Below are 57,671 nucleotides of genomic sequence, written 5' to 3'. Positions count from 1 at the left end.
CCGCGTTCCTCCGTGGGCGGTGGTGGCGGCACGCGCTCGGTCCCGCCGCGCTCGCCGCGCTGGCCGGGGCGATGCTGCTCGGCGGTGTCGAGCAACGCTGGCTCTACCGCGGGGGCTTCTGGGTGGTCGCTGCTCTCTCGGTGGCCCTGATCGTCGCCGCACTCGACGACGGCCCACTGGCCAGGCTGCTGGCGTGGCGCCCACTCGCCGCCCTGGGCCTCATCAGCTACGGCGTCTACCTGTTCCACTGGCCGCTGTTCGCCTGGCTCACCCCCGAGCGCGTGGGCGTCGACGGGTGGGCGCTGGCCGGGATCCGAGTCGGCGCCACGCTGACGATCGCCGTCGGTTCCTACCTGCTGGTCGAACAGCCGATCCGGCAGGGACGCCTCCCTGCCGTCCGCCACCGCCCCCTGATCGCGGGGGCGCTGGTCGCCACGGTCGCGGTCCTCCTCGCGGGCACCACCCTGCTCGACGGTGCGGCCGGCCGCCGGGCCGTCGCCACCTCCAACCCCGGCTTGCAGCTCAACACGTCTCTGGCAGCAGGCGAGCAGGCCGACGGTACGCCAGCGGCCGCGCTCGACGGTCCCGCCGACCCGCCGCCGCCGCTGGAGCGAGTCCTCATCCTCGGCGATTCACTGCTCCACCAGAGCTACCCGAGCATCCGCGACCGGCTCGCCGGCCTGGGGATCGACAGCATGGCCATCGGTGGCCCGGGGCAGCACCTCATGAAGAACGACGGCGCCTGGCAGGCAGAGCTCGACCGGGCGATCGACGCCTACGAGCCCGACCTCGTGGTGCTCGAATCGTGCTGCGGTTGGGGATCACCGTGGCAGCGTGAGCTGTACCTCGCGCCGGACGGCCGGGTCATCGAGCCCGACACCCCCGAGTCCTGGGCCGAGTGGGACCGCCTGGCGCGCGTGCTCACCGCCCGCGCTCGCCACGGCGGTCGTCCGGTGGCCTGGGTGCTCGCCCCTCCCGCGCAGACGAACGGCTACTACGGGCCGATCGAGGCCCGCATCGACGTGGCGAACGATCTCTACCGCCGCATCGCCCGTTGCGATCCCGGTGTCGGGCTGATCGACTGGCGGGTCATGTCCGGCCCCGATGGCCGCTTCGTGTGGGACCTTCCGGCGGCGGACGGCTCCCTCGTACGCATCCGCACCGAGGACGGCCTGCACCTCACCCCGGCGGGGCAGGCCGCCGTAGCCGACCTCACCCGCGACGGAGTGTCCGGCCTCTGGCAGCGCACCCGCGGCCGGATCCCCCCAGCTGCGCCGCCGGCGTGCTCCTGAGGTCTGCGACCGAGCTCCTCCAGCGACGGCACCGGCTCCGAGCCCCGCTAGTCTCCGGCCCGTGAACCGCTCCGCCCCGGTCGTCCTGGTCCACGGGTTCGCCACCTCCGCGGCGCGGACCTGGCGCGACAACGGGTGGATCGACCTGCTGCAGGACGCCGGGCGGGAGGTCGTCGCGCCCGACCTGCTCGGCCATGGTTCGGCTCCTCGGCCCCAGGATCCCGCGGCCTACGACGCGCTCGAATCGACCCTTGCCGCTGCACTGCCGCCCGGGCCCCTCGATGCCGTCGGATTCTCACTCGGTGCCCGGGTCCTGCTCTCCATCGCGTCCGAGGAGCCCGAGCGCTTCCAACGGCTGGTGTTGGCCGGGGTGGGCGCCAACCTGTTCCGCGACGACGATACCGAGGTGATCGCAGCCGCGATCGAGGGACGCGAGCACCCGGCCAACCCGATCGCGCAGTACTTCCGCGGGCTCGCCGAAGCGCCCGACACCGACCCCGCCGCGCTGGTGGCCTACCTCCGCCGTCCGGGTCACCGTCCCCTCACCGATGACGGGCTGGCGCGCATCGCCTGCCCGGTGCTGGTGGTGCTCGGCGACCGGGACTTCGCTGGACCGGCGGAGCCGTTGCTCGACCGCCTCCCGAACGCGACGTTCGTGTCCCTGCCCGGGGTCGACCACTTCGCCACCCCGAAGAGCTTCTCGTTCATCGATGCCACCCTGGACTTCCTCGACGCCCACCCGGGCTGACCGCCGCCGCCATCCCACCGCGCCATGAGATCGGGCGACTTCGTTCTCGGGGTGGACCTCGACGGGGTGTGTGGCGACCACAGCGAGGCGTTCCGCCGGGTGGTGGCCGCCGAGCGCGGTGTCGATCCCGACTCACTGGTCGAGCAACGATCCTGGGACTTCGCGGAGTGGGGCTTGAGCGGCGAGGAGTTCGAGCGGCTGCACCGGATCGGCGTCCTCGAGCACCGCATGTTCCGCACCATGCCGGTGATCCCGGGCTGCGCTGAAGCGTTGTGGCGTCTCTCCGATGCGGGGGTGTGGATCCGCCTCATCACCCACCGCCTCTACACGAACTGGGGGCATGCTGTGGCGGTGGGCGACACGGTCGCCTGGCTGGACGAGAACGGCATCCCGTACCGGGACCTGTGCTTCCTCGGCCACAAGCCCCAGGTAGAAGCCGACGTGTACATCGACGACGCCCCTCACAACGTCCTCGCCCTGCGGGAGACCGGCGGTACGGTCATCGTGTTCGATCAGCCCTACAACCGCGACCTCGACGGGCCGAGGGCCCGCAGCTGGCCGGAAGCGGCCTCACTGGTGGCGGAGTTGATGGCTGGATCCGGCCTGCCGGTCCAGGAGCAGCTGCCCCTCGCCGGCGACGCCCGTGGCCGGCTGCGTGGCAAACTGGTGCCGCCTCGCACGAGCCCGCCATGGCCGCTCCCCCAGGATCCGAGCTAGGCCGCCTAACCTGCCTCCTGGCCTGTTCAAGCACAGGCCGGGCAGCGCCGATGCTGATGGTGGTGGAGTCGCTTCACGTGAGCGGCCTCACGTGAGGGCCTCCTGGCCGCGTAGGGAGGGGCGACGTAGCAGCCATGGTCGACAGAGAACAGGAGCAAGCCCGCCAGTTGGCCGATGCCTTCGGTCCGCACGGGCGCGCGGGGCGTGACCTGGCGTGGATCGTCTCGGTCGGGGTGCTGCTCGCGTGCGCTGCGGTGCTCACCGATGCGGCCGACCCCGTGCTGGAGTGGGCAGGGGGTCTGTCAGGCCGGGGCCTCTCGGGCATCACGGCCATTCTGATCCTCACGCCGCTCGGGGCGACGCTCTACGCGGCCCGCCGCTACCGCGACGCGGCGAGGGCGGCCGCCCAGCTCGACCACCTGGCCACTCACGATCCCCTGACCGACCTCCCCAACCGCCGCTTCCTAGGCCAGCCCTTCGACGAGATGCTCGCCCTGGCTCGCCGCCAGCATCGGCGGGTGGGGGTGCTGTTCGTCGATCTCGAAGGGGTGAAGAAGATCAACGAGATGTACGGCCACGAGGTCGGTGACGAGCTGCTCACCTCCATCGCCGACCGCTTCCGCCGGATCGCCGGTCCCGAGGATGTGGTCGTGCGCTACGCGGGCGACGAATTCGTGTTCCTCTGCCCCGACCTCACCAACGCCAGTTCCGCGGAACGCCTGGCCACCAAGATCATCCAAGCGGTGGAGGCGCCCTTCGCGCTCGACGGCGACCAGATCCGTATCGCCGCCTGCGTCGGGGTCGCCATCACCGAGGATCGCCCCTCCCGGGCCGACGAGGTGCTCAGCGATGCCGACGCCGCGATGCACCAAGCTCGCCGGCAGGGTCCGGGGTCCTATGCGCTGTTCGACCGTTCCATGCGGGAGCAGCTCACCCCGGCGACTGCCGAGCGCCGCCTGCGCACCGCCATCGACAATGGCGAGTTCCGCCTGTACTACCAGCCGATCGTGTCCCTGTGGACCAAGCGCCTGGTGGGGGTCGAGGCTCTCCTGCGCTGGCACGACCCGGTCCGCGGCGTCACGGGTGCCGAGGAGTTCATGCCTGCACTCGAGGAGACCGGCCTTATCGTGCCGGTCGGCAACTGGATCCTCGAGGAGGTGTGCCGGCAGTCCCGCGCCTGGCAGGACGCCCACCCAGACCGACCAGCGCTGAACATCAAGGTCAACATCTCGGCCCGGCAGCTCGCCCAGGCGACGTTCGTGGCCCACCTACGCGAGTCGCTGGAGGCCAGCCGCGCCGATCCGGATCGCATCTGCCTCGAGGTGAACGAGAACGGCCTGCTCCACGACGTCGACGCCGCATGGGCCACGCTCCGGGACGCCAAGGTGCTCGGGGTCAGCCTGGCGCTCGACGACTTCGGCACCGGGTACTCATCACTGAGCTTCCTCCGCCGCTTCAGCCTCGACCTGCTCAGCATCGACCGCTCCTTCGTCCACGGGATCGGCAAGTCTCGGGAAGACACCACCATCGTCGAGCACGTGATCGGCATGGCCAAGGCGCTCGGCATCGTGACCGTGGCAAAAGGCGTCGAGACCGAAGAGCAGATGCTGCACCTCCGCTCGCTCAACTGTGATCTCGCCCAGGGCTGGTACTTCAGCGAGCCGCAGCCACCGGCCATGATCTCCCAGCTCCTCGCCGACACCGGTAGCCGCCAGGAGTGGCGGCCCCCGCCGCGCACGGAGGACTCCGACGCGGCCGTGGTGCGCGTCGACCGCTTCGAGCCGATCCAGGCTTCCTGAGCCGGGCGGCATCACTCGCGCCGCGCGAAGCTCCCCCGGATGCCACTCCCGCTGGAGCTGATCGGCGCGTCGACGGAGCCCATCACCCAGAGCGTCGACACCCGCTGGACCATGGCCTACGCGGCTGCGCTCGAGGACCTGGACGAGCGCTACTTCGACACGAGACGAGGGCCGGTGCTGGCCCACCCCCTGTTCCCGGTGTGCATCGAGTGGGCCGCGGTCACCGCCGCCCTGCGGCTCGCCGACCCGGCGATCCTGACCCGGGAGGAAGCGGCGCGAGGCGTCCATGCCACCCACGACCTGGTGCTCCACCGCCCGGTGCATGCCGGGGACCTGCTCACCACCACCGCCACCGTCGAGCTCATCGAGGCCCGCCGCCCGGGCGCCTACCAGGTCGTCCGCCTCGACACGGTCGACCCCTCCGGCTCGCCGGTCTGCACGACGAGGATGGGCTCGCTGTTCCTCGGTGTCTCGGTCAGCGGTTCCCCGCCAGCTCGCACCTCCGCCGGGACCCGAACGGAGCTTCCCGGGCTGGAGCGCCCGGAGGGAGCGACGCAGGTGCTCACCCGGGTCATCAGCGCCACCGCAGCTCACGTCTACACCGAATGCAGCCGGATCTGGAACCCGATCCACACCGACGTGGTGGTCGCCGAGCGGGCAGGGCTGCCCGGGCCGATCCTGCATGGCACGGCCACACTCGGGCTGGCGCTCAGCAGCGTCATCCGGTCCGGCGCGGGAGGCGATCCGGCCTCGGTCCACCGGGTCGCCGGGCGCTTCGGCGCGATGGTCACGATGCCCTCCGAGGTGACGGTTCACCTCTGGCGACGCGAGGAGCACTGGATCGGTTTCGAGGTGCGGAACCAGCACGGGGAGGCCGTCATCCGGGACGGGCTGGTCGGCTTGCGCACCTAGGATCGGAGCTCGTGCTCATCCCCTTCGACGACTACCCGGTCCACCAGACCCCCCAGCCCCTCGCGCATCCCCTCTCCGGGGACCGCAACACCTACGACCGCTTCTTCTTCAACGGGTACGACCGCGACGGTCAGGTGATGTTCGGCGCGGCGCTCGGCTTGTACCCGAACCGACAGGTGATCGACGGCGCCTTCAGCGTGGTCCGCGAGGGGGTGCAGCGTTCGCTGTACGCCTCCGGCCGGCTCCCGGCGGATCGCACGAAGACCGAGATCGGTCCCCTGAGGGTCGAGGTGGTCGAGCCGATGCGGCGGCTCCGAGTCCTCGTCGAAGGCGGCGAGCTCGGAATCACCGCCCAGCTGGAGTTCCGGGCCCGGTCCGTCGCCGTGCAGGAGCCGCACTTCCTGATGCATTCCGGTTCGTCCGTGGTGTTCGACTACACCCGCCTCACCCAGTTCGGCGTCTGGCAGGGCTCCTTCACCGTGGATGGCGAAACCATCGAGGTCGACCCGGTCCGTTTTCTCGGCTGCCGCGACCGTTCGTGGGGGGTTCGCCCGGTGGGCGAGCCGCCTGGTGGCGCGCCGGCGCACACGCTCCCCCAGTTCTTCTGGCTGTGGGCGCCGCTCAACTTCGACGACCACCTGGTGCACGTCGACGTCAACGAGGAGGCCGACGGGCGCCGGTGGCACCAGACCGCCGTCGCTCTCCCGACCCTCACCGACCCGGCCACTGCCGACCCCTGCGACCAGGGGGTGGTGGAGCCGATGCGATCGCTCGACTGGTCGATCGACTGGCAGCCCGGCACCCGCCGGGCGCGCGCCGCGGCGCTCACGCTCGAGAGCTGGAGCGGCGCGGTCCGCCGCATCGAGCTCACCCCCGTGCTGACCTTCCAGATGCGGGGGCTGGGCTATCTCAACCCCGAGTGGGGCCACGGCACCTGGAAGGGTGAACTGGTCACCGGGGCCGAGTCCTGGGTGGTCGCGGACCTCGATCCGCTCGACGTCACGAACCTCCACGTGCAACAGCTCGTGCGGGCCACCGACGGCCAGCAGGTGGGCGTCGGGGTGCTCGAGCAGCTGGCCATCAACGAGCACCGTCCCTCGGGCCTCCCCGGCTTTCTGGACGGCGCTCCGGGGTGACCCTCTGATGCGAGCATGGCGCGCCCACCAGCACGGCGATCCCGCGGAGGTCTTGACGCTGGAGACCGGTGTCGACCCCCCTGCGCCGACCGGCGACCAGGTCGAGATCGCCGTCGACGCGTGCGCGCTCAACTTCGCCGACGACCTGCTCTGCCGGGGCACCTACCAGGAGCGCCCCGGTCTCCCGCTCACGCCCGGCCTGGAGGTCGCGGGCACGGTAGTCGCCGCCGGCCCTGAGGCCTCGTACGCGCCCGGTGACCGGGTGGCGGGATCGCCGCTGCTGCCCCATGGCGGGCTGGCGGAGCGATGCCTGGCCCGTTCGGCCGACGTGTTCCTGATCCCGGACGATCTGCCGGCGCTCACCGCTGCGGCGATGCACGTGACCTACCAGACGGGCTGGTTCGCACTCCACCGGCGAGCTCGCCTGGAGGCGGGCGAGACGCTGCTCGTGCACGCGGGTGCCGGTGGCGTCGGCTCTGCCGCCATCCAGCTCGGCAAAGCCGCTGGAGCGACGGTGATCGCCGTCGCGGGCGGCACCGCGAAGGCCGCCGTGTGCCGCGAGCTCGGAGCTGACCTGGTGGTGGACACCACCGGTGAGGATTTCGTCGAGGCCACCCTCGAGCTCACCGGCGGCCGGGGAGCCGATGTGGTCTTCGACCCGGTCGGCGGCGAGACCTTCCTCCGGTCCACCAAGTGCATCGCCTGGGAAGGGCGGATCGTGGTGATCGGCGCGGCGGGCGGCCGCTACGCCGACGCCCGCACGAACCATGTCATGGTGAAGAACTACGCCGTGCTGGGGCTGAACTGGGGCGGCTATCGCCCTCGGCTACCTGAGCTGGTCCGGACTGTGCACGATGAGCTGGTCGCCCTCTGCCGGAAGGGCCTGATCGACCCCTTGATCTCCGAGGTGGTCCCCCTGGAGGGGGCGCGGGCCGCGCTCGAGGCGCTGACCTCCCGCCGGACCACCGGCAAGGTGGTGGTGACGCCGACATGCTGACCGGGACGCTCCCGGCACGGCGGCGTCCCGTCGCTCTTCCATCGTCGCGCGTCAGGCCATGTCAGATCTGCTGCCAGGGTTGGTTGCCGAACCGGTCGAGTAGACCACCTCGCCGACGGGCTTGCGGGTCGTCGGCCCGTAGCGGCCGCGAGGCGAACCGAGTGGCACCAGGCAGCACTGGCCTCCCGCAGTGACATCTCGAGTCCGGCCTCCACGTCGGCGAGCGTGCGCCTGGTGGGCTCCTCGCCGGCCGGCTCAGGTGGTTCGGTCGAGCGCTCCATGGTCCCAGCCTAGGGAGAGCAGCCCGCCCCCATCCCCTAACCCCACCGTTCCGGCAGGCCGAACGCGTGCCACGACACGCGCTTGACCGGCCAGTCCGCGAAACCCACCGTTCCGGCAGGCCGAACGCGTGCCACAGCACGCGTTCGGCCTGCCGGTTCGAGTGGTCGGGCGTGGCCGCCGGCGGTGGTCAGATCCAGTCCACGCCCGGGACGCCGGGGGGCACCTCCACCGCCTTGCCGTGCTCCGCGCACGAGCGATAGATCGCCTCGGTGAGCAGATGGGGGCGCAACGCCTGCGCGAAGGCGGGGCTGGCAGGGGTGCCGTCACGAACTGCCTCGACGAACGCCACGTCGGGATTGCGGGGCCGGATGCCCCAAGCGTGGAGCCGAGCTACCAGCTCCTCGTCTCGGACCCGGCCCGAGTCCCCGTCGGGTCCCGTCCATCGAACCGGGCCGAACACGTCACCCTCCAGGGCGCAGTAGGCCCGCTCGGCGAACACCTCGAGCCGGCGGAGACTCGGGCGCTCGAGCACGTCATGCCAGATGGACGCCAGGGTTCCGAGCAGCCCGCTGTCGAACTCGAGGGTCGCAACCACCATGTCTTCGATGCCGGCGATCGCGTGGAACTCGCCAGATCGCCCGCTCACGCTCACGACCGGCCCGAAGAGCCACTCGAGGATGTCGAGGTCGTGGATCGAGTGCTCCAACAAGGTCCCTGCTCCGGACCTGCGCACGTCTGCCCGCCAGGAGGACTGGTAGATGCCCTGGATGGGGATGTACTGGTCATCCCGGAAGACGAAGCCCATGGGGCGGCCGATGCCGTCCCTGGACAGCAGCCGCTTCAGCAGCAGGAACCCCGGATAGTCCCGCATGACCAGGCCCACCTGGTTGACGACCCCCGCCCGCCGAACGCACTCGACCATGTCCACGGCATCGGCCAGGCTGGTGGCCAGAGGCTTCTCGCAGAACACGGGCAGACCACGGCGCGCCGCCTCGGCGACCAGCCGGGGGTGCTCGGAGGTCCACGTGCACACGTACACTGCGTCGGCCGCGTCGAACACCGCCTCCTCGACGTCCACCAGCGGCACGCCGTGCTCTGCGGCGAATGCCCTCCCCTTCTCCCGGTCGGGATCGAACACCGCAGCGATCCGCACGTCCGCTCGGCCGAGGCGCAGCATGGACACGTGATGGCGAGCGATGAAGCCTGCACCGAAGAACCCGAGACGCACCGTCATGGCAGCACACAGTACGCACGGGCGCGGAGTGCAGCCCCGCTCGCCTCGCCGCGGGTCCTGCTATAACGACCTCGCCCACCTGAGGAAGGGACGCGGTGAATGCCGAAGGTCACAGCCGAGCACAAGGAGGGCGTCCGGCGGCGGATCATGGACGCCGCCCTCATCTGCCTGGAACGCAACGGGTACCGCAACCTCACCACTCGGGAGTTGCTCGCCGAGGCCGGGCTCTCGGTCGGCACCTTCTACAACTACTTCCCGACCAAGGAGCACCTCTACGAGGCGCTCGCCGAGGAGGCGCTCGCCTCGGACATCGACCGCATCCGTCACGTCGCGGCAGATGGCGTTCCCATCGGGCAGGTGCTCCTCGGGTTCCTCCGTGACCTCACCACGAGCGCCCCGACCGGCACGATCGCCATGGCGACCTTCCGCAGCCGGGTGAACGCGGAGCCAGAAGCCCGCGAGGCCATCGCCCGCCTCAACCGTTGGGTGGTGGACGAGTTCTCTCCGCTCGTCGAGCAGGCACAGGCGGAGGGCACGCTCGCCGCGGACCTCGATCCGCGGGCCGTCGTCGAGCTGCTCGACATCATCTGGGACGGCCTCGGCCGCCGGGCCGCCACCGACACCTTCGAGACCAGCTACGGGCACGTCGGCGAAGCAGTGATGCGGCTCCTCCTGCGTGGCCTGCTCGCCGAGGACCGGTCGCGACCCGCCGGTCTCCCGGGTTGATCACCAGCGCGCCGACCAACCCGGAGCTCACGCAGGCAGCAAGACGGTAGCTACTTCCCTCGCCCGCTTGGAGAGGAACCGCATACGGTCGCCGTAGGGCAGAGGCAGGTTCTCGATGAAGAAGCCGTAGATGGTGCCCCGCAGCACCCGCGCCAGCACCTCCGCCTCGACGAGGACCTCGCCGGTGAACAGGTCCCGCATCCACCGATGCAGCGCGGACTCGAAGAGCGCGCTCAACTCCGCCGCGGAGCTCAGCGCCGCCGGGTCGGCATGCAGGCTCTCCCCCAGCAGCACACGCCACATGTCGTCCTGCGTGGCCATCTCCCGCCAGATCCACTCCAGCAGCGCGGCCAAGCGCTCCCGCGGTGGCAGCGACGGGTCCACGGGCGGCGTCTGCGCGAGCAGGTCCTCGTAGCTCTGGTGAGCGATGACCTCCCGTAGGAGATCCGCCTTCGAAGGGAAGTAGTGGTAGAGGGTGGCGACGTTGAGCCCGCACTCCGCGGCCAGGCGGCGCATGCTCATGGCGTGAGCGCCCCCACTGCCCATCAGCCGCAGGGCCGCGTCGAGGATGCGGCCCCGCTGATCCGGCTCGGGAGCGAGCGCCATGGCTCGACGCTAGACCGCGGCCGGTGTTTCGGGGGTGAAGATCGCGGGAAGGTGCTCGATGGCCAGGACGAGCGCGTTGTCGGCCCGCTCGACGCTGGCGCCGTCCTTCACCCGGATGTCCCGCAGCCGCCGGAACAGCTCCTCGAAGACCACCTTGATCTCCAACTTGGCCAGGTTTGCTCCCAAGCAGTAGTGGGGGCCGATACCGAAGCCGAGATGCGGGTTGGGATCCCGATCGATGCGGAACTCGTCGGGGGCGTCGAAAACCCGCTCGTCCCGGTTGGCCGACTGGTAGAGGATGAGCACCTTGTCGCCTTCCTTCAGCTCCTTGCCCTGGAAGGTGTGGTCCGCGGTCACGGTCCGGCAGAAGCTGATGACCGGTGACACGTAGCGAACGATCTCGTCCACCGCCAGATCGATCAGCTCCGGGTGGTCGAGCAGCTTCTGCTTCTGATCCGGGAAGTCGCTGAACGCCTTGAGCCCTCCGGTGATCGCGTTCCGGGTCGTCTCGTTGCCAGCGACGACCAGGATGCACAAGAACATGAGCAGCTCGTCGCTCGTGAGCTCGTCGGTGCCCTCCACGGCGATGGCGTCACCGCCGTCGAGGGCACCCTCGTCGAAGGCGCCGGTGAGGATGGAGATGAGGTCCTCCCGAGGACGCTGGCGGCGGTCCTCGATGATCGGGATCAGGTACTCGACGTACTCCCCGAAGGCTTCCGCCGCGGCCAGCAGCGCCGGGTCATCGGGATCGGTGTGGCCATCGCCGCCCATCATGGCGTCGCTCCACCGGTACAACTTCTGCCTGCCATCGGGGTCGAGGCCCATCAGCTCGGCGATGACGATGAGCGGAACGTGGATGGCGAAGTCCTCCACGAAGTCGATCTCGCCCCGGGTGCGGATCTCGTCGATGATCTGGTTGGACAGGTCGCGGATGTGTGGTTCGAGACGCTTCACCTGGCGCGGCGTGAAGCCCTTGTTGATCAGACGGCGCTGGCGGGTGTGCTCCGGCTCGTCCATCGAGATGAGCGACATCGGAGCGGCCACCTTCGGCCGCACCCCGTACTTCGAGCAGTACAACTCGGGTGTGCGGGAGATGTAGGCAACGTCCTCGTGGCGGGAGACCACCCAGAGCTGGTTCTTGTCGTCCCAGTAGCACGGGTCGTTGTCGCGTAACCAGCGGTAGGTGTCCCACGGGTCGTCGTAGAGACGGCCGTCGTTGACGTCGATGGCCGGCCGGTCACCGGCGGGCCCTGCGGAGCGGTCGAGCGTGTCGGTCACGCCGGCGAGTATTCCATCAAACGTTCGTTTGGTCAACGGCCATGCGAAGTAGATCCGAGAACGCCGTGTGACTCCCGATGCCGACGTTGGTGGTCGCGCCCCTCCCGAAGGAGACGGATGACTGCGCTTCTCTCCGCAGGGCAGCGGACTGGATGGGGCCACTCGGTGTTCGAGCCGGAGTTTTGCCATGGCTTTACCAAGCGTTGCCGCTTGCTTTCCGATCGACACGACACCATCAGACCGTCGACCACTGAACGCGACGGGAGGAGCATCATGCGTGCCCTGCAGATCGAACCTGCTCACCACCGGCGAGCACTTCTAGGGCTCATCATGCTCGTGATGGCGGGTTTGGCGCCTCTGGTGATCGCGTCCCCCGTGACTGCGACGCCCGTGCCCGGCTCCTCGGTCACGATCGTCGGGAGCCCCCCCACCCTCGTGACTGGCACCTCCCAGGTCACGTTCGCCTTCATCGGGGTGAACCATCACCCGACCGCACCGGGATACTGGTGCAGCCTGAGCCCGTCCCTGGCTCCAACGGGGCCTTGGACGTTCTGCAGCTCCCCATGGACGGTCAACGTGCCGTCCGATGGCCAGTGGCGGTTCACGGTCGCCATGCCCGCCCCTGACCTGGATGGCCCTGGTGTCGTCGATTACGTCTACGCATGGCACGACTTCGTGGTTGCGAACGACCCGCCGGTGGTGACCTTCACCGACGTACCCCGCGCGGTGTCGAGCCTCCCGGCCCCCACCCTCCGTTTCACCGTGGCGGCGGCCGCGGTCACCACGACCTGCCGACTCGACGACCAGGACCCTGTCCCCTGCGGGTCGACGTTCACTCCCACCGCGTTGAGCGCAGGGGACCACACGGTGACCGTCACCGCCACCAATCCCGCGGGGCAAGGATCGGCCAGCTACACGTGGAGAGTCGAACCCACCCAGACCCCACCGGCGATCACGACCTTCGCCGTGCCCAGCAGCCTGAGCGGCCCCAACGTGACCGTCAGCTGGAGCACCTCGGGAGTCATCGACCGTACCGAGTGCATGAAGGACGAGAACGGCTCCTGGTTCCTGTGCACGTCTCCCTACCAGCTCACCGGTCTGGCAGCTGGAGAGCACATGTTCAGTGTCCGCGTGATCAACGGTGCCGGCACTGATCAGGCGGACGACTCCTGGTGGGTCGACCCCACGTTCACGACCCCGCCTCCTACCGTGACCGTGACCAGCAAGCCTGCTGCCCGAACCACCGCCACCGCCGCGACCTTCCTCTACACGCTGTCGAATGCGACGTCGGCGAACTGCCTCCTCGACGGCATGACCGTCGGGTGCTCGCTGACCCGTTTGCGGGTGACCGGCCTCACGGTCGGCCCGCACCAGGTGAGCATCGTGCCGGTGGGCTCCGTTGCGGGCGCCGCGTGGACCTACAGTTGGGTCGTCGCCCCCGTGCTGGCCATCACCGGCCGACCGGCCAAGGGCAACGTCGGCGACGCGATGGTGACGTTCCGGTCAAGTCCCGGGGCCACCGTCACCTGCTCGCTCGACGGGAGCACGCCCACACCCTGCACCAGCCCATGGGTCGCCCCCGGCGCCGCTCTCACCCCAGGCACCCACCGCTTGGTGCTGTCGGCGGCACTCAATGGCGAGGTCGTCACCAAGACCGTGAGATGGACTCAGGCCTAGAACCCCGGATGCCGGCCGCTGATCAACCGCCGAACCGCCGACGCAGCCAGTCCACCAGGATCGCGTTGACCTCTGCTGGCTTCTCCTGTTGCACCCAGTGGCCAGCGCCGGCTATCTCGTGCATCTCCAGGTCGCCGATCACGCTCGGCATGCCCTGGGCCATCGCTGGGGTGAGGACCGGGTCCCACTCCGCGGTGACCATGAGACACGGGATCCCGTCGATGCGCGCGCCGTCGAGCTGCGGGGTCTGCTCCCAGTTCCAGTCGAAGTTCCGGTACCAGTTCATCCCACCGGTGAAGCCGGTCTGCCGGAACGTCTCCACGAAGACACTCAGCTCGTCGGGGCTGAGCAGCTCGTCACCGAGCACCGGGGCGTTGACCACCGCCTCCACGAAGTCCGACGCCGGCCGGTCCCCGACCGCCTCCCGCAACTGCTCGGGTGGTACCCCCCGACGCATCATCCGGGCGAACAGCGCGTCGATGTTCGCTGCGAACGCAGCGTCCGCCACCCCTGGCTCCTGGAACCACACGATGTAGTGGTTCTCCCCGCCCATCATCCGGAAGAGCTCGGTGGGTCTCATCGGGAACCGGGGGACGTAGGGCGTCGTGAGCGCCGCGACCCCCGCCACCCGCTGGCGATGGAGCAGAGGCATCTGCCACACCACGAACCCACCCCAGTCGTGGCCGACGAACACCGCCCGGTCGACGTCGAGCGCGTCGAGCAGGCCGACGAGATCGCCGGTGAGGTGGAAGATGTCGTAATCCCGGACGGCCTCCGGGCGGCTGCTGCCGCCGTAGCCCCGCTGATCGGGTGCCACCACGTGGAACCCTGCGGCGGCGAGCGCCGGGAGCTGGTGCCGCCAGCTGTAGGCCAGCTCGGGGAAGCCGTGGGAGAGCACCACGGTCGGATCGGCGGGATCACCCGCTTCGTAGACCGACAGCCGCACGTCGTCGAGCTCGACGTCGCGACGCCGGGCCCCGGGAATCTCGTAGGGAACCATCCGCGCACGCTACTCGCGTCGTCGCCCCCCGAGGCAGCTCTACCGTGGGGGGATGCCGAGTCAGGGCGAGCTCGCCGGCACCATCGCGGTCACCGCACTGGCCAGCCTCCCGCTGGCGCTCTCGCTGTGGGCCCTGCTCGACTGCGCCCGCCGACCGGCATGGGCATGGGCACTGGCCGGGCGGCGCCAGGTGCTGTGGCTGGCAGCGATCCTCGTCGGCTTCCTGGTGGTCGTCGGGGGCCTGCTGATCGCCAGCTGGTACCTGCTGCGGGTCCGCCCCCTGGTCGCGGCAGCCGAGGATGGTCGCCTACCATGACCTCGCGCCCGTCCGCCCGCAGTTCGTCACCGCGGACCGGCGGATCGCTTCAGTGAGCGCTCCCGGCGTGGCCGAGGAGCTCGGCTGGCGGAGGCCCGTACCGGCCCCGTAGGAAGTCGACCATCCCTGCTGCCCGGCCCTTCGCCGAGAACACGAAGACCCGCGACGAGGGCTGCACCACCCCACGAGCGAGTTGCCACAGAGCGATGCAGAAACGGATGAACGCGTGGTAGCGGCCGGAGTGCTCCCGCACCAGCAGCAGCGTGTTGCGGTGCATCAGGTAGTCGGTCGCGGGGCTGCCCGACCTCATGGTGGGGTTGGCCACCCGTGCCCCCCGCACCAGACCGACCTCCCATCCCGCAGCCCTGGCACGCAAACCCAGGTCCGCCTCCTCGCAGTAGGCGAAGTAGCGCTCATCGAACAGACCGATCTCCTCCAGGCAGGCCCGGCGGGCGATCAGCAGCGTGCCGTGGGGGTAGTCCACCGACTCCCACCCGTCGGTGGCCGCTCCCCGAGGGGCCGGCACCGTCATCCCCCCGAAGTACGGATCCACGACCGGTACGTGCCCGTCACCGACATCCGCGCAGGCGAGCCCTGCCCGTTCCCTGGCCTCGGCAGCAGCGATCAGCCGGCGCAGGGTGCCGTCGTGCGGGAGCGCATCATGGGGGGCCAGCGCGACCCACTCCCCTTCCCCCTCGGCCAGCCAGGTCCGCAGCCCGGCGTTGGCACCCGGGCCGAAGCCTCGGTTCGCCCCCAGTTCGACCAGCTCCACGTCATGGACGGAGCTGGTCACCACCGCCCGGAGGCGCTCCAGGAGGGGAGGCTCGGAGCCGTTGTCGACCACCACGATCCGGGTGGAGAGCGCCTGGTGCTGGAATCGCTCGATGGTGCGAGCGCAGTGCTCGGGCTGGTTCCAATGGACGATGACGACGGTGACGGTTCCGTGGCCGGCCACGCCCGACCACCCTAGTCAGTGCCGGATCAGGCGCCAGCCGACGCCCGGATCAGCGCATGCTGCACCAGCTCGAGCAGCGCCATCTTGGTCTGGGCCCGGTCACGGGCGTCGGTCGTGATCATGGGGACGTCGGCAGGCACCGCGAGTGCCTCCCGCACGTCCTCGATCGCGTGGTACTGCTTGCCGTGGAAGAGGTTGATCGCCACGATGAACGGCACCCCGTTCGTCTCCATGTAGTCCACGGCCGGGAAGCAGTCGGCTAGCCGATTGGTGTCGACGAGCACCACTGCCCCGATCGCCCCGCGAACGAGGTCGTCCCACATGAACTTGAAGCGGTCCTGGCCCGGTGTGCCGAACAGGTAGAGGATCAGGTCCTCGCCGAGCGTGATACGGCCGAAGTCCATCGCCACGGTGGTCGAGGTCTTGCCCGTGTTCACGCCGCCCGTCTCGTCGATGCCCTCCGCCACCTTGGTCATGGCGGCTTCGGTGGTGAGCGGGGCGATCTCGGAGATCGAGCCCACGAACGTCGTCTTCCCCACGGCGAAGCCGCCGGCGACGATGATCTTGACGGGAAGCGGAGCGTTGTCGCCCGCTGCTGGTTCGGCAGAGGCCGGAGCCTCAGAGCGCTTGAAGGCCATCGAGCACCCTTTCGAGCAGTTTGAGGTCGGGACGTTCGCCAGTCATGGAGTGTTGCGGCTTGTAGCTGGTGAGGAAGCCCTCCTCGGCCATGTCACCCACCAGCACGCGGGCGACGCCGAGAGGCACGCTCAGGTGTGCCGAGACCTCGGCGATCGAGATCGGCGTCGTGCACAGGGCCACGATCTTCTTGCGCTCGAGCGCGAGGCGTGGCGCCGCCGAGACGCCTTGTGGCGTCACCTTGACAAGGGTCTCCAGCGGAAGGTCGGCGTTCGAGCGCGTCCGGCCCCCCGTCAGCACGTACGACCGTACGCGCAGGCCTGGGCCGTCGTCGTGCTCGTCGCCGGACATCGTCATCGGGGCAGGGCAGCCTGCAGCTCGGCGCGGATCTCAGGTGTGAGGACGGTCCCCGCCTTCTCCACGAGCACCGCCATCTCGTAGGCGACAAGACCGATGTCGCAGTCGGCCGTGGCCACCACCGCGAGGCACGAACCATCGCTGATGCCGGTGACGAAGATGATGGCGTTCTCCATCTCGATCATGACCTGGTTCACGGCCCCACCGCCGAAGCGGCCGGCTGCGCCGAACGCCAGGCCGATGAGACCCGAGGACATGGCCGCGAACCGGTCTGCAGCGTCGCGGTCGAGGCCCGCCGAGGTCGCGATGGGCAGGCCGTCGGCGGACACGACGACCGCCTCATTCACGCCCGGCACCTTCTCGGCGAAGTTCTGGACGAGCCAGTTGAGGTTCCTGGCTTCCGAGCTCAGTTCGGTCATCTGTGTGGCATCCTCCACGTTGGACGGTACGGCGGCCGTCGTCAATCCGTGTCCTGTCTATCCGAATCGGCAGTTCCCCGGCCTTTGTTGAGGCCCGAGCGGTAACGAGAGAGCATCTTGCGGACCTCCTCGGGAGAGCGCTGGGTCTGGCCGGTCGACCGGGCTGCCAACGGAGCGGCACTGCTGGCACCGACGCCGTCCGGCATCCGCTTCTTCGGCGTGCGCTTCACGAGGCCCGCCGCGGTGAGGGTCTCGGCGGGAGCGGGAGCGGGCGGCTCCTCGACGACGGAGGGGGCCGCGGCGGTCGTCACCTGCTCCTCCGCCTCCACCGTGGTGACCGACCCGATGCTCCCGCCGCCCTCGGGCTCGGGGGGCGCGATCAACGACGATTCGCGTGAGCCCGCCGCCAGCTCCTCGTCGACGAGCGATTGGAGCCCGCGATCGAACGCCTCGCCCTCTGGCACCACTTCCTCGACGAGCTCGTCGAGGAGATCCTCGGAGGTGACGGCGACCGGCTCCGGCTCGGGCTCGGCCACCGGAGGTTCTTCCTCGATCTCCTCGACGACCTCGAGGTCGTCGACGGTCTCGAGCTCGGCGACGGTTTCCAGCTCGGCCACCTCCTCGTCCCCGGTGGCCGCCGGGGCGAAGGCGGCTTCATCCACCGCGGGGACGTCCGCGACAGCGGGGGCGGCAGCGGGCTCGGCCGGCTCCTGACCCTCCTCGCCGGGATAGGTGACCAGATCGGGTGGCAGCGTGACCAGCGCGGTCACCCCACCTGAAGGCGAGGCGGTGAGCTTGACCGAGATGTCGAAGCGCTGGGCGAGACGCCCGATCACGATGAAGCCCAGCGACCGGGACAGTGCCAGGCCGACCAGCGGAGGCCGCGCGAGCTGCTCGTTCGCCTCGGCGAGCTGGTCTGCACTCATCCCGATGCCTTGATCCGAGACCGAGATGATGTAGCCCTCTGCCCCTGCTCGATGGCCCACGATCTCGACCATCGTGTCCGGCGGCGAGAAGTGGGTGGCGTTCTCCATCAGCTCCGAGAGCAGGTGGGCCAGGTCCACGGCCACGTTGCCGCCCACGGTGGCGTCGTCGAGGGCGAGGAGTTGGATGCGGGCGAAGTCCTCAACCTCGCCGATGGCCACTCGCACCACATCGGCGAGCGCCACGGGCCGGCCACGCCGACGTGGTGGCTCCGCGCCTGCCAGCACCAGCAGCGACTCGGCGTTGCGTCGCATCCGGGTGGCGAGGTGATCGAGCTTGAAGAGGTTGTCGAGCTGGTCCGGATCTTCCTCGTTCGCCTCGAGCTGATCGATGAACTCGATCTGGCGGTCGAGCAGGGTCTGGTTGCGGCGAGCGAGGTTGATGAAGATGTCACCGATGCCCTTGCGGAGCAGCTGTGCCTGTTCTTCGGCCACCTCGACCGTCACCTGTTGGATCGAGTTGAAGGCGTCCGCCAGCTGGCCCACCTCGTCCTTCGAGTTGATGTCGATCGGGGTGAGCGTGGCGCTCAGGGGCTCGTCGGCCTCGTCCGGGTTCCGCAACCGCTCGACCAGGCCCGGCAGCTTGTCGGTCGAGAGCGTGTAGGCCGCACTGGTCAACTTGCGGAGCGGGACCGTCGTGGCCCGGGCGACGAAGAAGGCGACAGCCAGGGCCAGCGCGATGGCGACCACCGCGCCCACGATGTACAGGCGAGCCGCGCCCTGCGCCGAGGAGGTCAGGTTGTTCGCGGTCGTCACCACGTCTCGGATGAATCCCTGCTCGACACCGTAGAGCGCCTCGTTGGCATCGAGTGCCGACCTGATCACCTGGTCACCGGACACGGTGACGACGTTGGTGTCCACCCCCTCATCGAGGATCGTCTTCTTGAGATCGTCGAACTTCAAGCTCGCCAACGCATCGCGCTTGACGATCTTGGCCGGGCCGGGTGCGTACTGGTCGAAGTTCTCGCTCGCCTGGTCCTCGTCGTTCCCGGCCGCGATGGTGCGCTGGTAGGAGACGCAATCCTCGGCGTCGACGGACGAGCAGGGCGTGCCCTCCTTGTTGGTGAAGGCTCCCGACACGGCGACCGAGCTGAGCAGTGCGCCTTGCTCGGCTCGAGCGGCCTTGACCTGCTCGAAGTTCGTGACCGTGCTCAGACCGAGCAGCAGATCGGCATCCGAGGCCTCCTGCACGATCCGGGCGTTGATCGCGATGAGGTCGCGCGCCGTGTTGCCGTACTGGTCGACGGCCCCGGACGGCACCGTCTGGCGGTTGTCGACCGAGAGGCGGTTGGTGCGGAGATTGCCGAGGCGCCGGTCCGCCAGGTCGATGGCGTCCTTGACCTGTTGGTTGTCCCGGCCGGGCTGGATCCGGTCGAGGGCGCCGCGGTAGCGGTCGAGCGCGGCGTCGGTCGACTGCCGTTGCGCGTCCAGCTCGGGGCGGTAGCGGGCACCGCCGCTCGCCATGAACGCTGCCGACCAGACCGATTCCTGCTGGAGCTGGTTGATGAGATCCGAGTTGACGGTGACGAACTGGGTCAACTCCTCCACTCGGCTGGCATCGCTCGCCTCGGCCAGCCGACCGGTCACCCCGACCACGGCCAAGACCACGAGCACGATCACGGGTGCCGCGAGGACCGTGACGAGCTTGGTGCCGACCTTCATGTTTCGCAGCATCGGAAGCCTCGGATGTCTCGGATCGACTCTTCGCGCCTTACGCCCGGGCCCCGATCAGCGTCTCCCGCCGCGGGAGCCCGGCTCCCCCCGGCACCTCACCCCTCACGGCTGATGGGCCGGTACCAACTCCAATCGACCACCTGGCGGGGTTCTTGAGGGCCAGCCTCCCGAAATCCCGCTCGACCCACACGCTAGCTTCGAGACGATGCCTGCCCGTGGACCTGCGCTCGAAGGGACCTTGGCCGACCTCCCGCTGGACGAGGTGCTGACCTTGCTGGCCAACACCCGGCAGACGGGCATCCTCGAGCTGCGGGGAGCCAACCCGGGCCTGGTCGCACTCCACCAAGGCGAGGTGACGATCGCGCTGTCGGAGATGGGCCCGACCCTCCAGCAGGTCTTCCTCGGCTCTGGCATCACTGACGCCGATGGATGGGAGGCCGCCATCGGCGCGGCCGATCGCGGGGTGGCGCTGACCGACAGCATCGTCCGGCTCGGCTGCGACCTCACCGCGCTGCGGCGCACCCTCCACGATCAGACGGTCGGGGCCGTCTTCGAGCTGCTGCTCCCGAGCAGCGACGCCTTCGAGTTCCTCCCCGGCGAACAGCACCCGGTCGGCGACACCTTCACGTTCCCGGTGCCCGAGCTGCTGGAGGAAGCAGCGGCGCGCCTCGAGGCCTGGAAGCAGATCGCGGAGGTCATCCCCTCCACGGCGATGGTGATGCGGCTGGCGAGGTCGCTCCCCGGCCCGGAGATCACCATCGGGTCCGGGGAGTGGCACGTGCTGGCACGACTGGATGGTCGAGCGACGATCTCCGAGGTCATCCGCGAGCTCGGGATGAGTGCGTTCGCGGTCTGCGCCGTGCTGCACCGCCTGCTGGAGGAGGGCGTGGTCGAGCCAGTGGACGCCCCTGCAGGTCCGCGCTGATCAGCTCGCCCACCCAGCGACGGTGGCTAGAGTGCCGCAGGGCCAGGTGAGCTGGCTCACCCGGTGAGCAGCATGATGGCAGGAGCCCGGAGATGAGCGACGCCCCGCAAGGGCCAGGTTGGTGGCAGGCTTCCGACGGCAAGTGGTACCCACCCGAGCAGGCTCCGGGTGGTCCGGCCGTCCCTCCGAGCGGCGCGCCGGGCGAGACCAGCGTCGGGGCGACGCTGACCTATGCCTGGAACAAGTTCGTCCAGAACATCGGCGAGTGGATCATCCTGTGGCTCATCTTCCTCGCCGTCGCCGTGCTCTTCGCCATCCTGGCGTTCACCCTGGCCGTGGGGGGAGCGGCGACCACCAGCATCCGATTCAACACGATCGGCTTCGTGCTCGGCATCGTCGGCGGAGCCATCCAGGGGGTCCTCCTGGTGGTCTTGGCTCGCGCCGCGGTCATGGCGGTGAGCGGGCAGCCCCTCAGCATCGGATCGGCGTTCGGCCTCACCGGCAACAACATCGTCGCAGGCCTGGTCTTCGGCGTGATCTACGGCATGCTGAACAGCTTCTGTGGGCTCCTCGGGGTGGTGGCGTTCCTGTTCCTCGGCTTCCTGCCAGTCCTCTCCGCCCTCGACGACAAGGGGGCAGACGCACTCGGCGAGTCCCTCAACCTCTCCACCGGCCACGCCTCGGAGGCGATGGTGTTCTGGCTCGTCGGATGGGTGATCACCGCGTGCACCTGCGGGATCGGCAGCCCGATCGCGATGATCGGCGGCACCTACCTCGCGAAGCGGTACCGAGGCGAGGCGGTCGCCACGTAGCGCAACATCCCGACTCGCGGGCGTCGCGGTCGCTACAGTGCGCGCCTGACCCCGCGCCCCGTTGATGGGCGCGCCGGACACGGGAGGACGACTGTGAGCGATACGCCCCAAGGGCCTGGCTGGTGGCAGGCCTCCGATGGCAAGTGGTACCCGCCGGAACAAGCACCAGGTGCACAGCAGCCCGTGGGTGGGCCGGCTGGGGGGTTCCCGTCCGTCGGTGAGGCCTTCAACTACGGATGGACCAAGTTCCAGGCCAACGTCGGACAGATCATCGTCGCCGCCATCATCGGCTTCGCCATCATGGCGGTGCTGTCGTTGATCGGCTACGTGCTCATCTTCGCCAGCGTGATCAACGCGTCAGGCGGATGCGAGTTCAACCGGCGCGGCGAGTACGTCTGTGACACTGGCCCCGGCTTCTTCGTCATACTGCTGGCCTGGGCGGTCTTCCTGGGGCTCATCTACTTCGGTCAGTTCCTCTTCGACCTGCTGATGATCAGGGTCGGGCTCCTGACCACGGCAGGTGAACCGCTGGACATGAGCAGGTTGCTGAGCACCGAGCGCCTGGGGCCCTACCTGATCGGTTCGGTCATCATGACCGTGCTCGCGATGATCGGGTTCGTCTTCTGCATCATCCCCGGCATCCTGGTGCTGATCTTCGGGCGCTTCTTCGGCTACTACATCCTGGACAAGGGCCAGGCTCCCGTGGATGCCATCAAGTCCAGCTTCAACCTGGTCAAGAACAACTTCGGCGCCGTGTTCGTGTTCCTCCTGGCCGTGTTCGCGGCCAACTGGGTCGGCTCGATCCTCTGCTACATCGGGTTGATCGTCACCGTCCCACTGACCGCGATCGCCACCGCGTACTACTACCGGCGGGCCGAGGGGCAGCCCGTGGTGGCCTGACGGGCCCCAGGACGTGGGAAGTCGAGCGTCGGGGCGGCCGATCGGCCGCCCCGACGGCCTTCACGAGAGATCACCATGAGCGATGCGCCCCGAGGGCCTGGCTGGTGGCAGGCCTCAGACGGCAAGTGGTACCCACCGAACCAGCCGTCCGGCCCACCACCCCCGACCTCTCCGGGGACCCCCGGGATCCCCGGAGCCGTTCCGTACTACGTCTCGGGCCCCCAAGCACCTCGTACCGAGCCGATGGCGATCTGGTCGTTCGTGCTGTCGATCGTCGGTGCCCTGCTCGTCTGCTGCTGGATCGGGTTGGCGGGCACCATCACCGCCATCCCCCTCGGGATCACCGCCCGCAAGCGCATCCGCGAGTCGGGTGGCACGCTCACCGGCGATGGTCTGGCGTTGGCCGGCGTCATCATCGGGAGCATCGCCACCGGGCTCGCCGCCATCCTGTTCGTGCTGAACGTCTTCTTCAGCGTGGCCAGCTTCATCGGCACGTCGAACTGACTGACTCGCGGCAGAGGCCGGTCACGCGCCCGATCAGCGCAACGGGGCTGAGTTCGGTTCGATCGGCGTGGGGAGAAGCGTCTCGCCCGTCAGGTAGCGGTCCACCGCTGCGGCGCATGAGCGACCCTCGGCGATGGCCCAGACGATCAGGCTCTGCCCCCGACCCATGTCGCCGCACACGAACACCCCGTCGACCGAGGTCGACCACTGGCCGTCTCGGGCCACGTTGCCCCGCCCGTCGAGCTCCACACCCAGCTGATCGAGCAGGCCCGCCCGCTCCGGCCCCACGAAGCCCATCGCCAGGAGCACCAGCTCGCAGGGCAACTCGAACTCGGTGCCCTCGACGGGTTCGAAGGTGGGGCGGCCGTCGACGACCCGGCTCTCGACCTCGACCGCTCTCAGCGCCCGCACCCGGCCTTGGTCGTCCCCGAGGAACTCGAGGGTGTTCACCGAGAACACCCTCTCGCCGCCCTCCTCGTGGGCCGAGGAGGTGCGGAACATCAGCGGCCACGTAGGCCACGGCGTGCTCGGGTCCCGCTGGTCCGGTGGCCGGGGCATGATCTCGAACTGGTGGACGACTGTTGCCCCCTGCCGGTGCGCGGTGCCCAAGCAGTCGGCGCCGGTGTCGCCACCGCCGATGATCACCACGCGCTTGCCCGCCGCGGTGATCGGAGGCTCGTCCAGATCACCTTGCTGCACCCGGTTGGCCAGCGGCAGGTACTCCATCGCCTGGTGGATGCCGTCGAGCTCCCGCCCGGGGATCGGCAGGTCACGCCACGCCGTCGCGCCGCCGGCCAGCACGATGGCGTCGAAGTCGGCGAGAAGCTGCTCGACGGTCAGATCGACTCCGACGTTGACGTTGCAGCGGAACTCGGTGCCCTCCGCCTCCATCTGGGCCAGCCGCCGATCCAGGAAGCGCTTCTCCATCTTGAACTCGGGGATGCCGTAGCGCAGCAACCCACCGGGGCGGTCCGCCCGCTCGAACACCACGACCTCGTGGCCGGCCCGGGTGAGCTGCTGCGCGGCCGCCAGGCCTGCGGGCCCCGAGCCCACCACCGCCACCCGGCGGCCGGTCTTCTCCTCGGCGGGGAGGGGCTGCACCCAGCCCTCGGACCAGGCCCGCTCGATGATCTCGACCTCCACCTGCTTGATCGTCACCGGGTCCTGGTTGATGCCGAGCACGCACGCCGCCTCGCAGGGCGCAGGGCAGAGCCTCCCGGTGAACTCGGGGAAGTTGTTCGTGGCATGCAGCCGGTCGATCGCCTCCCGCCAGTGATCGCGGTAGACCAGATCGTTCCAATCGGGGATGAGGTTGCCCAGCGGGCACCCGTTGTTGCAGAACGGGATGCCACAGTCCATGCAGCGGCTGGCCTGGGTGCGGATCTTGACGATGGGGAACGGCTCGTAGACCTCTCGCCAGTCGCGCAGGCGCACCGGCACCTCGCGGCGGGCCGGTGTCTCCCGCCGGTGCTTGAGGAACCCCGTCACGTCACCCATGAGCGGCCGCCATGATCGCTTCGAGCACGTCCTCTCCCTGCTCCTCGGCCCGGCGCTGCGCCTCCAGCACCCGCTTGTAGTCCTTCGGCATGACCTTGCGGAACTGCTCCACCCAGGTGTGCCAGCTGTCGAGCAGCCGTGCCGCGACCACCGAGCCCGTCTCGTCCAGGTGGCGCTGCACGATCTCGCGCAACCACTCGCGATCGGTCTCGTCGAGGGGATCGAGGTCGACCATCTCGTAGTTCAGCCGCTCCGGGAAGGTGCCGTCGACGTCGTGCACGTAGGCGATCCCACCCGACATGCCAGCGCCGAAGTTGCGCCCGGTGGGACCCAGCACCACCACCCGCCCGCCGGTCATGTACTCACACCCGTGATCGCCGACGCCCTCCACCACCGCGGTGGCTCCGGAGTTGCGCACGCAGAACCGCTCCCCCACCATGCCCCGCAGGAACATCTCACCCCCGGTGGCCCCGTAGAGGATCACGTTGCCGGCGATGATGTTCTCCTCGGCGGCGAACGGGCTGCCCGCCGGTGGGCGGATGATGATGCGCCCGCCCGAGAGGCCTTTGCCCGTGTAATCGTTCGCGTCGCCATCGAGGCGCAAGGTGATGCCCCGGGGCACGAACGCGCCGAAGCTCTGGCCGGCCGAGCCCGTGAACTGCACCGTGATGGTGTCGTCCGGGAGGCCTGCCCCGCCGTATCGCTTCGTCAGCTCGTGGCCGAGCATCGTGCCCACCGTGCGGTTCACATTGCGGATGGGCAGCTCGATGCGGACCGGCTCGCCTCGCTCGAGGGCGGGCTGCGCCAGGTGGATCAGTTCGTTGTCGAGCGCGTGCTCGAGACCGTGGTCCTGCTCCCGGACCCGACGGCGACTCGCTCCCTCGGCCAGAGCGGGCATGGTGAGGATGGGTGTGAGATCCAGACCGGAGGCCTTCCAGTGTTCGACCGCCCGGCGGGTGTCGAGGACCTCGGTGTGGCCGATCGCCTCGTCGAGGCTGCGGAACCCGAGGCGGGCCAGCAGCTCGCGCACCTCCTCGGCGATGAACTCGAAGAAGTTCACGACGAACTCCGGCTTGCCGCTGAACCGCCGGCGCAGTTCGGGGTTCTGCGTCGCCACCCCCACCGGGCAGGTGTCGAGATGGCAGACCCGCATCATGACGCAACCCGACACGACCAACGGCGCGGTGGCGAACCCGTACTCCTCGGCGCCGAGCAGCGCACTGATCACCACGTCGCGGCCGGTCTTCAGCTGGCCGTCGACCTGCACCACGATGCGGTCGCGCAGGTTGTTGAGCAGCAGAGTCTGCTGGGTCTCGGCCAGGCCGAGCTCCCACGGCCCGCCGGCGTGCTTGATCGACGTCAGCGGCGCTGCGCCGGTGCCGCCGTCGTGCCCCGAGATGAGCACCACATCTGCATGCGCCTTCGAGACCCCGGCCGCGACCGTGCCCACCCCGACCTCGGCCACCAGCTTCACGTGCACCCGGGCCGCCGGGTTCGAGTTCTTCAGGTCGTGGATGAGCTGGGCGAGGTCCTCGATGGAGTAGATGTCGTGGTGTGGTGGCGGGCTGATGAGCCCCACGCCCGGCGTGGAATGCCGGGTGGAGGCGATCCACGGGTAGACCTTGTGCCCCGGGAGCTGCCCACCCTCCCCGGGCTTGGCTCCCTGAGCCATCTTGATCTGCAGGTCATCCGCGTTGGTGAGGTACTCGGCGGTCACCCCGAACCGCCCCGAGGCCACCTGCTTGATCGCGCTGCGCTTCGAATCACCATTGGGCAGCGGCACGAACCGCTCCGGGTCCTCGCCGCCCTCCCCGGTGTTCGAGCGCGCCCCGAGCCGGTTCATGGCGATGGCCAGGGTCTCGTGGGCCTCCGCCGAGATCGAGCCGTAGGACATCGCACCGGTGCTGAACCGCTTCACGATCTCCGAGACCGGCTCGACCTCGTCGAGGGGCACGGGCTCGCGCACCCCTTCGCGGAACTCGAACAACCCCCGCAGGGTGGCCAGGCGGCGTGCCTGGTCGTCGACGAGCTTCGTGTACTCCTTGAAGATCTCGTAGCGGCGGGTACGAGTGGCGTGCTGAAGCTTGAACACCGTCTCCGGGTTGAACAGGTGGTACTCGCCCTCGCGACGCCACTGGTACTCACCGCCCACCTCGAGCGTCCGGTGGGCCCGCTCGGTGGGGTTCTTCGGGTACGCGAGCCGGTGCCGGGCCTCCACCTCCGCGGCCAGTTCCTCGAGCCCGATGCCCCCCAGCCGGCTGACCGTGCCGGTGAAGAACTCGTCCACGAAGTCGTGCGCGAGCCCGATCGCCTCGAAGATCTGGGCCCCGGTGTAGGAGGCCACCGTGGAGATGCCCATCTTCGACATCACCTTCAGGATCCCCTTGCCGCACGCCTTGATGTAGTTGCGGATGGCGGTGTTGGGGTCCTTCAGCTCACTGCGACCCTCCGCGATCAGATCCTCGATGGTCTCGAACGCGACGTAGGGGTTGACGGCCGCCGCGCCGTAGCCGATCAGCAGGCACATGTGGTGCACTTCGCGGGCCTCGCCGGTCTCGACCACCAGCCCGGCTCGGGTCCGGCTCTTCTCCCGGATCAGGTGGTGGTGCACCGCGCTCGTGGCCAGCAGCGCGGGGATCGGCGCCAGCTTCGCCGTCGACCCCCGGTCGGACAGCACGAGCATGGTCGCCCCCTGCTCGATGGCCTCGCTGGCCTCCTGCCGGATGCGGTCCAGCGCCGCCCGTAGCCCGGAACCACCCTCCGCCACCGGGTACAGGCAGGAGATCTCGACGGTCCGGAAGTCGTCCAGCCCGGGATAGGTGTGGATGGCTTTGATCTTGGCCAGCTCGTCGTTGTCGAGGACCGGCCGGGGCAGGTAGATCTGCCGGCACGAGCGCGGGCCGGGTGCGAGCAGGTTGCCCTCCGGCCCCACGGTGGCGCCGATGGCGGTGACCAGCTCTTCCCGGATGGCGTCGAGCGGTGGGTTGGTCACCTGGGCGAAGAGCTGGTGGAAGTAGTCGTAGAGCAGCCGGGAACGCGACGACAGCACCGCCAGCGGGGTGTCGGTCCCCATCGAGCCGATCGGCTCGGCACCCGTGCGAGCCATCGGCTCGATGATGAGCCGCAGCTCCTCGGAGGTGTACCCGAAGGTCTGCTGGCGCTCCACCACCGAGCCGTGCGATGGCAGGGCATGAGAGCGCTGGGGCAGCAGGTCGAGCTCGACCAGGTTCTCGTCGAGCCAGGCCTGGTAGGGCTTGGCTCCGGCGAGCTGGCCCTTGATCTCGGCGTCGCCGATGATGCGCCCGGCGGTGGTGTCCACCAGGAACATCCGGCCCGGCTGCAGGCGGCCCTTCTGGACGACCCGCTCGGGGGGCACGTCGAGCACGCCCACCTCGGAGGCCATGATCACCAGGTCGTCGCTCGTCACCCAGTACCGCGACGGCCGGAGGCCGTTGCGATCGAGCACCGCTCCGATCACGGTGCCGTCGGTGAACGCGATCGACGCCGGCCCGTCCCACGGCTCCATCAGCGAGGCGTGGAACCGGTAGAAGGCCTTCTTCTCCGGCGTCATCGACTCGTGCCGCTCCCACGCCTCGGGAATCATCATGAGCACCGCGTGCGGCAGCGAGTACCCACCCATGTGGAGCAGTTCGAGGGCCTCGTCGAAGGTGGCCGAATCGCTGGCCCCCGGCGTGCAGATGGGGAAGATCCGATCCAGCTCGCCGGGGAGCAGATCGCTCGCCAGCAACGCCTCCCGGGCCCGCATCCAGTTCCGGTTGCCCTGCACGGTGTTGATCTCGCCGTTGTGGGCGATGTAGCGGAACGGGTGTGCGAGCGGCCAGGACGGGAAGGTGTTGGTCGAGAAGCGCGAGTGCACCAGTGCCAGCGCGGACTCGACCCGCTCGTCGGTGAGATCGGGGAAGAACTCGGGCAGCTGCGGTGTGGTGAGCATGCCCTTGTAGACGAACGTGCGGCTCGAGAGGCTCGGGAAGTACGCGCCGCTCACCCCGTTGACCGGCCCCAGCTCGTGCTCGATGCGCTTGCGGACGATGTAGACGCGTCGCTCCAACGCCAGGTCGAGCAGGTCGTCTCCCGCGAGGAACACCTGTCGGAAGGTGGGCTCCACCGCCCGGGCCGACTCGCCGATCATCGAGTCGTCGTGCGGCACGTCACGCCAGCCGAGCACCCGTAATCCCTCGCTGGCCGCGATCTTCTCGATCTGCTTCGCCACCTCGTCGGCTTTGTCCCGGTCGCGGGGCAGGAAGGCCATGCCGGTCGCGTACTGACCCTCGGCGGGCAGGTCGAAGTCGACCTCGTCCCGGAAGAAGCGGTCCGGGACCTGCAGCAGGATGCCGGCGCCGTCGCCGGTGTTCACCTCGGCACCCAACGCCCCTCGGTGCTGGAGGTTGCAGAGCGCGCCGATGCCCATCTGCACGATCTCGTGGCTGCGCAGGCCCTTCATGTGCACCACGAAGTTGACGCCGCAGGCGTCGTGCTCGAAGCGGGGGTCATAGAGGCCCTGGGCCAGAGGCAGCTCCGGGCTGGATCGTGGCGTGCCTGGGGGGGTTCGCCGCCCCGGCTGGTCGTGTGGCTGTGAACGCATACGTCTTCCGGACTCGAGGCGTGGCGGGCCACGCGCAGGGAACGGGCTTCGCTGCATCCACCTGGACGACGCTGGCCAGGCAGCGAAAGGGTGCCGAATGCTACACGGAGGCCGAAGGCCCAGCCATTCCCGGGGCGCGGCACGATCCCCGCTCGGCCCCGCTCGGCGAGACCGGGGCGGTGCCCCAGGGCCGGCGGGTAACCTCCGCGGCGTGCCGGACCGCTCTGGGGAAGCTCGGGGCCTCATCGAGTTCATCGACGAGTCCCCATCACCCTTCCACGCGGTGCAGGCCGCGACCCGGCGGCTCCACGAGCTCGGCTTCGAACGGCTCGATGAGGCGGCGACCTGGCCCCCCGGTCCCGGCCGGCACATCGTCATCCGGGGCGGTTCCCTCGTCGCCTGGGTCTGCGACGACAGCCGGCGCGTCGAGGAGGGGTTCCGCATCATCGGCGCCCACACCGACAGCCCCAACCTGCGCATCAAGCCGAACCCCGACACGGGTGCTGCCGGCTTCCGCCAGGTCGGTGTCGAGGTCTACGGCGGCGCTCTGCTGAACTCCTGGCTCGACCGCGACCTCGGGCTGTCGGGCCGGGTGGCGCTGCGCGACGGCACCGGCGGGGCGCACCTGCAGCTCGTGCGCGTGGACCGGCCGCTGCTGCGCATCCCGCAGCTGGCGATCCATCTCGACCGCGGGGTCAACGAGACCGGTCTCAAGCTCGACCCGCAGCAGCATCTCGCGCCCGTCTGGGGCGTCGGGTCGACCGGGGAGGGCACCTTCCAGCGCTTCCTGGCCGATGAGCTCGGTGTCGGTCCCGACGACATCCTCGGCTGGGAGTTGATGGCTCACGACCTATGCCCGTCGGCACTGGTCGGTGTCGACGAAGAGCTGGTCAGCGCCCCCCGGATCGACAACCTCGCCTCGTGCTACGCCGCGCTGCGCGCCCTGGAGGATCTCCCGCCTGCTACCGGTGCCGGGCCGGTCCCCGTCGTCTGCCTGTTCGACCACGAGGAAATCGGCAGCCAGTCCGCCCGGGGCGCCGACAGCACGATGCTGCCCACGGTGCTCGAGCGCATCTGCCTCGCGGCTGGTGGGGAACGAGAGGCCTTCCATCGCTCGCTGGCCCGATCGATGTGCGCATCGGTCGACGGCGCGCACGCCACCCATCCGAACTACCCGGATCGGCACGAGCCCCAACACCAGATCCGGGTCAACGGCGGGCCGGTGCTCAAGGTCAACAGCAACGTCCGCTACGCCACCGATGCGGCCGGTACAGCGGCGTTCGCCCTGGCCTGCGAGCGCGCGGGCGTGCCGCTCCAGCGGTTCGTCACCCGTACGGACCTGCCGTGCGGTTCGACCATCGGCCCCATCACCGCGGCCCGCCTCGGAGTGCCGACCGTCGACGTGGGCCTCCCGCAGCTCGCGATGCACTCAGCTCGCGAGTTGTGCGGTGCCGCCGATCCAACCCTGCTCATCGCGGCCCTGACCGGCTTCCTGGAGGTGCCCGGCCCATGACCCACCCGCTCGAGGCGCTCACTCCCAACGAGCTGCGGACCGCCGCCGCCCTCTACCGGGAGGCTCGCGGCGAGGCCGATCCCCTCTTCGTGTCCGCCTCGCTCTCGGAGCCCTCCCGTGAGGAGCTCGCCACCCTCGAGACCGGCGGCCAGGTGCCCCGCAGGGTGCGGATCGTCGCCGTGGCCGGCCCCTGCGCGCTGGCGGAGGCCATCATCTCGCTCACCGCCCGCCGGGTCGAGTCGCTCGACGTCATCGAGCCGGCGCGTCCCCCTGTCCTGTTCGAGGAGGCGCTCGGTGCCATCGTGGCGGTCAAGGGGCACCCCGATTGGCAAGCCGCGATGCGCCGCCGCGGCATCGACGACTTCGACCGGGTGCAGCTCGATCCGTGGCCGCCGGGGACCTTCGGGCTCCCCCATGAGGAGGGTCGGCGGCTCACCAAGGTGATCTCGTACCTGCGCGAGCACCCCGAGGACAACGGCTACGCCCACCCAATCGAGGGCGTGCTCGCCCACGTCGACCTCGGCACCGGCGAGGTGCTGTTCGTCGAGGACCTCGGTGTCGTCCCCATCCCGGAGGAGAGCGGCAGCTACTACCCCGAGCACCAGGTCGCGCTGCGCACCGATCTGAAGCCGATCGAGATCACCCAACCCGAAGGCCCGAGCTTCATGGTGGAGGGGAACCTGGTCCGCTGGCAGCGCTGGCAGTTCCGGGTCACCCTCGACCCGATCGAAGGCCTGGTGCTCCACCAGATCGGCTACGAGGACGGTGGGCGCCTCCGGCCGATCATCCACCGGGCGTCGCTTTCGGAGATGGTCGTCCCTTACGGCAGCACTGATCCGATGCACCGGTGGAAGAACGCGTTCGACGCCGGCGAGTGGGGCATGGGCCGCATGGTCAACTCGCTCGAGCTCGGCTGCGACTGCCTCGGCGAGATCCACTACTTCGATGCCCCGATGCTGACCGAACGCGGCGACGTCAACATCGTCACCAACGCGATCTGCATGCACGAAGAGGACTACAGCATCCTCTGGAAGCACCACGACATGCACTCGTTCCGCACCGAGGTGCGCCGCCAGCGGCGCTTGGTGGTGAGCGCCATCTACACCGTCGGGAACTACGAGTACGCGTTCTACTGGTACTTCTACCTCGACGGATCGATCCAGCTCGAGGTCAAGCTGACCGGCATCGTCCAACCCCAAGCGGTCGCGCCGGGGGCCGACCCCGGCAACGCCAACCTGATCGCACCGGGGCTCGCTGCCCCACACCACCAGCACCTGTTCTGCGTCCGGCTCGACATGGCCGTCGACGGCTTCACGAACTCGGTGGTCGAAGTGAACGCCGAGCCGCAGCCACCGGGGCCGGGCAACGAGTGGCACAACGGCATCGTCTCGGTCGCCACCACGCTCGAGACCGAGCTGCAGGCGCGGCGGGAGATGAACCCGGCGACCAGCCGCTCGTGGCGCATCGTGAACCCGCGCCGCGTGAACCGCCTCGGACTGCCTGTGAGCTACAAGCTCATCCCCCAGTCCTCGCCGACCATGCTTGCCGGCGACGACTCGTGGGTGGCGAGGCGGGCCGGGTTCGCCAAGCACAACCTCTGGGTCACCCCCTACCACCCCGACGAGCGGCGAGCGGCCGGAGATCACGCCAACCAGTCGGCAGGGGGTGACGGGCTCCCGCGCTGGACCGCCGCAGACCGACCCATCACCGACACCGACATCGTCGTGTGGCACACCTTCGGCGTCACTCATCTCGTGCGACCCGAGGACTGGCCGGTGATGCCGGTCGAGTGCACGGGTTTCCTGCTCGTTCCCTTCGGGTTCTTCGATCGCAACCCGGCGCTCGACGTGCCGCCGCCCTCCAACGGCCACTGCCACACCTGAGCTGGCTCCCGGCGCGCGCCGGAGGCCCTCAGATGCGGCGGTCGCGACCCGACCAGTAGCGGTCGCGCAGCTGGCGGACGTAGAGCTTGCCGGTGGGGTGTCGGGGCAGCTCTGGCTCGAAATCGATCGAGCGAGGCACCTTGAAGCCAGCGAGTCGTTCCCTCGCGAAGGCGATGATCTCGGTCTCCAGCTCCGGTGTGGGGGTGATCCCGTCCGCGAGCTCCACGGCAGCCTTCACCTCCTCTCCCCACTCGTCGTGGGGGATCCCGAACACCGCCACGTCGACCACCGCGGGGTGTTCGACCAGCACCGCTTCGACCTCGGCGGGATAGATGTTCACCCCTCCCGAGATGATCGTGTGCGCGGCACGATCGGAGAGGTACACCCAGCCGTCGGCATCGACGTAGCCGATGTCGCCGATGGTGTACGTGCCGGGGCCAGCGTGCACGCTGGCTGTCTTGTCCGGTGCGTTGTGGTAGCTGAACACCTGGGTCCCGCCGGCGCTCCGGCACCACAAGGTCCCCTCGGTCCCTGCGGGGAGCGGGTTGCCCTCCGGGTCGCCTGCGTAGACCTCGTAGGCCGGGATGGCACGGCCGACGGTGCCGGGATGAGCCAGCCAGTCCGCGGAGTCCACCAGCGTGACCACCCCGCTTTCGCTCGCCCCCCAGTACTCCACCAGCACCGGCCCCCACCACTCGATCATCTGCCGCTTGACGCTCGGGGCGATCGGGGCCGCGCCGTGCAGCACCAGCGACAGCGAGGAGGGGTCGAAGCGCTCGCGCACCTCGTCGGGTAGGCGCAGCAACCTCACGAACATGGTGGGCACGACATGGGTGTGACGGATCGACCGTTCCTCGATGAGCCGCAGAGCGGTGGCCGGGTCCCATCTGGGCATCAGCACCAGGGGCGCGCCGTTGAGCAGGTCCATCACCGCGAACCCCACCGGCGCGGCGTGGTACAGCGGCCCGGTGACCAGGTGGGGGCCGGTACCGTCGAGCCCGACCACGCGACCTCCACGGGCCAGGGATCGCAGCTGCTGGCGCACCGTGGGCTGCGCCGTGCGCTTGACCCCCTTCGGCCGGCCGGTGGTGCCCGAGGTGTAGAACATGTTGCCGCCCGCTGGCCCGCCGGCATCGAGGTCGCCGTTCGCCACCGGGCTGAGGGCCTCCAACGCCGAGTCGAGCTCCTCCCCCGCGACCACGACCGGGCACTCGCCTGCTGCCGCCCGCGCCATCGCCTCGAACTCGGGATCGGCCACGACCAGCTGCGCTCCGCAGTCGCCGACGATGAACGAGGCCTCATCGGCGGTCAGGTGCCAGTTGATCGGGGTGAGCCACACCCCGGCGAGCAGGGAACCGAGAACCAGCTCGACGAACTCCACCCGATTGCCCATCACCATCGCCAGATGGTCACCAGGACGCAGACCCTGATCCTCCCGCAGCCAGGTCGCGACCTGCGCCACCCGATCGGCGAGCTCCCGCCAGGTGCGGCGACGTAGGAGATCATCGACCGCGACCGCCTCTGGCGCAGGCGGGTCACCGAGTCGATCGCCGGCATCGAGCAGCACGGCGGCGGAGACTATGCCGCTGCGTTACGCCGGTGCCGATCGGCCTAGCCTGAGCACCCGATGCGCCCCCTCGTGCTCGCGGTGCTGTCGGCTTCCCTGCTGCTGTCGGCATGTGGCGGCGGGACCACGAGCGACCACGGGCTGCGCGGCACAGCGGGCGCGGGCTCGGCCACGATCACGACCGTCGCGGCTTCCCCGCCCACCAGCACCCCGACCGCGACCGCATCGCTCATCACCCGCTTCGAGATGCCGCCCAGCGTCAACTGTGACGTAGGCACCACCGCGGTCACCGCCACGTACGAGACCTCTGCCGACACGGTCGCCTTCCTGGTCGACCAGCGCAGCGTGGCCGAGCCCCCTGCCCCCACCTCCGGCACCTATCAGCTCGGGCTGCCGTGCGACGGGGCGACGCACACCGTGGTCCTGGTGGCGGTCGGCTCGGGCGGCCAGCAACTCGCCACCCGAGCGGTCCAGATGAGGCGGCCAGGCTGACCCTTCCGGCACCGCCAGCCCACCGCCCGTTGGCTACCGTCATCTCGTGGACGCACGAGAAGCGCTCGCCGTTCTCGGCTTGAGGCCCGGCGTCACCCTGGCCGAGGCGCGGGCCGCCTACCGCCGCCTGGTGCGCGAACACCACCCCGACATCGCCGGCGCCGAGGCGACTCCCCGAGCCGCTCGCCTGACCGAAGCCTTCGCCATCCTGCGAGCCACCGCGGCCGCCTCAGGCGCCGACACCCTCGACGTCACCCTCGACGTCACCCCCCCATCCGGCGAACCTGCCCCGACCGGCGCTGGCACGGCTGCCCGACCGGCACCAGGTGCCGAGCAGCAGGCACCTCGGGGAGCCGTCGACGCGCAGCTCGCGTCGGGTGACACCATCTTCCTGCACGCGCCTGCGGACGAGGCGTTCACCGCGCTCTTCGACGCCGCCGGTCAGATCGGCCACGTCGGCTACGTCGACCGCCACCTCGGCATCCTCGAGACGATCGTGCGCTTCGAGAGTGGGCCGACGTGCTCGCTGCTGATCACCCTCCAGGGGAGAGCCGAGGGCACGGAGGCGTTCTGCACACTGGAGTCCATCGAGGCGGCCCCTTCGCCCCCCATCCAGCCTGTGGTCGGCGCGCTCGTCGACGCCCTGGCGCTCCCCTCGCAGTGAGCCCTCGAAGCTGGTGCTATCCGCCTACCACGCAGCGTGGTCGGCCAACATGGCGAGGTGATCCTCAGCCGGGCCTGGATGCTCGACCCCATCGAGCTGCACCGTGAGCTCGACCACCTCGTGGGTGGCCCCTCCTCCCGCCAGGACGACCTGCTCCGGCTCCGCGACCGAGCGGTGGAGATCTGGCACAGCAAGGATCCCATCATCCACGGCTACGTTGGCAGCCTGCGCGTCGCCGGCCCGGACGACTGGGAGGCCTCCTTCGAGGAGAGCCAGGTGGTCGAGTGGTACCGGGTGCTGATGGCGCCCTACCTCACCCCCAGCCGCGCCTTTCACGCCCCGGATCTGCTGAAGCGGCGGTTGCCGGACCTGGGTTGGCCTCCGTCCGAGGCCCGCCGGCTGGCGCTCGGGCGGGAGCTGCAGCTGCTGGCAGCCGCCCATGCCGGGCCGGCTGCACTCGAAGCCCTCGGGCCTCACCTCGGCCTGGGGCACAAGGGTTGGCTCTCACAGGACGACGTGGAGACGGCCCTGGCGCGGTTCCGGGCCCTCGATCGCGAGCTGTTCCGAGGACGCCAGGATCTGGTCCCTCTGGCCGAGAACGCCTACGAGGTACTGGAAGCGGCTGCCACCAAACCCGACCACGTCCTGGTGATGGTCTCGGACTAGCCACCCCCACCGCTCTCCAACCCCCAACTGGCAGGTGAAACGCGTGCCCCAGCACGCGTTTCACCTGCCAGTTCGGGAAGATGGGGCCGCAAGCCACCCACTCACACCAACCAGCAGGCCGAACGCGTGCCCCAGCACGCGTTCGGCCTGCTGGTTCGCCAGAGGGGGATGAATGAACTTGACCGCTCGGTCAAGTTCGGTTCCAATGGCCCCACCATTCGGATCGAACGCAGGGGGCCGACCGTGACCGTCACCGCAGCCGAGACCGACAGCTACGCCGACCTGCGCAGGGAACTGCTCTCCTGGCTCGACGCCAACTGGGATCCCGACCTGACCGTGGGCGAGTGGTGGGATCGCCTCGGCGAAGCCGGTTGGGCCGCGCCGACCTGGCCGGTGGAGTGGTACGGCCGGGGGCTGAGCCGCGACGAGGCCAACGTGGTGTCCCGGGAGCTCCGGGACTACGGCGCGCTGGCCGGTCCGGCCGGCCTCGGGCTGCTGCTGGCCGGTCCGACGATCATCGCCCACGGCACCGACGAGCAGAAGCGCCGGTACCTGCCCGACATCGTCAAAGGTCGCAAGATGTGGTGCCAGCTCTTCAGCGAGCCCGGCGCCGGCTCGGATCTCGCCGGCTTGCAGGCCAGAGCAGTGCGCGACGGGGACGAGTGGGTCGTCAATGGCCAGAAGGTCTGGACCTCCGGCGCGCAGTGGGCCGAGCTGGGCATGCTCCTCGCCCGCACCGATCCCGATGTCCCCAAGCACCGCGGCATCAGCTACTTCGCCATCGAGATGGACCAGCCCGGCATGGACGTACGGCCGCTGCGGGAGATGACCGGCCGTGCCCTGTTCAACGAGGTGTTCATGACCGACTGCCGGGTGGGCGACGATGCCCTCATCGGTGGACTCAACAACGGTTGGGCGGTGGCCAACACCACCCTGGCCAACGAGCGAGCCGGCCTCGGCGCTGGTGGCAGCGGCGCCGCCGGCGGTGCGGTGCCCGGCCGCAAGGCCGGCTTCCTCGAGCGGCGAGCGGGAGACTTCGTGAGCGCTCGCCGCGGCGGTGGCGGTGGTGGTGGCGGTGGGCCGATCGGCGGCGGCGATCTGATGATCGAGCTTGCCAAGGGTTGTGGGGTGGCCGGCGACCCGACCATCCGGCAGGACCTCATGCGGCTGTACTCGATGAACGAGATCGCCCGCTACACCACCCTGCGGATGAAAGCCGCCAAGGCCGCCGGGCGTGGGCCCGGGCCCGAGGCGAACACCGCCAAGCTCTCTATGAGCCGCATCACCCGCCTGTCGAGGGACCTCGGCATGCGCATCGTCGGCGCGGGTGGGATGCTCGCCGGAGGGGATGCCCCGCTGAACGGCATGATCACCGAGATGACCCTCTTCGCTCCCGCGGTATCGATCTACGGCGGCAGCGACGAGATCCAGAAGAACATCATCGGCGAGCGAGTGCTCGGCCTTCCCTCCGAACCGCGCCTCGACAAGGACGTGCCGTTCCGGGAGCTCACGGTCGGAACCCAGCAAGCCCGGCAGGCCTAGCCGTCAGGCCCTACGATCCCCCCATGCGCACGGAGGGTCCGGAGCAGGGACTGTCGCGGCGCGCCTTCCTGGCGGCAGTGGTCGCGAGCGCCGCGATGGCATGCACACGAGACACCAGCAGCCGAGTGCAGGCTCCGATCCCCACTGCTCCCACGGCGGCGGTGCCCGCGGCGCCGGCATCGCTGACCACCTCGCCGTTCACCCTCGGAGTGGCCTCCGGGGACCCGCTCCCCCACTCGGTCATCCTCTGGACCCGGCTCGCACCCGAGCCGCTCACGGGCGGAGGCATGGGCGACGATGACATCGAGGTCCTCTGGGAGGTGGCCGCGGAGGATTCGTTCGACGAGGTGGTGGCGGCAGGGCTGGCCACCGCACGAGCCGGTTTCGGGCACAGCATCCACGTCGACGCGACCGGTCTCGAGCCCGACACCTGGTACACGTACCGGTTCCGCATCGGTGCGTTCACCAGCCCGGTAGGCCGCACCCGCACCGCGCCCGCGCCCGATGCGATGCCCGCCAGCGGATCCCTCAAGGTGGGCTTCGCCTCCTGCCAGAGCTGGCAGTCCGGCTTCTACACCGCGTACCCCCACCTGATCGACGAGCGGCTCGACCTGGTGCTGTTCCTCGGCGACTACATCTACGAAGGTGGCGTCAGCGACCGGGCGGTCCGACAGCACAACGGCCCGGAGGTGCGCTCGCTCGCCGACTACCGCAATCGCTACGCGCTCTACAAGAGCGACGCGAACCTCCAGGCCGCGCACGCCGCTTGCCCTTGGGTGGTGACCTGGGACGACCACGAGGTGGAAAACGACTACGCGGGCTCGGCCAGCGAGAACGCCGATCCCGTCGAGGAGTTCGACCAGCGCCGGGCGGCGGCCTACCAGGCCTTCTACGAGCACCATCCGGTTCGGGTCGAGCCTCCCCGGGGGCCTGCCCTCGAGCTGCACCGCAAGCTCGACTGGGGACGGCTCGCCTCGTTCTTCATCCTCGACGGCCGCCAGCACCGATCCGACCAGGCGTGCTCGGCACCGGGGAGCCCCACCTTCGGCCTCCCCTGCGGGGACGAGACCTCGCCCTCGCAGACCATGCTCGGGACAGACCAGCGCGAGTGGCTTCTCGAGGGCATCGGGTCCTCGACCACGATCTGGGACGTGCTGGCCAACCAGACGGTCATGGCCCGGCTACCCATCGCGGGCGCGGTGCTGAACTTCGACCAGTGGGACGGCTACGACGCCGAGCGCCGCCAGATCCTCGACGCGGCGGCCGCGGCGGGCAGCAACCTGATCGTGGTCACCGGTGACATCCATGCGTTCGGCGTCGCCGACCTCCAAGCGACCGAGAACGGTCCGATCGTCGGCGCGGAGTTCGTGGGCGGGGCGATCTCGTCGACGTTCCCCCAAGAGTTCGCCTCGATCGTGTCGGACTCGATCGGCGGTCTGCCGCAGGTGCGCTTCGCGGACCTACGCGCCAACGGCTACGGCGTGCTGGAGCTGACCGAGCACGACTGCTGGTGCTGGCTGCGGGGGGTCACCACCACCGCCGAGCCGACCGCGGACGTGGCCACGCTCTCGACCTGGGTGGTCGAGGCCGGCACGCCCGGAGCCCGCCCGATCTGATCGCCCGGGCCCGCCGCGACCTCCCGCTGCGGCCACCGGGCGCCGTGTACCGTTGGGTGCTCGGCGGCTGGGAGGAGACAGCGTGCTCGGTAGGCTCGGCAGGTCCGCTGCCCGGCACCACTGGTGGTTCCTGGCCCTGTGGCTGCTCCTGGCCATCACGCTGGGCACGGTGTCCAATCGTGCCGGCGGGCGGCCGATCGACGACTTCACCATCCCCGGCACCGAGGCGCAGCGCGCGATCGACCTGCTCGAGCAGCAGTTCCCGGCCGCCACCGGCACCAGTGCCACGGTCGTCTTCCGGACCCCGACCGGCAAAGTGACCGACGCCCCGAACGAGCAGGCCATCGACCAGGTGCTCGCCAACCTCCAGGCGTTGCCAAACGTGGCACCGATCGAGAATCCCCTGACCAACCCGATCTTCGCCGGCAACATCTCGCCTGACGGCACCATCCTGTACACGTCGGTTCAGTTCACCGTCCCCGCGGACCAGGTCGACAGCGACGTGGTCGACCAGCTCGAGCAGGCCGCCCAGCCGGCACCGGCCGCCGGCATCGAGGTCGAGTTCGGCGGAGCAGTGGTGGACATCTACAACGCGCCCCGCTCGGCGATCTCCGATCACGCAGACGACGTCGGTCTGGCGCTGGCGGTCATCATCCTGCTGATCTCGCTGGGATCGGGCGTGGCGATGCTCCTGCCGATCGGCACCGCGCTCTTCTCGCTCGGCGTCGCGACCTCGTTGATCGTCATCCTCGAGCGCTCCTTCGAGATCGGCAGCATCGGCCCGATCCTCGGCACCATGCTCTGCCTCGGGGTCGGTATCGACTACTCCCTGTTCGTCGTCAGTCGCTACCGCCAGAACCTGGCCGAGGGGATGGACACCGACGACGCGGTGGGCAAGGCGCTCGCCACCGCCGGCTCCGCCGTGCTCTTCGCGGGGCTGACGGTCTGCCTGGCGATGGTCGCGCTAGGGGTGATGGGCATCCCCTACGTTCGCACCCTCGGCCTCACCGCCGCCCTGTTCGTGCTGGTCACGATGGGCGCGGCCCTGACCTTCCTCCCGGCGATGATCGGCCTGCTCGGCCGGCGGGTCGACAGCTTGCGACTCCCTTGGCACCACCGCACCCAGGAGCTCCCGGCCGACCAGCTCAGCCGCACCCTCTCTGCACGCTGGGCGCACGAGATCGCCCGCCGACCTTGGCTGTTCGCGCCCGTGAGCCTCGTCGTGCTCCTCATGCTCACCGTGCCGCTCCTGCGCATCGATCTCGGCTTCCCGACCGACGCCAGCGCGCCGGCCGGCACCACCCAACGCAAGGCCTACGACCTCATCACCGAGGGCTTCGGCGAAGGGGCGAACGGACCACTGCTGCTCGTGGGTCCGCTCCCCCCGAACGCCTCCTCCGAGCCGCAGCAGACGCTCACCCTGGTGGAGGGCTTCGTCCAGAAGCTCGGGGCCATCCCCGATGTGGCCCGGGTGATCCCGGGGAGCAACCCACCCGACTACACGATCCTGTTCATCGAGGTGGTGCCCCGATCGGGGCCCAATGCCCCGGAGACCAAGCAGCTGGTCGAGAACCTCCGGGCCCAGATGCCCCAAGCCCTGCAGGGCACGGGCATCGATCCCGACCAGGTCTACATCGGTGGCACCACCGCCGAACTGATCGACCTGACCAACCGCATCACGGAGCGGATGCCATACCTGTTCGCCGTGGTGCTCGGCGGATCGTTCCTGTTGCTGATGATGGTGTTCCGCTCGCTGTTCGTACCGTTCAAGGCCGCGGTGATGAACCTCCTGTCGATCGGCGCGGCCTACGGCGTGCTGGTGGCGGTGTTCGAGTGGGGCTGGGGTCGAGGAGCCATCGGCTTGGAGGAGACCGTCATCATCGCCGCGTTCGTACCGGTGATGATGTTCGCCATCCTCTTCGGCCTCTCCATGGACTACGAGGTCTTCCTCCTCTCCCGCATCCGGGAGGAGTACCTCCGCTCCGGCGACAGCCACACCAGTGTGGTGATCGGGCTGGCCAACACCGCCCGGGTCATCACCTCGGCGGCGTTGATCATGATCGCCGTGTTCCTCTCGTTCGTCACCAACCCCGACCCGACCGTCAAGATGATCGGTCTCGGTCTGGCGGTCGCGGTCCTCGTCGACGCCACGATCGTCCGCATGGTGCTCGTGCCCTCGACCATGGAGCTCATGGGTCGAGCCAACTGGTGGCTCCCGCGCTGGCTCGACCGGATCCTGCCGGACATCCACCTGGACGAGGGTCGGGCCGCGACGACCGATGGTGCGCGTGGCCCGGGCGGCGGGGACGAGGAGCCCGAACCCGACGCCCCGGTGCCGACCCCGGTGTGATGAGCGGGGCTGCCGGGTCAGCCCAGGAAGGCGGCGAGCTTCTCCTCCGGCGGGCGGGCGATGATCGCCTTGTCGCCAGCCAGCACGACCGGGCGCTGCATCAGCTCCGGGTGCTCGGCGAGGAGGTCCACGACGCTGGACGGATCCCGGTAACCCTCCGGATCCAGGCCCAGCTCGGCGAAGCGCTTGTCGTGGCGCACCAGCGCTGCCGGCGGGTCGACCAGCAAGGCGACGAGCCGTTCGAGCGCTAGCCGGTCGAGCGGCGTCTCGAGGTACCGCACGACCTCGACCTCGACGCCCCGCTCGTGCAGCGCGTCGAGCGCCCGGCGGGAGTTGCTGCAGCGCGGGTTGTGGTAGATGACGACCTCGGCCATCGCCGGATCATACCGACGGCCCCTCCGGACGCCGGCGCAGCAGCGCCGCGGCCAGGCACAGTCCCCCGTAGACCACCACTACCGACCAGAAGAGCCTGCTCGCCGGATCCTCCAGGTAGATCGTGAAGCCACGTCCCAATCCAAGGGCGAGGGGGAGGGTGAGCAGGACCTGCCGTGCGGGGTGGTACGCCAGCACCCCTCGGTGCTCCAGCACGAACTCCACCACCGCCGGTAACGGCAGCAGCCACAGCGCGATGGGGTCCAACGCCGGGGGCCAGTGCACGCCGGCCGACCCCAACCCCATCACCACGAAGGCCAGCGGGTACAGCACCAGGCAGCGGCGGCAGATGTGTCGCCCGGCGATCACCGCGCAGCGGTCGTAGTGCTCGGGGAAGTGGTGCGAGAGCCACAACGGGGTGAGCGCGCCGGACGGGGAGCGGGTCATAGCCGCACCGAGCGTACGCCCCAGCACCTCTGGCTAGTGTCGGGCTCCTACGTGCCGATCACCCCGAGCCCGTGAGGAGCCGCCATGTCGATCCCGCTGCAGCGCGTGTCCCGAGTCGTCATCGCCGGTGAGTGGTACTCCGTCGAGCTGGGGACCTTCGAAGTGGTCGAGATGGAGTTCCTCGACGAGTCCGGCCAGCCCACCCATGACCCCATCGGCGTCAAGGCCTACCGCTTCGAGACCCCCAACCGCGACACCTACTACGGGCCGCTGTCCGCGATCTCGCTGATCAAGCTCCTCGACATCTGAGCGGCGGCCGGATCGGGACCGGCTCAGCCACCGGTCAGACGGCCGACCCGGCCCCGGACCTCCGCCAAGATCTCCTCCCCGCCCGCCACCCGCCGCTCTCGCATCAGCACCCGGCCGGCCACCACCGTGGTGTCCACCACGGCACCCGTGGCGGCGTACACCAGGTTGGCGTCGAGATCGCCTGGCGAGACCTCCGGCATGTCGAGCCGCACCAGCAGGAAGTCCGCCGGTGCGCCGGGCTCGATGGCGCACCCGCCGAGGTGGGTGGAGCGCTGCCCCCGGGCGATGGCCAGCGCCTCGGACGCCGGCATCACCGCGGGGTCCTCGGCCGCGAACTTCTGCACCAGCGACAGCACCTTGACGTCCTGGAACAGGTCCAGGCTGTTGTTCGAGGCGGTGCCGTCGGTGCCGAGCCCGAGACACACCCCCGCCGCCAGGGCGTCGAGGTAGGGGAAGTGTCTGCCGACCGCCAGCTTCAGGTTCGACACCGGCACGGTGGCCACCGTCGTGCCGGTCTCCGCGAGGAGGGCCAGCTCGTGGGGGTCCAGCCAGCATCCGTGGGCCACCACGGTCTGGGGGCCGAGCAGCCCACAGGCGTGCAGCAGCTCCGCCGGGCGCAAGCCGGTCTCCGAGACGCAGTCCTCCACTTCCCGCCTCGTCTCGGAGAGGTGGATCTGGCAGCCGACGCCACGCTCGGCCATCAGCTCGCCGAGCCATTCCAGCGACGGCCTGCTCACCGTGTAGACCGCGTGCGGGCCGAGCGTGGCCACGATCCTCCCCGTCGCTTCGAAGGGACGGATGCGCTCCAGCGAGCCCAGCGCGTCGTCCTTGAACGCCGCCAGGCCACTCGCGTTCCCGGTGTCGATCAACGGTGCTGCCAGCACGGCCCGAAGCCCCGAGTCGTGCACGGCCCGGGCTGCTTCCGGGGCGTGCCAGTACATGTCGAAGAACCGGGCGGTCCCGGAGCGGATCATCTCCAGGCAGGCCAGCCGCGTGCCCCAGTAGACGTCGTCGGGGCGCAACCTGGCCTCGGCAGGCCAGATGCGGGTCTCGAGCCAGGTCCGCAAGGGCATGTCGTCGCCGAACGAGCGGAACAGCGTCATAGCGGCGTGGGTGTGGGCGTTCACCATGGGGGGCACCAGGGCCATGCCGAGCGCGTCGAGCACCTCGTCGCCCGGCTCGGGGACCACCTCCGGACCGAGGGCCACGATCACGCCCTCCTCGGCCCGCAACCCGACCTCGGTGCCGGCCAGCGCTGCCCGCAGGACCGTCAGGCCCACGGCACGCCTCCTCTGGTGGGCCCGGGGGACAGGGCCGGGATCACTCGGGAGAGATCGCGCACCATGCGGTCCCGGTTGCGCTCGACCCCGGCCCGGAACTCATCGACGGTGAGAGGTCGATCACCGACACCGTTGGCCAGGTTGTCGACCACGCACACCGCGGCGTAGCTCAAGCCCAACTCCCGGGCGACGAGGCACTCGGCCAGGACGGTCATGCCGACCACATCACCCACGGTGGCGAAGAAACGGATCTCCGCCGGGGTCTCGAACCGCGGTCCACCGGTCTGCACGTACACCCCACCGTCGTGGAGAGGGGTCTCCGCCCGAGCCCGCCACGCGCCCACGACTTCCGCTCGCCACACCGGGTCGAACCCGGGAACGGAATGGCCGCGCTGGTCGTCGAAGATCGTCGGGTTCACCCACGGGCCGAACAGGTCGTCGGGGGCGATGACCGAACCGGTGGGCAGATCCCGCCGCAAGCTGCCCGTCGAGGCCACCGCCAGCACCCGGTCGCAACCCAGGGCCACCAGTGCCCGCAGGTTTCGTTCGTGGTCGACCAGGTGAGCCGGGACGCCGACCTCGGAGCCGTGGCGACCGACCACGACGTGCGTGCCGGCGTCGAAGACCTCCACCGGCCCGCGCGGCGTGCCCACCGCCACCGGCTCCAGCCCCGCGGCCAGGGCAGCCGCGGGCGGGTTGGTGCCGGTCACCACCGCCAGCCGACCGGCTCCCGGCGGAGGAGCTGCTGCGGCGTGCCGACGGGGCGATCCTGGGAGGGACACACCGAACACTGTGCCACTAGGGTGCACCCATGGCGCCCACCGACACCGATCCCTGCACCACGGAGCTCCGGGGTGAGGACGTCGACCTCTCCGACGGCGCGCTGTGGATGGGCCCCCAGCGCGAGGAGGCCTTCGCCGCCCTCCGCCGTGACCTGCCGGTCTCCCGGCAACGTGGCCTGCCCTTCTTCGATCCCGACGCCGCCGATCCCGTCCTGCTGGCCGAGAACCTGGCGCGGGGCCTGCCCCACCCCGGCGAGATCGAGTGGTGGGCCGTCACCCGCTACGACGACGTCATGCACGTGAGCCGCCGCCCCGACCTGTTCGCCTCCGGTCTGGGTGGCACGAACATCGGTGACATCCCCCAGGAGATCGCCGAGTTCCTGGGCTCGATGATCAACATGGACGCGCCTCGCCACACGAAGCTGCGCAAGCTGGTCAACCGGGGCTTCACCCCTCGCCACATCGCCCGCATCGAGGACCACGTGCGCGAGCAAGCCCGCGCCATCGTCGACGCGATCTGCGAGAAGGGTGAGGTCGAGTTCGTGAGCGAGGTGGCCGCCGCCCTGCCCCTGCAGATCATCTGCGAGATGATGGGCATCCCCGCCAGCGACCAGCAGCAGATCTTCGAGTGGACCAACACCATCCTCGGGGTCGGCGACCCCGAGTACGTGTCGACCTTCGAGGACCTCATGGCCGCGGGGTTCGGGCTCTTCCAGTACGGGCTCGAGCTGGCGGAGGAGCGCCTGGCGAACCCCCGTGAGGACATCACCTCCACGCTCATGCACGCCGAGGTCGACGGCGAGCGGCTCAGCGCCAGCGAGCTGGGCTCGTTCTTCGTGCTGCTCGTGGTGGCAGGCAACGAGACCACCCGTACCGCCATCAGCCATGGGTTGCTGCAGCTGACCCGCAACCCCGACCAGAAGCAACGCTGGCTCGCCGACCTCGACGGCGTGTCTCCCACGGCCGTGGAGGAGATCGTGCGCTGGGCCAGCCCGGTGATCCACTTCCGCCGCACCGCCACCGAGGACACCGTGCTCGGCGACCAGGAGATCGCCGCCGGTGACCGGGTGGTGATGTTCTACAACTCCGCCAACCGTGACGAACGGGTGTTCGACGATCCTTTCCGCCTCGACCTCACCCGCTCGCCGAACGACCACGTCGGCTTCGGCGCAGGCGGGCCGCACTTCTGCCTGGGCGCGAACCTCGCCCGTCGAGAGATCAAGGTCATGTTCGAGGAGCTGCTGTCCCGCCTGCCCGACATCGAGGTCTCGAGCGCGCCTGACATGCTGCAGTCCGCGTTCATCCACGGCATCAAGCGGATGAAGGCCTCGTTCACTCCCCGCCCTCCGCTCAACCGCCGAACTGGCTGATCAGAGGCCGGGCCTGCGCGGTGTCGAGGTCGAGCACCGCGGCCCCTCCCGAGGTCGTGCGGTTGGTGACCGGAAGGGTGAGCGACTCGGGGTGGAACCCACCGCGCACCTGCCACAGCAGGCCGAGGGCGTCGAGGTAGGTGAGCCGGTCGTCGATGCGCATCCCGCCACCCATCGCGGACGCCAGCCGGGCGAGGGCCACGGGGTTCTTCGTGCTCGCCATCTTCGTCAGCAAGGCCTGGAGGAACGCCCGCTGGCGCTGGACCCGCCCGAGGTCCGAGGTGGGGTCAGCTCGCCACGAGCCGTCCACCAACTCCTCGTAGTAGCGGGAGCGCACGTAAGCGAGGGCCTGCGCGCCGTCCAGGGTCACCCGACCGGCGGTCGGCACGTCGAGCCCGGAGTGCGTGTCGCGCGCCGGGTGAGGGAACTCCACGGTGATGCCCCCGACGGCGTCGACGAGCTTCGCGAAGCTCACGAAATCGATCTCCACGTAGTGCTGCACCGGGATGCCCAGGTTCCGTACCGCCTGTACGAGCGCGGCCGGCCCGTCGGGGTACACCGAGTTGATACGGCCCATCTCGCCGGTGACCGGGTTCTTCACCCACAGGTCCCGGGGGATCGACAGCAGCGAGCTGCCCGAGCCCTGCATCCGCAGCACCATGATGGTGTCGGTGCGCTCCCCCGAGACCGCCTCGCCGAGGAAGGCCCCGGCGTCGGGGGCCTGCGGGTCGATGCCCTGGCGGGAGTCCGACCCCACGATGAGGTAGTTGGTCCCCTGGCCGCCGGCCCCCGAGAGCGACGCGACGGCGACCTTGTCGATGCGCCCGAACTGCCACCAGCCGAAAGCGAAGAGCGCGCCGGCCAGCAGCACGAGTGCCGACACGATCGCGAGCGCCACCCGGAGGATCCGCCGGAGCGGGACACCGCGCCGCCTGCTGGCCGCAGGAGCCTGTGGGGCAGGCAGTCGCCGAGGCGCCGACGGCCGCCGGGATCCCGGCGCGCCCCGCCCAGCCGGGGTCGCGGGCGCTGCCGGTGAGGAGGGAGCTGGTCGTGTGGATCCGGGACCGGGGGCGACCGGTGGGGCTCCGGTCCCGGGCTTCACGCCTACGTGCTCGGGGCCGATCACGACGTGACGCCGCGGCCGCTCGGTGCCCGACCGCTCGCCGGTCATGGCCGCGATGATACGGCTGGGATCAGGTCGCCGTGGTCACCTCCGCTTCGGTGATCCGCCACGACCCTTCCACCGTGCCGTCGACCGCGTGCAGCTCGACCCTCCCTCGCGCCGGGTGCTCGCCGAGATCGAACGCGATCCGCCCCGAGGCAGCATGACCGTTCTCGAGCGTCCCGAAGCTCAGCCGGTCGTCTTCGCCGAGGACCACCGGCTCGAGCGATGCCCCATCGTCCGCGTACATCCGCCAGTCCAGCGGCCCGTACTCGAACGGAGCCTCCCGCTGCGACTGCAGCGACACCATCAGCACGAGGAACCGTCCCCTGCGCAACCCGTAGCTCACGCTGTCCACCACCCGGGCATCCTGGACCACGATCGACACACCCCCGGACTCGATCGCCTCGCCGACCGCTGCCGACCTGACCGGTTCCTCGACGGTGCCGTCGTCGACCGTGCAGCCCGCGACCACCGACACCACCACGCACGCCGCCGAGCCGACACCCACCGCGACCCGCCTCCATCCCATCAGCCCCGCACGTTAGTGACTGCTCCCGGGCACGCGAGGGTTGCCGGCCGCGACACCCTGGCGGACCACATCGGCTGGCGCCACGACCGCCTAGGCGGCGGCACCGTCGCCTTTGAGCTCCACGGCGATCGTCGGGGTCACCCGCAGATCGTGCACGTCGTCAAGCTCGCCGACTCCTCTCGCCCACACCGAGAACGGCCCGCGGTCCTCGACCCAGCTCGGGAGCGGCCCACGGAGCTGCGCGGCCAGCACCTGCCCGGGCAGCGCCACGTCGCACAAGCGCGCCGCCACGTTGGCGGGCCGGCCCACGTAGTCGTCTCCTTCGAACAGCAGGGCGGTGCCTGCGCAGATCCCTGCGTGGGTGTCGATGCCGAGTGCAGCGCAGCGCACGACCAGCTCGGTGACCGCCGCGACGAGCGGCCCGTCGTCGACCGCGACCAGCATGACCCCGTCGCCGAGCCACTTCGCCACCCGTACCCCGCGGCGCGCCGCGATGTCACGCACGTGGGAGCGGAAACGGGTGAGCAGCGCGATGGCTTCGCGGTCGCCGTAGCGGTCGCAGAAGGACGTGAAGCCGGTGATGTCCACGAAGGCGAACGACCGGCGCACGGCGATCGGCTCGCCGGCGCGATCGTCGGGCACGGGTGGCTCGATGCCGGCGATGGGGTCGCCGATGGCGTCGGGACCCATCCTCGCGGGTAACGGATCACGGCAGGCCTGCTCGCTCGTCTCCACCTCCGGTCACCCTACCGATCGCCGCTCGCGGTATCGATGCCGTTTCGGTCACGCGGGTCGCCGTGCCCGTGCTAGGCAAGGTGGGGATGAACGAGCAGTCCTGTGGGGTGGAACACGACGACCTGGCTCCCTACGCCGGTCACCAGGGTCGGGTCGGTCGGACCTTCGCCGGATCGGAGGGTTGGTGGCCGCCGCGCCCCTCCCCGCCGGAGGGCGCGCCGAACGTCATCGTGATGCTCGTCGACGACCTCGGCTACGCCGACATCGGCCCCTACGGCGGTGAGATCGACACCCCGCACCTCGACGCGCTGGCCGCCCGAGGCCTCCGGTACACGAACTTCCACTCCGCCCCGATGTGCTCGCCCACCCGGGCAGCCCTGCTCACCGGGCTCAACCCCCACGATGCGGGCGTGGGCACGGTACCCCACGCGGACCCGGGGTTCCCCGGGTACGCGATGGAGCTGACCGAGCACGCCGCCACCATCGCCGAGATCCTGCGAGACCACGGCTACGCGACCATGGCCCTCGGGAAGTGGCACCTCACTCTCGACGCGCTCCAGAACGCTGCCAGCGACAAGCGCTCCTGGCCTTGCCAACGGGGTTTCGACCGCTACTACGGCGTGCTCGACGCGTTCACCAACCTGCACCATCCGCACCGGATCGTCGAGGACAACCATCAGGTCGACGTCGATCGCTACCCCGACGACTACTTCTTCACCGACGACCTCACCGACCGGGCGATCTCGATGATCCGTGAGGTGAAGGCCGCGAACCCGCGGACGCCGTTCTTCTGCTACTTCGCTCATGCCGCGGTCCACGCGCCGCTGCACGCCAAGCCGGCCGACATCGAGAAGTACCGCGGGAGCTACGAGGCGGGCTGGGATGCGCTACGGGAGCGGCGATACCGCCGCCAGCTCGAGCTCGGCGTCCTTGAGCCGGGCACCGTGCTCGCCCCCCGCAACGCCGAGCCGGACAACGATGTCCGCCCCTGGGACGAGCTGTCGGAGGACGAGCGCAAGCTCTTCGCCCGGTACATGGAGGTCTACGCGGCGGCGGTCGACAACATCGACCAGAACCTGGGCCGGCTGCTCGCCGAGCTCGACGCGCTCGGCGAGCTCGACAACACCATCGTCATCTTCACCTCCGACAACGGCGCGTCCCGAGAGGGTGAGGCCGTCGGTACCACCGCCTACTACGTACACCTCCTGCAAGGTGACGACCTCGCGGCCGACCTCGACCGCTTCGACCTCATCGGTGGACCCCGGACCACACCGCACTACCCCCGCGGCTGGGCCATGCTCGGCAACACCCCGTTCCGGCTCTACAAGCTCAACACCCACGCCGGCGGCCACTCCGTGCCTTTCATCATCTCCTGGCCCCGGATGCTGGCCGAGCAGGCCGGGCAGCTCCGCCGGCAGTACACCCACGTCACCGACGTGCTCCCCACCCTCCTCGAGCTGATCGGCATCGAGCGACCCGAGGAGCGCAACGGCAAGCGCCTCAAGCCCCTGGCGGGAAGCAGCTTCGCGCCCACCCTGCGCGACCCGCAGGCCCCGAGCCGCCACATCGAGCAGCACTACGAGACCTTCGGCCATCGGGGCTTCTACCGCGAGGGATGGGAGGTGGTGACCCTCCATCGGCCGCTCACGCCCTTCGATGACGCCGAATGGGAGCTGTACCACCTCGAGACCGACCCCACGGAGCTCAACGACCTCGCCTCCGAGCACCCGGACCGCTTGCGCGAGCTCGCCGACGCGTTCGATCGGGCGGCCTGGCAGTTCCAGGTCTACCCCTTGGACGAGGGATCGAGTGTGAAGTACCTGGTGCGCCCCCCATGGGTGGATGCCTTCGCGGAGCCAGTCACGATCCGCCCCGGCACGCCGACGCTCGAGCGCTGGCGGTCGGTGCAGCTCATCTGGTTCCGCTCCTGCCGGATCACGGCTCGCCTCGGGGGCTTCCGTCCGGGTGACCGGGGCTACCTGGTGGCCCACGGCGACCAGGGGTCCGGCTACGGGCTCTACGTCCTCGACGACGAGGCGGTGTTCGTCCACAACGACGGGAGAGGACGTCTTCGCCGGTTGTCCGCTGGCGAGGTCCCTGCTGGCGCGCGGGAGATCGTGGTCGACCTGCACGCGCCCGGCCGGACCCGCTGGGACGTGACGGTGCGAGTCGATGGGCGGGTCTCCTCCACCCTGGAGGGCGTGCCCATGCTGTTCGGCATGGCACCGTTCGAGGGCATCGACGTCGGCATCGACCGGCGCTCCCCCGTGGCGTGGGACCTCTACGAGCGCTTCGGGCCGTTCCCGTTCACCGGCGTGCTCGAGTCGGTCCGCTACGAACCTGGCGAGCCGGCACCCGATTCGCCCCAGCGCATGATCGATGTGCTGCGGGAGATGGGCGCCCGCTTCGAGTAGCCGTCGCCCAGCGGCCGTCGTCGCCGAGCGACGGCCCGGGATCGGCTAGGGCAGGACCGTCTCGGTGTCGCGGCCGGACCGCAGGACCGTCCCCGGCAGCGCGCCCACCGCCTGGTTGTCGGCCACCGTCTCCACCCCGTTCACGAGGACCCGCACGACACCGTTCGCGGCCGCGGTGAGCCGCGCCGTTCCTCCGGGAAGGTCGTTGACGAGCGTCGCGTGCTCCGCGCCCACCGTCTCCGGATCGAAGACGACCACGTCGGCGGCATAGCCCTCGGCGATGCGTCCTCGGCCGCGCAGACCGAACAGCCTGGCCGGCTCGTCGGTGAGCATCTGCACCGCTCGCTCGAGCGGCTCGAGCCGCCGGCCCCGCAGGCAGTCGCCGAGGAAGCGGGTGGTGTAGGGCGCGCCGCACATCCGATCCAGGTGCGCGCCAGCGTCGGAGCCGCCGAGCATGGCCCGGTCGTCGTCCCACACCTGCTTGCGCAGCGCCCAGGAGGCGTCATCACCATCGGGCGGGATGGGCCAGAGGATGGTGCGGAGGTCGTCGTTGATCACGATCTCGACCAGGGTGTCGAAGGGCTCCTGCCCTCGTTCCCGAGCGATGTCCGCCACCACCCGCCCCTTCAGACCTTCGTTGGCCGCGGAGTACGTGTCGCCGATCACGTAGTTCGCGAAGTCGGCCAAGCGGCGGAAGACGCCGGCCTCCTCGCTGCCCGCCCGCTCCAGCATGAACCGCCGGGTGGCCGGGTCACGGAGCTTCTCGATGCGCTCCGGCACCGGCAAGCCCAGGATCGGGCCCCAGTCAGGGAGCATGTTGAGGGCGCAGTAGTTGAGGAAACTCATGTTCATGGGCACCTGCACCGGCATCGTCAGGGCCACGATCCGTGCCCCCACCTCCCGGGCCCTGGTCGACGCGCTCAGCTGGCGTGGGACGCGGTCGGGCTCGTGCGAGTCCACGGTGAGCACGTTCCAGTTGATGGGCCGGTTCGCGGCGAGCGACATCGCGATGAACAGGTCGATCTCGTCGTCGGTGAAGCGGTCGAGGCAGCCGTCGACGATGCCCTCGAGCGTGGTGCCCTCGTGGGCCTCGACCGCCGCGCAGAGCGCGAGGAGCTCGTCGCGGTTCGACCAGCGAGAGGGCACCGGCTGGCCGTCGCCGTCGGAGTGGGTCTTCGAGAGGGTCGTCGAGAAGCCGAGACCACCGGCGTCGATGCACTCATGCAACAGCTGGACCATGGCGTCGACCTGCTCGGGCGTGGCCTCGCCGCCCACCGCGGCCTCACCCATGACGTAACGGCGCAGGGCGCAATGTCCGACGAGGAACCCGGCATTGACGCCGAGGTTGCCCTCCAAGCGGTTCAGGTAGTCCGCGAAGGTCTCCCACTTCCAGTCGACCCCGTTCTCCAGGGCAGCGAGCGGCATGCCCTCCACCTTGGCCATCATCCGCCGCAGGTAGTCGGCGTCCCGGGCCTTCAGCGGAGCGAGGGTGAACCCGCAGTTGCCGGCGATGATCGTGGTGACACCGTGGATGTTCGAGGGGGAGGCGACCGGGTCCCAGAGGAGCTGCGCGTCGTAGTGGGTGTGCGGGTCGATGAAGCCCGGACACACGACGAGGCCACCGGCGTCGAGCGTGGTGGATGCCCCCTCGTCGACCTTACCGATGACGACGATGCGGCCGCCGCGGATGCCGACGTCGGCCACCCGAGGCGGTGACCCGGTGCCGTCGACGACGGTGCCGCCCTTGATGAGGTAGTCGAGCATGAGGGGCCTCCGGGAGCCGGCGATGAGTTCTGACGACCCGTCAGATTAGTGCCTGGCGTGGACGGTGCCCAATGTTCACCCAGCGGGCGTACCAGCGACGACTTCCGCCCTCGAGGAGCCGGGGAGCGAGGGGTCATTCACTCCTCGTAGATCGGCTTGCGCTTCTCCCGCCAAGCGGCGATCGCCTCGTCGAGGTTTCCCGTGTAGCCAGCGAGGAGCTGGTTGCGGTTCTCGAGATCGATGGCGGCCTGCAAGCTGCCGACCTCGAGGTTCGCCCAGAGGCACTGCTTGGTCATCTGCACGCCGAACGTCGACAGCTCGCACATGTGCGCCGCGGTGTCCAGGGCGTGATCGAGCAACTCGTCGTCGGGGAGCACTCGCGAGACCAGCCCGATCTGCAGCGCGTGGTGGGCGTCGAAACGGCGACCGGTGAGCAGGATCTCCGCCGCGTTCGACAGTCCCACTGCCCGGGGCAGGAGGTAGGTGATGCCGAGCTCGCTCCCCGTCAGGCCGTTGGTGATACCCGCGTTGGCGAACGTGGCGGACTCCCCCGCGTAGCGGATGTCCGCTCCCAGGGCGAGGCACATCCCACCCCCGATCGCGGCCCCGTTGATGGCCGCGATGATCGGCTGGGGCATGGCACGCATGGCGGGCACCACACCGCCCATGTACGACATCGACTTCATCGCCAGGCGTGCGAAGCCCAGGCCCTCCACGTTGGGGGGCACTCCCCGATCGTGCAGGTCGAGGCCCGAACAGAACCCGCGCCCGGCGCCGGTGAGCACGACGACCCAGATCTCGTTGTCGTCGGCCACCTTCTCGATCGTCTCGTAGAGGGCCTGCACCAAGCCGAACGACATCGAGTTGAGCCGCTCGGGCTTGTTGAGGGTGATCAGCCCCACATGGGGGCGGGGAACGTCGACCAGAACCAGAGACATGGCGCCAGTGTCGCGCCTCGCTCGGCGCGACCGGCCCGTCCCGACCCCCGTCGCCTCCCTCCCCTACCGGACGTGGGTCTGCCGTGGGCGCTTCGCTGGTGAGCTAGGGTCCGCCGGGTGACGAAGGCGGGCACGACCATCGTGAGGCGCACCCGGCTCAGCCGCGACGAGCGACGTGAGCTGTTCCTCGACATCGCGGCCCGCATCGTGGTCGAGCACGGCGTGGAAGCGCTCACGATGGAAGGCCTCGCCGCTGAGGCCGGGGTCAGCAAGGCACTCGGCTACCGCTACTTCACCAACCGCGACGACCTGCTCGCCGCGCTGTTCGAACGGGAGACACGCCGCTACGACCAGCGCATCGACGAACGGACCTCCGGTCTGTCGTCGTTCGACGATCGCATCCGCGCCATGCTCGAGACCTACCTCGACACCGTGACCGAGCGCGGCAACGTCCTGACCATCCTCATGCAAGCTCGGCTCGGTGGCGGCGCCTTCGAGCAACGCCGCCGCGAGCGGAACCGGTACGTCGAGGACTACTTCGCGGCACTCATCCACGAGGAGTTCGGCGTCCCGGTGCCGACCGCGCTCGTGGCCTCCAGTGTGTTCCTCACCGGCACGCTGGGGTTGATCACCGCCTGGCTCGACCGGGGCCTGCCCCGAGACGAGGTGACCGCCACCTTCGTCGAGCTGTGCTCGGCGAGCCTGCGGGGTCTCGCGTCCCGCTGACCCGACGCTCGACGTCCGCTCCGTCTTCCTTCCGGGGGAGCTGGAACCGTGCAGCGCGTGCCGCCTCCTCGTCCTGGAGCTTGGTCATCAACCGCTCCCACTGCCCAGGGGTGGGCGACGGGAGCTCGAACACCTCTCGCACCACTGCGGGCACGTCGAGCCGGTAGTCGTGCCCGGTCGCCCGGAACACCCCCGGTACCTGATGGGTGGCATTGGCGGTGTCGACGATGGTCTGGAACCCGGTGATCATCGGCCGGAATCGCTGCCGGGCCGGCACCGTCGGCGGCCGCTGATGTGAGAGCCAATCCGGACGTTGCACGAGCAAACCCAGATTGATCTTGCGGACGGGGTCGTTGTGGTGGGTGAGCAGCACGACCCGCAGAGCGGCCCGCTGCGCGGGGCTCAGCGACCGGAGTGGCAGCGCTGAGGGGACCTCCAACACGCTCCCCGGCGTGACGTCCCTCCCCCCGAGCACTTCATGGAGCCAACCGCTGTAGTACGGGGTCCCGACGAACAGCGCCCGCTGCACCCCGAGTTCGTCGAGCCCGCGGAGGCCGCGGTGCAGGAACGCGTTCTGGCCGGCCCAAGCCCCCAGGCTCTCTCCGTACAGCACGACCCGGGGCCGGCACGAGGGGGGTCGCTCCGCGAGCGCGTCACGGATGCCGGCCAGCAGGAGCCGGACGTGCTCGCCACCGACGCCGGTGCGGTGCAGCGCCAGCAGGGAGGGGAGCCGCTCGTACTGCACGGCGACACCGGCCGCATCGCCGAGAGCCAGGTGGTCGACGGCCTCGAACGGCACGGTGTTGACGTAGCCCGTGCCAGCCGGGCAGCCGACCACCAGGATCGAACGGTCGAAGGCGCCAGCCCGCTCGAGCTCCCGGAGCGCGAGCGCCACCCGGTCCTCGGGAGTGCGCGCCGCGTCATAGCCCACGAACACCCGCACGGGCTCGGCCCGTGCCGGGGTCCCCATGACCGAGTGGATGTCGTCGGCCGAGGGCCGGTTGAGCAGGAAGCGCCGGCCTTGGCGACCGGTCCTGGAGAAGCTCACCGCCGAGCCGGGGCCGGCCGAGCACGCGGGCGTGTCGGGTGGGGTGTCATAGCCAGGGTCCATGACCCGGTCGTAGAGCTCCATCCCCCGCACGAAGGTGTCGGCGAACGCGGTGATGACCGCGGCCCACGCCATCGTCGCCGCGGTTCGCCCGCCGACCTCGCTGATGCCGGGCGAGAGCCCGATCCGGCGGCGCAGCACGCGGGTCATCGCCTGGCCGCTCTTGCGGTAGCCGTTGACCACCGCGGCGAGCAGCGCCGCCACCGTCGCGCTCTGCGCCACCGCAGGGAGCGGGCGGGGGGGCGGTGGATCGATGTCGTCGCGGCGTGCCACCTGGTCACGGATGGATCGGAACAGCACCACCGACCCGGCAGCCGCGCCGATCGAAGCCAGCACCCCCGCCGTCACGCCCGGTCGCTCGGCGTTGCGCACCAGCGCCACCGCGCCGCACGCCGCCGAACCACCGGCGAGCCCGCCGGCCATGGCCCGAAGCGTGGCCGCCGGGAGGCTGCGGGCCGCCGCGTCAGCGAGCACCAGCTTCGCGGTCAACGCCGCCGCAAGGGCAGCACCGAATGCGAGGGGCTGGTCACGCACCTCCACCTCGCGACCGATCAACCCGTACGTCGCGTTCCCCACCGCGAACCCGGTGGCCGCCGAGGCACCCGACACCAGTGCCTGGTCCAGCGTGGTGCGCGGCATGAGCGACGGACCGAACGACTCCGCGGCGACCCACGCACCGAGCACCACACCGGACCACACGTCCGGCCGCCGGAACCATTCGTCTGCAGGGTCGAAAGCCATATGCCTCCCGGACCGGGATGGCGGCGAGCGTAGCTCCGGTGCCCGCTACGCTCCCCCAGCCATGCGCAGGCGCCGAGGCACCCGCCAGCCGGCCGGGACGGGACGGCCCGTCGCCGAGGCCGCGATCGTGGGTGGCATCGCGGCCGCCCACGTCGTCGACCATCGCCTGGTGCCGGTTCGCTTCCACCTCGGGACCCACCTCGCGTCGGCGGCGGCGGCGGTCGCGGCGGCCAGAGCAGCAGGCGCCTCGCTCGACGAACTGGGCCTCGGTCCCGCCCGCCTGCGCGCCGCGTTGCGCCGCGGGGTCCTCGGCTCGCTGGTCATCGGCGCGATCGTCGGAGCGGGCGCGCTGGTCCCCCGCACCCGGCCGCTGTTCACCGATGCCCGGGTGCTCGACGTCTCACCCGGCCAGGTGGCGTACACCTCGTTGGTGGAGATCCCGTTCGGGACCGCCGTCTACGAGGAGGTCGTCTTCCGTGGGGTGATCCTGGGGCTGGCCATGCGGCGCTTCAGCCCACCCGGTGCGATCGCCGTGAGCTCCGCGCTGTTCGGGCTGTGGCACATCCTGCCGGCACTGGCCGATCGTGAGCACCACCCCGCCACCCGCACCGCTCATCCCGCGGCGGTCGTCGCCGGCGCCGTGGCTGCCACCACCCTCGCGGGGGTGCTGTTCGGCGTCGAGCGGGTGCGCACCGGTAGCGTCCTGGCGCCGGTGCTGACCCACGCGACGACGAACGCGGTCGCCTACGCGGTGGCCGCCGGGGTCGCCCGGCGGGCCCGGGACGGCATCGTCCTGGAAGTAGCGTGAGCCCCCATGACGCTGAAGCCGCCCGTGCTCGGATCCCTCACCACGTCGTGGTTCGATCCTGCCGGCCCCGTGCACGAGCCGGGGAGCCGCCCCGCCCCGGACCTTCCCGAGGGCACGGACCTGTTGCCCCAGATCGAGCACATCGTCGTGCTGGTGATGGAGAACCACTCTTTCGACAACTACTTCGGGATGCTCGGCCGGGGGGACGGCTTCACCCTCGATGACCAGGGTCGCCCGCTCGACGCCAACCCCGACACTGACGGCAACCCGGTCCGGGCCTACCACTTCGAGACCACCCGGCAGCCCCCCGACGAACCGGCTCCGGATTGGAACGCCTGCCACATCCAATGGAACGAGGGCCGACTCGACGGCTTCGTGCGCAGCGGCAGCGGTCGTACCGCCATGGGTTATTGGACCGGCGATGACATCCCCTTCTACTGGGGCCTCGCCAGAACCTTCCCGCTCTGCGACCGCTACTTCGCCTCCGCCCTCACCCAGACGTTCCCCAACCGGCGGTTCATGTGGTCCGGCACCGCCATGGGCATGGTCACCACCGACATCCCGCCGCTCGACGAGGTGCCGCCGAACGGCACCATCTTCGATCGTCTCGACGATCTCGGGATCGAGTGGCGCAACTACTTCGGCGACCTGCCGGAACCAGCCCTCTACCCACCCGTGTGGTTCGCGAACCCCGGCCGTGGACGCACCTACGACGACTTCGTCGAGGACGCTAGCCGGGGAACGCTCCCCCCGTTCAGCCTGGTCACCCCCCGCACCGACCTGTCCGAGGAGAACCCGCAGGACATCCAGGAAGGCGAAGCCTTCTCGGCCCGCATCATCAACGCTGTCCTCGGGTCGCCCTGCTGGCCCCGCACCCTGTTGATCTGGACCTACGACGAGCACGG

General features: G+C 69.9%; 50 protein-coding genes and 1 pseudogene (2 of these 51 only partly in view). 28 read left to right on the top strand and 23 right to left on the bottom strand.

What is annotated here, in order from left to right; translation table 11 throughout:
• The 7 genes from HZF19_RS11345 to HZF19_RS11315 all read left to right on the top strand — a co-directional run.
• Positions 1-1,292: the 3' portion of an acyltransferase family protein gene (locus HZF19_RS11345; protein WP_208028896.1), read on the top strand. 769 nt of this gene lie to the left of the window's left edge; only the last 1,292 of its 2,061 coding nucleotides appear in the window; the start codon falls outside the window, past its left edge; the stop codon is at positions 1,290-1,292.
• Between the two features lie 61 nt (positions 1,293-1,353).
• Positions 1,354-2,040 carry an alpha/beta fold hydrolase gene (locus HZF19_RS11340; RefSeq protein WP_208028895.1) on the top strand — a complete coding sequence of 229 codons (687 nt, stop codon included), beginning with the start codon at positions 1,354-1,356 and terminating at the stop codon, positions 2,038-2,040.
• Positions 2,041-2,064: 24 nt separating this feature from the next.
• Entirely contained in the window at positions 2,065-2,757 is a 693-nt protein-coding gene (locus HZF19_RS11335; protein ID WP_208028894.1) for a 5' nucleotidase, NT5C type, read from the top strand.
• 134 nt (positions 2,758-2,891) lie between these two features.
• Positions 2,892-4,556 carry a putative bifunctional diguanylate cyclase/phosphodiesterase gene (locus HZF19_RS11330; protein ID WP_208028893.1) on the top strand — a complete coding sequence of 555 codons (1,665 nt, stop codon included), beginning with the start codon at positions 2,892-2,894 and terminating at the stop codon, positions 4,554-4,556.
• Positions 4,557-4,595: 39 nt separating this feature from the next.
• Positions 4,596-5,468, top strand: a complete 873-nt coding sequence (locus HZF19_RS11325; RefSeq protein ID WP_208028892.1) for a MaoC/PaaZ C-terminal domain-containing protein — start codon at positions 4,596-4,598, stop codon at positions 5,466-5,468.
• Positions 5,469-5,479: 11 nt separating this feature from the next.
• On the top strand, positions 5,480-6,604 hold the full coding sequence (locus HZF19_RS11320) for an Rv3169 family protein (RefSeq protein ID WP_208028891.1): 1,125 nt from the start codon (positions 5,480-5,482) through the stop codon (positions 6,602-6,604).
• Positions 6,605-6,611: 7 nt separating this feature from the next.
• On the top strand, positions 6,612-7,601 hold the full coding sequence (locus HZF19_RS11315) for an NADPH:quinone oxidoreductase family protein (RefSeq protein ID WP_208028890.1): 990 nt from the start codon (positions 6,612-6,614) through the stop codon (positions 7,599-7,601).
• 61 nt (positions 7,602-7,662) lie between these two features.
• Here the strand turns inward: HZF19_RS11315 and HZF19_RS17440 are convergent.
• A pseudogene (locus HZF19_RS17440) lies at positions 7,663-7,778 on the bottom strand (nitroreductase family protein); the annotation flags it as partial.
• A gap of 292 nt (positions 7,779-8,070) precedes the next feature.
• Complete coding sequence (locus HZF19_RS11310; protein ID WP_208028889.1) at positions 8,071-9,117, bottom strand: Gfo/Idh/MocA family protein; 1,047 nt, start codon at positions 9,115-9,117, stop codon at positions 8,071-8,073.
• 99 nt (positions 9,118-9,216) lie between these two features.
• Between HZF19_RS11310 and HZF19_RS11305 the strand changes: the two genes are divergently transcribed.
• The gene (locus tag HZF19_RS11305; protein WP_208028888.1) at positions 9,217-9,843 is read left to right on the top strand and encodes a TetR/AcrR family transcriptional regulator; all 627 of its coding nucleotides are present in this window, start codon (positions 9,217-9,219) and stop codon (positions 9,841-9,843) included.
• Between the two features lie 27 nt (positions 9,844-9,870).
• On the opposite strand, the gene HZF19_RS11300 is transcribed toward HZF19_RS11305, so the two are convergent.
• Both HZF19_RS11300 and HZF19_RS17165 read right to left on the bottom strand, forming a co-directional pair.
• Complete coding sequence (locus HZF19_RS11300) at positions 9,871-10,449, bottom strand: TetR/AcrR family transcriptional regulator (protein ID WP_208028887.1); 579 nt, start codon at positions 10,447-10,449, stop codon at positions 9,871-9,873.
• A 9-nt stretch (positions 10,450-10,458) separates the two neighbouring features.
• On the bottom strand, positions 10,459-11,727 hold the full coding sequence (locus HZF19_RS17165) for a cytochrome P450 (protein ID WP_208028886.1): 1,269 nt from the start codon (positions 11,725-11,727) through the stop codon (positions 10,459-10,461).
• 576 nt (positions 11,728-12,303) lie between these two features.
• Between HZF19_RS17165 and HZF19_RS11290 the strand changes: the two genes are divergently transcribed.
• On the top strand, positions 12,304-13,404 hold the full coding sequence (locus tag HZF19_RS11290) for a hypothetical protein (RefSeq protein WP_208028885.1): 1,101 nt from the start codon (positions 12,304-12,306) through the stop codon (positions 13,402-13,404).
• 22 nt (positions 13,405-13,426) lie between these two features.
• On the opposite strand, the gene HZF19_RS11285 is transcribed toward HZF19_RS11290, so the two are convergent.
• Entirely contained in the window at positions 13,427-14,404 is a 978-nt protein-coding gene (locus tag HZF19_RS11285) for an alpha/beta fold hydrolase (RefSeq protein ID WP_208028884.1), read from the bottom strand.
• Positions 14,405-14,456: 52 nt separating this feature from the next.
• Between HZF19_RS11285 and HZF19_RS11280 the strand changes: the two genes are divergently transcribed.
• On the top strand, positions 14,457-14,720 hold the full coding sequence (locus HZF19_RS11280; RefSeq protein WP_208028883.1) for a hypothetical protein: 264 nt from the start codon (positions 14,457-14,459) through the stop codon (positions 14,718-14,720).
• 49 nt (positions 14,721-14,769) lie between these two features.
• Here HZF19_RS11280 and HZF19_RS11275 read toward each other — a convergent pair whose 3' ends face one another.
• Genes HZF19_RS11275 through HZF19_RS11255 form a run of 5 tightly spaced genes read right to left on the bottom strand, consistent with a single transcriptional unit; the run spans position 14,770 to position 19,732 of the window.
• Positions 14,770-15,675, bottom strand: coding sequence for a glycosyltransferase family 2 protein (locus HZF19_RS11275; protein WP_208028882.1), 906 nt, complete (start codon positions 15,673-15,675; stop codon positions 14,770-14,772).
• Between the two features lie 26 nt (positions 15,676-15,701).
• On the bottom strand, positions 15,702-16,313 hold the full coding sequence (locus HZF19_RS11270) for a GTP-binding protein (RefSeq protein WP_208028881.1): 612 nt from the start codon (positions 16,311-16,313) through the stop codon (positions 15,702-15,704).
• Complete coding sequence (locus HZF19_RS11265; RefSeq protein WP_208028880.1) at positions 16,294-16,668, bottom strand: DUF742 domain-containing protein; 375 nt, start codon at positions 16,666-16,668, stop codon at positions 16,294-16,296. Before HZF19_RS11265 ends, HZF19_RS11270 begins: the two co-directional genes overlap by 20 nt.
• Entirely contained in the window at positions 16,665-17,087 is a 423-nt protein-coding gene (locus HZF19_RS11260) for a roadblock/LC7 domain-containing protein (protein ID WP_235979885.1), read from the bottom strand. Before HZF19_RS11260 ends, HZF19_RS11265 begins: the two co-directional genes overlap by 4 nt.
• A gap of 41 nt (positions 17,088-17,128) precedes the next feature.
• Entirely contained in the window at positions 17,129-19,732 is a 2,604-nt protein-coding gene (locus HZF19_RS11255; RefSeq protein WP_208028879.1) for a sensor histidine kinase, read from the bottom strand.
• 217 nt (positions 19,733-19,949) lie between these two features.
• On the opposite strand from HZF19_RS11255, the gene HZF19_RS11250 reads away from it, so the two are divergent.
• From HZF19_RS11250 to HZF19_RS11235, 4 genes are all read left to right on the top strand, one after another.
• Entirely contained in the window at positions 19,950-20,669 is a 720-nt protein-coding gene (locus HZF19_RS11250; protein WP_208028878.1) for a DUF4388 domain-containing protein, read from the top strand.
• 92 nt (positions 20,670-20,761) lie between these two features.
• Entirely contained in the window at positions 20,762-21,481 is a 720-nt protein-coding gene (locus HZF19_RS11245; protein ID WP_208028877.1) for a hypothetical protein, read from the top strand.
• Positions 21,482-21,664: 183 nt separating this feature from the next.
• Positions 21,665-22,381, top strand: coding sequence for a DUF2189 domain-containing protein (locus HZF19_RS11240; protein ID WP_208028876.1), 717 nt, complete (start codon positions 21,665-21,667; stop codon positions 22,379-22,381).
• Between the two features lie 243 nt (positions 22,382-22,624).
• Positions 22,625-22,885: a DUF4190 domain-containing protein gene (locus HZF19_RS11235; RefSeq protein WP_208028875.1), complete on the top strand. Its 261-nt coding sequence runs from the start codon at positions 22,625-22,627 to the stop codon at positions 22,883-22,885.
• Positions 22,886-22,918: 33 nt separating this feature from the next.
• Here the strand turns inward: HZF19_RS11235 and HZF19_RS11230 are convergent, their stop codons facing one another.
• Together HZF19_RS11230 and gltB are read right to left on the bottom strand one after the other, a co-directional pair.
• A complete protein-coding gene (locus tag HZF19_RS11230; protein ID WP_208028874.1) occupies positions 22,919-24,382 on the bottom strand; it encodes a glutamate synthase subunit beta in 1,464 nt (487 codons plus the stop codon).
• Entirely contained in the window at positions 24,375-28,985 is a 4,611-nt protein-coding gene (gltB, locus tag HZF19_RS11225) for a glutamate synthase large subunit (RefSeq protein WP_208028873.1), read from the bottom strand. The genes HZF19_RS11230 and gltB overlap by 8 nt, the downstream gene beginning before the upstream one ends.
• A gap of 211 nt (positions 28,986-29,196) precedes the next feature.
• Here gltB and HZF19_RS11220 point away from each other — a divergent pair, with 211 nt between their 5' ends.
• Positions 29,197-30,498, top strand: coding sequence for a M18 family aminopeptidase (locus HZF19_RS11220; RefSeq protein ID WP_307781210.1), 1,302 nt, complete (start codon positions 29,197-29,199; stop codon positions 30,496-30,498).
• Entirely contained in the window at positions 30,495-32,381 is a 1,887-nt protein-coding gene (locus HZF19_RS11215; RefSeq protein ID WP_208028871.1) for a primary-amine oxidase, read from the top strand. The genes HZF19_RS11220 and HZF19_RS11215 overlap by 4 nt, the downstream gene beginning before the upstream one ends.
• A gap of 28 nt (positions 32,382-32,409) precedes the next feature.
• Here HZF19_RS11215 and HZF19_RS11210 read toward each other — a convergent pair whose 3' ends face one another.
• Entirely contained in the window at positions 32,410-33,948 is a 1,539-nt protein-coding gene (locus HZF19_RS11210) for an AMP-binding protein (protein WP_208028870.1), read from the bottom strand.
• A 60-nt stretch (positions 33,949-34,008) separates the two neighbouring features.
• On the opposite strand from HZF19_RS11210, the gene HZF19_RS11205 reads away from it, so the two are divergent.
• The 6 genes from HZF19_RS11205 to HZF19_RS11180 all read left to right on the top strand — a co-directional run bounded on the left by HZF19_RS11205 (position 34,009) and on the right by HZF19_RS11180 (position 41,278).
• Complete coding sequence (locus HZF19_RS11205; RefSeq protein WP_208028869.1) at positions 34,009-34,440, top strand: hypothetical protein; 432 nt, start codon at positions 34,009-34,011, stop codon at positions 34,438-34,440.
• Between the two features lie 46 nt (positions 34,441-34,486).
• Positions 34,487-35,104 carry a J domain-containing protein gene (locus tag HZF19_RS11200; RefSeq protein WP_208028868.1) on the top strand — a complete coding sequence of 206 codons (618 nt, stop codon included), beginning with the start codon at positions 34,487-34,489 and terminating at the stop codon, positions 35,102-35,104.
• Between the two features lie 57 nt (positions 35,105-35,161).
• Complete coding sequence (locus HZF19_RS11195) at positions 35,162-35,770, top strand: hypothetical protein (RefSeq protein ID WP_208028867.1); 609 nt, start codon at positions 35,162-35,164, stop codon at positions 35,768-35,770.
• 243 nt (positions 35,771-36,013) lie between these two features.
• The gene (locus HZF19_RS11190; RefSeq protein WP_307781209.1) at positions 36,014-37,312 is read left to right on the top strand and encodes an acyl-CoA dehydrogenase family protein; all 1,299 of its coding nucleotides are present in this window, start codon (positions 36,014-36,016) and stop codon (positions 37,310-37,312) included.
• 23 nt (positions 37,313-37,335) lie between these two features.
• A complete protein-coding gene (locus HZF19_RS11185) occupies positions 37,336-38,928 on the top strand; it encodes an alkaline phosphatase D family protein (protein ID WP_208028865.1) in 1,593 nt (530 codons plus the stop codon).
• A gap of 82 nt (positions 38,929-39,010) precedes the next feature.
• Positions 39,011-41,278, top strand: a complete 2,268-nt coding sequence (locus HZF19_RS11180) for an MMPL family transporter (RefSeq protein WP_208028864.1) — start codon at positions 39,011-39,013, stop codon at positions 41,276-41,278.
• A gap of 17 nt (positions 41,279-41,295) precedes the next feature.
• Here HZF19_RS11180 and HZF19_RS11175 read toward each other — a convergent pair whose 3' ends face one another.
• Positions 41,296-41,652, bottom strand: a complete 357-nt coding sequence (locus HZF19_RS11175) for an arsenate reductase family protein (protein WP_208028863.1) — start codon at positions 41,650-41,652, stop codon at positions 41,296-41,298.
• Positions 41,653-41,659: 7 nt separating this feature from the next.
• Positions 41,660-42,097, bottom strand: a complete 438-nt coding sequence (locus HZF19_RS11170; protein WP_208028862.1) for a hypothetical protein — start codon at positions 42,095-42,097, stop codon at positions 41,660-41,662.
• Positions 42,098-42,181: 84 nt separating this feature from the next.
• Between HZF19_RS11170 and HZF19_RS11165 the strand changes: the two genes are divergently transcribed.
• Complete coding sequence (locus HZF19_RS11165; RefSeq protein WP_208028861.1) at positions 42,182-42,406, top strand: hypothetical protein; 225 nt, start codon at positions 42,182-42,184, stop codon at positions 42,404-42,406.
• A 23-nt stretch (positions 42,407-42,429) separates the two neighbouring features.
• Here HZF19_RS11165 and HZF19_RS11160 read toward each other — a convergent pair whose 3' ends face one another.
• Positions 42,430-43,686 carry an amidohydrolase gene (locus HZF19_RS11160; protein WP_208028860.1) on the bottom strand — a complete coding sequence of 419 codons (1,257 nt, stop codon included), beginning with the start codon at positions 43,684-43,686 and terminating at the stop codon, positions 42,430-42,432.
• A complete protein-coding gene (locus tag HZF19_RS11155) occupies positions 43,677-44,396 on the bottom strand; it encodes an MTAP family purine nucleoside phosphorylase (protein WP_208028859.1) in 720 nt (239 codons plus the stop codon). Before HZF19_RS11155 ends, HZF19_RS11160 begins: the two co-directional genes overlap by 10 nt.
• Before the next feature lie 101 nt (positions 44,397-44,497).
• Between HZF19_RS11155 and HZF19_RS11150 the strand changes: the two genes are divergently transcribed.
• Complete coding sequence (locus HZF19_RS11150) at positions 44,498-45,838, top strand: cytochrome P450 (RefSeq protein WP_208028858.1); 1,341 nt, start codon at positions 44,498-44,500, stop codon at positions 45,836-45,838.
• Here HZF19_RS11150 and HZF19_RS16905 read toward each other — a convergent pair.
• From HZF19_RS16905 to HZF19_RS11135, 3 genes are all read right to left on the bottom strand, one after another.
• A complete protein-coding gene (locus HZF19_RS16905) occupies positions 45,819-46,736 on the bottom strand; it encodes an LCP family protein (protein WP_208028857.1) in 918 nt (305 codons plus the stop codon). The two genes, HZF19_RS11150 and HZF19_RS16905, sit on opposite strands and share 20 nt — an antisense overlap.
• A 295-nt stretch (positions 46,737-47,031) precedes the next feature.
• Positions 47,032-47,532: a DUF4352 domain-containing protein gene (locus HZF19_RS11140; RefSeq protein ID WP_208028856.1), complete on the bottom strand. Its 501-nt coding sequence runs from the start codon at positions 47,530-47,532 to the stop codon at positions 47,032-47,034.
• A 90-nt stretch (positions 47,533-47,622) separates the two neighbouring features.
• Positions 47,623-48,267, bottom strand: coding sequence for an adenylate/guanylate cyclase domain-containing protein (locus tag HZF19_RS11135; RefSeq protein WP_208028855.1), 645 nt, complete (start codon positions 48,265-48,267; stop codon positions 47,623-47,625).
• Between the two features lie 86 nt (positions 48,268-48,353).
• On the opposite strand from HZF19_RS11135, the gene HZF19_RS11130 reads away from it, so the two are divergent.
• Positions 48,354-50,681: an arylsulfatase gene (locus HZF19_RS11130; RefSeq protein WP_208028854.1), complete on the top strand. Its 2,328-nt coding sequence runs from the start codon at positions 48,354-48,356 to the stop codon at positions 50,679-50,681.
• A 45-nt stretch (positions 50,682-50,726) separates the two neighbouring features.
• On the opposite strand, the gene HZF19_RS11125 is transcribed toward HZF19_RS11130, so the two are convergent.
• Both HZF19_RS11125 and HZF19_RS11120 read right to left on the bottom strand, forming a co-directional pair.
• Complete coding sequence (locus HZF19_RS11125) at positions 50,727-52,445, bottom strand: N-acyl-D-amino-acid deacylase family protein (protein ID WP_208028853.1); 1,719 nt, start codon at positions 52,443-52,445, stop codon at positions 50,727-50,729.
• A 137-nt stretch (positions 52,446-52,582) separates the two neighbouring features.
• Positions 52,583-53,383 carry an enoyl-CoA hydratase-related protein gene (locus tag HZF19_RS11120; RefSeq protein WP_208028852.1) on the bottom strand — a complete coding sequence of 267 codons (801 nt, stop codon included), beginning with the start codon at positions 53,381-53,383 and terminating at the stop codon, positions 52,583-52,585.
• A 117-nt stretch (positions 53,384-53,500) separates the two neighbouring features.
• On the opposite strand from HZF19_RS11120, the gene HZF19_RS11115 reads away from it, so the two are divergent.
• A complete protein-coding gene (locus HZF19_RS11115; RefSeq protein ID WP_208028851.1) occupies positions 53,501-54,109 on the top strand; it encodes a TetR/AcrR family transcriptional regulator in 609 nt (202 codons plus the stop codon).
• Here the strand turns inward: HZF19_RS11115 and HZF19_RS11110 are convergent.
• The gene (locus tag HZF19_RS11110; protein ID WP_208028850.1) at positions 54,012-55,958 is read right to left on the bottom strand and encodes an alpha/beta-hydrolase family protein; all 1,947 of its coding nucleotides are present in this window, start codon (positions 55,956-55,958) and stop codon (positions 54,012-54,014) included. The genes HZF19_RS11115 and HZF19_RS11110 overlap by 98 nt on opposite strands.
• 61 nt (positions 55,959-56,019) lie before the next feature.
• Here HZF19_RS11110 and HZF19_RS11105 point away from each other — a divergent pair, with 61 nt between their 5' ends.
• On the top strand, positions 56,020-56,766 hold the full coding sequence (locus tag HZF19_RS11105) for a CPBP family intramembrane glutamic endopeptidase (protein ID WP_208028849.1): 747 nt from the start codon (positions 56,020-56,022) through the stop codon (positions 56,764-56,766).
• 6 nt (positions 56,767-56,772) lie between these two features.
• Positions 56,773-57,671 carry the 5' portion of an alkaline phosphatase family protein gene (locus tag HZF19_RS11100; protein WP_208028848.1) on the top strand. The gene runs 337 nt beyond the window's last position, so the window shows 899 of its 1,236 coding nt (coding positions 1-899); its start codon is at positions 56,773-56,775; the stop codon falls past the right edge of the window.

The sequence above is a fragment of the Rhabdothermincola sediminis genome (assembly GCF_014805525.1).
GTDB classification, from domain to species: domain Bacteria; phylum Actinomycetota; class Acidimicrobiia; order Acidimicrobiales; family Acidimicrobilacustridaceae; genus Rhabdothermincola; species Rhabdothermincola sediminis.
The sequence above is the reverse complement of the archived record's forward strand: the minus strand, read 5'-3'. Positions and strand labels throughout refer to the sequence as shown.

Coding starts and splice junctions, on each gene's coding strand:
- HZF19_RS11335 (WP_208028894.1), top strand. CDS start 2,065: ATGAGATCGGGCGACTTCGTTCTCGGGGTGGACCTCGACGGGGTGTGT.
- HZF19_RS11330 (WP_208028893.1), top strand. CDS start 2,892: ATGGTCGACAGAGAACAGGAGCAAGCCCGCCAGTTGGCCGATGCCTTC.
- HZF19_RS11325 (WP_208028892.1), top strand. CDS start 4,596: ATGCCACTCCCGCTGGAGCTGATCGGCGCGTCGACGGAGCCCATCACC.
- HZF19_RS11315 (WP_208028890.1), top strand. CDS start 6,612: ATGCGAGCATGGCGCGCCCACCAGCACGGCGATCCCGCGGAGGTCTTG.
- HZF19_RS11310 (WP_208028889.1), bottom strand. CDS start 9,117: ATGACGGTGCGTCTCGGGTTCTTCGGTGCAGGCTTCATCGCTCGCCAT.
- HZF19_RS11305 (WP_208028888.1), top strand. CDS start 9,217: ATGCCGAAGGTCACAGCCGAGCACAAGGAGGGCGTCCGGCGGCGGATC.
- HZF19_RS11300 (WP_208028887.1), bottom strand. CDS start 10,449: ATGGCGCTCGCTCCCGAGCCGGATCAGCGGGGCCGCATCCTCGACGCG.
- HZF19_RS11285 (WP_208028884.1), bottom strand. CDS start 14,404: ATGGTTCCCTACGAGATTCCCGGGGCCCGGCGTCGCGACGTCGAGCTC.
- HZF19_RS11280 (WP_208028883.1), top strand. CDS start 14,457: ATGCCGAGTCAGGGCGAGCTCGCCGGCACCATCGCGGTCACCGCACTG.
- HZF19_RS11270 (WP_208028881.1), bottom strand. CDS start 16,313: ATGGCCTTCAAGCGCTCTGAGGCTCCGGCCTCTGCCGAACCAGCAGCG.
- HZF19_RS11265 (WP_208028880.1), bottom strand. CDS start 16,668: ATGACGATGTCCGGCGACGAGCACGACGACGGCCCAGGCCTGCGCGTA.
- HZF19_RS11260 (WP_235979885.1), bottom strand. CDS start 17,087: ATGACCGAACTGAGCTCGGAAGCCAGGAACCTCAACTGGCTCGTCCAG.
- HZF19_RS11255 (WP_208028879.1), bottom strand. CDS start 19,732: ATGAAGGTCGGCACCAAGCTCGTCACGGTCCTCGCGGCACCCGTGATC.
- HZF19_RS11250 (WP_208028878.1), top strand. CDS start 19,950: ATGCCTGCCCGTGGACCTGCGCTCGAAGGGACCTTGGCCGACCTCCCG.
- HZF19_RS11245 (WP_208028877.1), top strand. CDS start 20,762: ATGAGCGACGCCCCGCAAGGGCCAGGTTGGTGGCAGGCTTCCGACGGC.
- HZF19_RS11235 (WP_208028875.1), top strand. CDS start 22,625: ATGGCGATCTGGTCGTTCGTGCTGTCGATCGTCGGTGCCCTGCTCGTC.
- HZF19_RS11230 (WP_208028874.1), bottom strand. CDS start 24,382: ATGGGTGACGTGACGGGGTTCCTCAAGCACCGGCGGGAGACACCGGCC.
- gltB (WP_208028873.1), bottom strand. CDS start 28,985: ATGCGTTCACAGCCACACGACCAGCCGGGGCGGCGAACCCCCCCAGGC.
- HZF19_RS11215 (WP_208028871.1), top strand. CDS start 30,495: ATGACCCACCCGCTCGAGGCGCTCACTCCCAACGAGCTGCGGACCGCC.
- HZF19_RS11205 (WP_208028869.1), top strand. CDS start 34,009: ATGCGCCCCCTCGTGCTCGCGGTGCTGTCGGCTTCCCTGCTGCTGTCG.
- HZF19_RS11185 (WP_208028865.1), top strand. CDS start 37,336: ATGCGCACGGAGGGTCCGGAGCAGGGACTGTCGCGGCGCGCCTTCCTG.
- HZF19_RS11175 (WP_208028863.1), bottom strand. CDS start 41,652: ATGGCCGAGGTCGTCATCTACCACAACCCGCGCTGCAGCAACTCCCGC.
- HZF19_RS11170 (WP_208028862.1), bottom strand. CDS start 42,097: ATGACCCGCTCCCCGTCCGGCGCGCTCACCCCGTTGTGGCTCTCGCAC.
- HZF19_RS11165 (WP_208028861.1), top strand. CDS start 42,182: ATGTCGATCCCGCTGCAGCGCGTGTCCCGAGTCGTCATCGCCGGTGAG.
- HZF19_RS11150 (WP_208028858.1), top strand. CDS start 44,498: ATGGCGCCCACCGACACCGATCCCTGCACCACGGAGCTCCGGGGTGAG.
- HZF19_RS11140 (WP_208028856.1), bottom strand. CDS start 47,532: ATGGGATGGAGGCGGGTCGCGGTGGGTGTCGGCTCGGCGGCGTGCGTG.
- HZF19_RS11130 (WP_208028854.1), top strand. CDS start 48,354: ATGAACGAGCAGTCCTGTGGGGTGGAACACGACGACCTGGCTCCCTAC.
- HZF19_RS11125 (WP_208028853.1), bottom strand. CDS start 52,445: ATGCTCGACTACCTCATCAAGGGCGGCACCGTCGTCGACGGCACCGGG.
- HZF19_RS11120 (WP_208028852.1), bottom strand. CDS start 53,383: ATGTCTCTGGTTCTGGTCGACGTTCCCCGCCCCCATGTGGGGCTGATC.
- HZF19_RS11110 (WP_208028850.1), bottom strand. CDS start 55,958: ATGGCTTTCGACCCTGCAGACGAATGGTTCCGGCGGCCGGACGTGTGG.
- HZF19_RS11105 (WP_208028849.1), top strand. CDS start 56,020: ATGCGCAGGCGCCGAGGCACCCGCCAGCCGGCCGGGACGGGACGGCCC.